The 57,671-nt window shown below is 64.1% G+C and carries 46 protein-coding genes, 1 pseudogene and 1 riboswitch (1 of these 48 cut by a window edge); of the genes and pseudogenes, 29 read left to right on the plus strand and 18 right to left on the minus strand.

Annotated features, from left to right (window positions below):
• Window positions 1-148: 148 nt before the first annotated feature.
• Window positions 149-742 (plus strand): L,D-transpeptidase, encoded by a 594-nt coding sequence (locus UP10_RS30145; protein WP_044590810.1) that lies wholly within the window; start codon window positions 149-151, stop codon window positions 740-742.
• Between the two features lie 60 nt (window positions 743-802).
• A complete protein-coding gene (locus UP10_RS30150; RefSeq protein WP_044590811.1) occupies window positions 803-1,840 on the plus strand; it encodes an amino acid ABC transporter substrate-binding protein in 1,038 nt (345 codons plus the stop codon).
• A gap of 167 nt (window positions 1,841-2,007) precedes the next feature.
• Here UP10_RS30150 and UP10_RS30155 read toward each other — a convergent pair whose 3' ends face one another.
• Complete coding sequence (locus tag UP10_RS30155) at window positions 2,008-3,147, minus strand: acyl-CoA dehydrogenase family protein (RefSeq protein ID WP_044590812.1); 1,140 nt, start codon at window positions 3,145-3,147, stop codon at window positions 2,008-2,010.
• A 91-nt stretch (window positions 3,148-3,238) separates the two neighbouring features.
• The gene (locus tag UP10_RS30160; RefSeq protein WP_044590813.1) at window positions 3,239-4,423 is read right to left on the minus strand and encodes an acyl-CoA dehydrogenase family protein; all 1,185 of its coding nucleotides are present in this window, start codon (window positions 4,421-4,423) and stop codon (window positions 3,239-3,241) included.
• A 165-nt stretch (window positions 4,424-4,588) separates the two neighbouring features.
• Here UP10_RS30160 and UP10_RS30165 point away from each other — a divergent pair, with 165 nt between their 5' ends.
• Together UP10_RS30165 and UP10_RS30170 are read left to right on the plus strand one after the other, a co-directional pair.
• Window positions 4,589-5,134, plus strand: a complete 546-nt coding sequence (locus tag UP10_RS30165; RefSeq protein WP_044590814.1) for a carboxymuconolactone decarboxylase family protein — start codon at window positions 4,589-4,591, stop codon at window positions 5,132-5,134.
• A 138-nt stretch (window positions 5,135-5,272) separates the two neighbouring features.
• A complete protein-coding gene (locus UP10_RS30170) occupies window positions 5,273-5,767 on the plus strand; it encodes a VOC family protein (protein WP_044590815.1) in 495 nt (164 codons plus the stop codon).
• Between the two features lie 2 nt (window positions 5,768-5,769).
• Here UP10_RS30170 and UP10_RS30175 read toward each other — a convergent pair whose 3' ends face one another.
• The 3 genes from UP10_RS30175 to UP10_RS30185 all read right to left on the minus strand — a co-directional run bounded on the left by UP10_RS30175 (window position 5,770) and on the right by UP10_RS30185 (window position 9,159).
• Window positions 5,770-6,987 (minus strand): MFS transporter, encoded by a 1,218-nt coding sequence (locus UP10_RS30175; RefSeq protein ID WP_044590816.1) that lies wholly within the window; start codon window positions 6,985-6,987, stop codon window positions 5,770-5,772.
• A 121-nt stretch (window positions 6,988-7,108) separates the two neighbouring features.
• A complete protein-coding gene (locus tag UP10_RS30180) occupies window positions 7,109-8,353 on the minus strand; it encodes an MFS transporter (protein WP_044590892.1) in 1,245 nt (414 codons plus the stop codon).
• A gap of 308 nt (window positions 8,354-8,661) precedes the next feature.
• On the minus strand, window positions 8,662-9,159 hold the full coding sequence (locus UP10_RS30185) for a type II toxin-antitoxin system HicB family antitoxin (protein WP_044590817.1): 498 nt from the start codon (window positions 9,157-9,159) through the stop codon (window positions 8,662-8,664).
• 183 nt (window positions 9,160-9,342) lie between these two features.
• On the opposite strand from UP10_RS30185, the gene UP10_RS30190 reads away from it, so the two are divergent.
• Window positions 9,343-11,412, plus strand: coding sequence for a prolyl oligopeptidase family serine peptidase (locus UP10_RS30190; RefSeq protein ID WP_044590818.1), 2,070 nt, complete (start codon window positions 9,343-9,345; stop codon window positions 11,410-11,412).
• 95 nt (window positions 11,413-11,507) lie between these two features.
• Here the strand turns inward: UP10_RS30190 and UP10_RS30195 are convergent, their stop codons facing one another.
• The gene (locus tag UP10_RS30195; protein WP_044590819.1) at window positions 11,508-12,182 is read right to left on the minus strand and encodes a DUF938 domain-containing protein; all 675 of its coding nucleotides are present in this window, start codon (window positions 12,180-12,182) and stop codon (window positions 11,508-11,510) included.
• A 378-nt stretch (window positions 12,183-12,560) separates the two neighbouring features.
• On the opposite strand from UP10_RS30195, the gene soxX reads away from it, so the two are divergent.
• From soxX to UP10_RS30240, 9 genes are all read left to right on the plus strand, one after another.
• Window positions 12,561-12,878 (plus strand): sulfur oxidation c-type cytochrome SoxX, encoded by a 318-nt coding sequence (gene soxX, locus UP10_RS30200; RefSeq protein WP_502692266.1) that lies wholly within the window; start codon window positions 12,561-12,563, stop codon window positions 12,876-12,878.
• Window positions 12,879-12,910: 32 nt separating this feature from the next.
• Window positions 12,911-13,405 carry a thiosulfate oxidation carrier protein SoxY gene (gene soxY / locus UP10_RS30205; protein ID WP_044540909.1) on the plus strand — a complete coding sequence of 165 codons (495 nt, stop codon included), beginning with the start codon at window positions 12,911-12,913 and terminating at the stop codon, window positions 13,403-13,405.
• Between the two features lie 21 nt (window positions 13,406-13,426).
• Window positions 13,427-13,738 carry a thiosulfate oxidation carrier complex protein SoxZ gene (gene soxZ / locus UP10_RS30210; RefSeq protein ID WP_044590821.1) on the plus strand — a complete coding sequence of 104 codons (312 nt, stop codon included), beginning with the start codon at window positions 13,427-13,429 and terminating at the stop codon, window positions 13,736-13,738.
• Window positions 13,739-13,785: 47 nt separating this feature from the next.
• Window positions 13,786-14,595 (plus strand): sulfur oxidation c-type cytochrome SoxA, encoded by an 810-nt coding sequence (gene soxA, locus UP10_RS30215; protein WP_502692267.1) that lies wholly within the window; start codon window positions 13,786-13,788, stop codon window positions 14,593-14,595.
• A gap of 5 nt (window positions 14,596-14,600) precedes the next feature.
• Window positions 14,601-14,900, plus strand: coding sequence for a hypothetical protein (locus tag UP10_RS30220; protein ID WP_044590893.1), 300 nt, complete (start codon window positions 14,601-14,603; stop codon window positions 14,898-14,900).
• A gap of 109 nt (window positions 14,901-15,009) precedes the next feature.
• Window positions 15,010-16,758 (plus strand): thiosulfohydrolase SoxB, encoded by a 1,749-nt coding sequence (gene soxB / locus UP10_RS30225; protein ID WP_044590823.1) that lies wholly within the window; start codon window positions 15,010-15,012, stop codon window positions 16,756-16,758.
• Window positions 16,755-17,213, plus strand: a complete 459-nt coding sequence (locus UP10_RS30230) for a DsrE family protein (RefSeq protein WP_044590824.1) — start codon at window positions 16,755-16,757, stop codon at window positions 17,211-17,213. Before soxB ends, UP10_RS30230 begins: the two co-directional genes overlap by 4 nt.
• Before the next feature lie 11 nt (window positions 17,214-17,224).
• The gene (locus UP10_RS30235) at window positions 17,225-17,668 is read left to right on the plus strand and encodes a DsrE family protein (RefSeq protein ID WP_044590825.1); all 444 of its coding nucleotides are present in this window, start codon (window positions 17,225-17,227) and stop codon (window positions 17,666-17,668) included.
• A 114-nt stretch (window positions 17,669-17,782) separates the two neighbouring features.
• A complete protein-coding gene (locus tag UP10_RS30240) occupies window positions 17,783-18,823 on the plus strand; it encodes an MBL fold metallo-hydrolase (RefSeq protein WP_044590826.1) in 1,041 nt (346 codons plus the stop codon).
• 96 nt (window positions 18,824-18,919) lie between these two features.
• On the opposite strand, the gene UP10_RS30245 is transcribed toward UP10_RS30240, so the two are convergent.
• Genes UP10_RS30245 through UP10_RS30255 form a run of 3 tightly spaced genes read right to left on the minus strand, consistent with a single transcriptional unit; the run spans window position 18,920 to window position 21,566 of the window.
• Complete coding sequence (locus tag UP10_RS30245; protein ID WP_044590827.1) at window positions 18,920-19,753, minus strand: ABC transporter substrate-binding protein; 834 nt, start codon at window positions 19,751-19,753, stop codon at window positions 18,920-18,922.
• Window positions 19,753-20,526, minus strand: a complete 774-nt coding sequence (locus tag UP10_RS30250; protein ID WP_044590828.1) for an ABC transporter ATP-binding protein — start codon at window positions 20,524-20,526, stop codon at window positions 19,753-19,755. The genes UP10_RS30245 and UP10_RS30250 overlap by 1 nt, the downstream gene beginning before the upstream one ends.
• Window positions 20,523-21,566 carry a FecCD family ABC transporter permease gene (locus UP10_RS30255; protein WP_044590829.1) on the minus strand — a complete coding sequence of 348 codons (1,044 nt, stop codon included), beginning with the start codon at window positions 21,564-21,566 and terminating at the stop codon, window positions 20,523-20,525. Before UP10_RS30255 ends, UP10_RS30250 begins: the two co-directional genes overlap by 4 nt.
• A gap of 111 nt (window positions 21,567-21,677) precedes the next feature.
• Window positions 21,678-21,875, plus strand: a riboswitch (cobalamin riboswitch).
• Window positions 21,876-21,986: 111 nt separating this feature from the next.
• Between UP10_RS30255 and UP10_RS30260 the strand changes: the two genes are divergently transcribed.
• Window positions 21,987-24,263 (plus strand): TonB-dependent receptor, encoded by a 2,277-nt coding sequence (locus UP10_RS30260; protein WP_044590894.1) that lies wholly within the window; start codon window positions 21,987-21,989, stop codon window positions 24,261-24,263.
• Between the two features lie 116 nt (window positions 24,264-24,379).
• A complete protein-coding gene (locus UP10_RS45460; RefSeq protein WP_197086919.1) occupies window positions 24,380-24,535 on the plus strand; it encodes a hypothetical protein in 156 nt (51 codons plus the stop codon).
• A gap of 119 nt (window positions 24,536-24,654) precedes the next feature.
• Here the strand turns inward: UP10_RS45460 and UP10_RS30265 are convergent, their stop codons facing one another.
• Window positions 24,655-25,944: an ATP-grasp domain-containing protein gene (locus UP10_RS30265; protein WP_044590830.1), complete on the minus strand. Its 1,290-nt coding sequence runs from the start codon at window positions 25,942-25,944 to the stop codon at window positions 24,655-24,657.
• 170 nt (window positions 25,945-26,114) lie between these two features.
• On the opposite strand from UP10_RS30265, the gene UP10_RS30270 reads away from it, so the two are divergent.
• Together UP10_RS30270 and UP10_RS30275 are read left to right on the plus strand one after the other, a co-directional pair.
• Window positions 26,115-27,332 carry an MFS transporter gene (locus UP10_RS30270; RefSeq protein WP_044590831.1) on the plus strand — a complete coding sequence of 406 codons (1,218 nt, stop codon included), beginning with the start codon at window positions 26,115-26,117 and terminating at the stop codon, window positions 27,330-27,332.
• 133 nt (window positions 27,333-27,465) lie between these two features.
• A complete protein-coding gene (locus UP10_RS30275) occupies window positions 27,466-29,184 on the plus strand; it encodes an N-acyl-D-amino-acid deacylase family protein (RefSeq protein WP_044590832.1) in 1,719 nt (572 codons plus the stop codon).
• Between the two features lie 9 nt (window positions 29,185-29,193).
• Here the strand turns inward: UP10_RS30275 and UP10_RS30280 are convergent, their stop codons facing one another.
• The 3 genes from UP10_RS30280 to UP10_RS30290 are packed head-to-tail and all read right to left on the minus strand — an operon-like array spanning window position 29,194 to window position 33,171.
• Window positions 29,194-30,588 carry an NCS2 family permease gene (locus tag UP10_RS30280; RefSeq protein ID WP_044590833.1) on the minus strand — a complete coding sequence of 465 codons (1,395 nt, stop codon included), beginning with the start codon at window positions 30,586-30,588 and terminating at the stop codon, window positions 29,194-29,196.
• A 22-nt stretch (window positions 30,589-30,610) separates the two neighbouring features.
• A complete protein-coding gene (locus UP10_RS30285) occupies window positions 30,611-32,485 on the minus strand; it encodes an adenine deaminase (RefSeq protein ID WP_044590895.1) in 1,875 nt (624 codons plus the stop codon).
• A gap of 5 nt (window positions 32,486-32,490) precedes the next feature.
• Window positions 32,491-33,171 (minus strand): TetR/AcrR family transcriptional regulator, encoded by a 681-nt coding sequence (locus UP10_RS30290; RefSeq protein ID WP_044590834.1) that lies wholly within the window; start codon window positions 33,169-33,171, stop codon window positions 32,491-32,493.
• Window positions 33,172-33,270: 99 nt separating this feature from the next.
• On the opposite strand from UP10_RS30290, the pseudogene UP10_RS30295 reads away from it, so the two are divergent.
• The 4 genes and pseudogenes from UP10_RS30295 to UP10_RS30310 all read left to right on the plus strand — a co-directional run.
• Window positions 33,271-33,552 (plus strand): annotated as a pseudogene (locus tag UP10_RS30295) (amidohydrolase family protein); the annotation flags it as partial.
• Between the two features lie 243 nt (window positions 33,553-33,795).
• Window positions 33,796-34,362 (plus strand): Csu type fimbrial protein, encoded by a 567-nt coding sequence (locus UP10_RS30300; RefSeq protein WP_050043848.1) that lies wholly within the window; start codon window positions 33,796-33,798, stop codon window positions 34,360-34,362.
• A gap of 77 nt (window positions 34,363-34,439) precedes the next feature.
• Entirely contained in the window at window positions 34,440-35,174 is a 735-nt protein-coding gene (locus UP10_RS30305) for a fimbrial biogenesis chaperone (protein WP_050043849.1), read from the plus strand.
• A 16-nt stretch (window positions 35,175-35,190) separates the two neighbouring features.
• Window positions 35,191-37,608, plus strand: a complete 2,418-nt coding sequence (locus tag UP10_RS30310) for a fimbria/pilus outer membrane usher protein (protein ID WP_050043850.1) — start codon at window positions 35,191-35,193, stop codon at window positions 37,606-37,608.
• A 33-nt stretch (window positions 37,609-37,641) separates the two neighbouring features.
• Here UP10_RS30310 and UP10_RS30315 read toward each other — a convergent pair whose 3' ends face one another.
• Window positions 37,642-38,682 carry a Csu type fimbrial protein gene (locus UP10_RS30315; RefSeq protein WP_044590836.1) on the minus strand — a complete coding sequence of 347 codons (1,041 nt, stop codon included), beginning with the start codon at window positions 38,680-38,682 and terminating at the stop codon, window positions 37,642-37,644.
• Window positions 38,683-38,862: 180 nt separating this feature from the next.
• On the minus strand, window positions 38,863-40,149 hold the full coding sequence (locus tag UP10_RS30320; protein WP_044590837.1) for an MFS transporter: 1,287 nt from the start codon (window positions 40,147-40,149) through the stop codon (window positions 38,863-38,865).
• A gap of 243 nt (window positions 40,150-40,392) precedes the next feature.
• Between UP10_RS30320 and UP10_RS30325 the strand changes: the two genes are divergently transcribed.
• The 5 genes from UP10_RS30325 to UP10_RS30345 are packed head-to-tail and all read left to right on the plus strand — an operon-like array spanning window position 40,393 to window position 45,795.
• Window positions 40,393-41,154, plus strand: coding sequence for a class I SAM-dependent methyltransferase (locus UP10_RS30325; protein ID WP_044590838.1), 762 nt, complete (start codon window positions 40,393-40,395; stop codon window positions 41,152-41,154).
• 36 nt (window positions 41,155-41,190) lie between these two features.
• Window positions 41,191-41,844, plus strand: a complete 654-nt coding sequence (locus UP10_RS30330) for an ABC transporter ATP-binding protein (RefSeq protein ID WP_082077311.1) — start codon at window positions 41,191-41,193, stop codon at window positions 41,842-41,844.
• Window positions 41,841-44,300 carry an FtsX-like permease family protein gene (locus UP10_RS30335; RefSeq protein WP_044590840.1) on the plus strand — a complete coding sequence of 820 codons (2,460 nt, stop codon included), beginning with the start codon at window positions 41,841-41,843 and terminating at the stop codon, window positions 44,298-44,300. The genes UP10_RS30330 and UP10_RS30335 overlap by 4 nt, the downstream gene beginning before the upstream one ends.
• On the plus strand, window positions 44,290-45,378 hold the full coding sequence (locus UP10_RS30340) for a lipocalin-like domain-containing protein (RefSeq protein WP_044590841.1): 1,089 nt from the start codon (window positions 44,290-44,292) through the stop codon (window positions 45,376-45,378). The genes UP10_RS30335 and UP10_RS30340 overlap by 11 nt, the downstream gene beginning before the upstream one ends.
• Before the next feature lie 24 nt (window positions 45,379-45,402).
• Window positions 45,403-45,795: an MAPEG family protein gene (locus UP10_RS30345; protein ID WP_044590842.1), complete on the plus strand. Its 393-nt coding sequence runs from the start codon at window positions 45,403-45,405 to the stop codon at window positions 45,793-45,795.
• A 130-nt stretch (window positions 45,796-45,925) separates the two neighbouring features.
• On the opposite strand, the gene UP10_RS30350 is transcribed toward UP10_RS30345, so the two are convergent.
• The 3 genes from UP10_RS30350 to UP10_RS30360 all read right to left on the minus strand — a co-directional run bounded on the left by UP10_RS30350 (window position 45,926) and on the right by UP10_RS30360 (window position 51,707).
• Window positions 45,926-47,116 carry an ABC transporter substrate-binding protein gene (locus tag UP10_RS30350; protein WP_156180371.1) on the minus strand — a complete coding sequence of 397 codons (1,191 nt, stop codon included), beginning with the start codon at window positions 47,114-47,116 and terminating at the stop codon, window positions 45,926-45,928.
• Window positions 47,117-47,361: 245 nt separating this feature from the next.
• Complete coding sequence (locus UP10_RS30355; protein WP_044590844.1) at window positions 47,362-50,535, minus strand: efflux RND transporter permease subunit; 3,174 nt, start codon at window positions 50,533-50,535, stop codon at window positions 47,362-47,364.
• Window positions 50,532-51,707, minus strand: coding sequence for an efflux RND transporter periplasmic adaptor subunit (locus UP10_RS30360; protein WP_044590899.1), 1,176 nt, complete (start codon window positions 51,705-51,707; stop codon window positions 50,532-50,534). Before UP10_RS30360 ends, UP10_RS30355 begins: the two co-directional genes overlap by 4 nt.
• A gap of 527 nt (window positions 51,708-52,234) precedes the next feature.
• Here UP10_RS30360 and UP10_RS44650 point away from each other — a divergent pair.
• Together UP10_RS44650 and UP10_RS30365 are read left to right on the plus strand one after the other, a co-directional pair.
• Window positions 52,235-52,429 carry a hypothetical protein gene (locus UP10_RS44650; RefSeq protein ID WP_156180348.1) on the plus strand — a complete coding sequence of 65 codons (195 nt, stop codon included), beginning with the start codon at window positions 52,235-52,237 and terminating at the stop codon, window positions 52,427-52,429.
• A gap of 71 nt (window positions 52,430-52,500) precedes the next feature.
• Window positions 52,501-57,671: the 5' portion of a cadherin repeat domain-containing protein gene (locus UP10_RS30365; RefSeq protein WP_044590845.1), read on the plus strand. Its footprint extends 2,116 nt past the window's final position; only the first 5,171 of its 7,287 coding nucleotides appear in the window; it begins with the start codon at window positions 52,501-52,503; its stop codon lies off the right edge, out of view.

Consider the following 57,671-nt stretch of genomic DNA (forward strand, 5'->3'; position numbering starts at 1 on the left):
GCCTCTTCACGAGCGACGAAAAACAGAGGTATTACAGCTAGATATCGACACACCGCCCTAAACTTGCCATCAAGCTGTCGCTGAGATTTGATACTATCGCGATCTGGGTGGAGCAACCACTTGGCCGCGACCACAAGGAGAGCTTTGCATGACGAAACTTCGTCACCTGGTCTGGATGTCGATCGCCACGGTCGCCCTGGCGCTGTCGACATCGCAGGGCTTTGCGCAGAGCCGTCCCGATGTCGACGAGCCCGGCCTGATCGCCGACGAGAGCTACCAGCTCGATCCGGAATGGCAGAAACAGGTGGTTTACTACCGGAGCAACGAGCAGCCCGGCACCATCATCATCTCAACCGCCGAACGCCACCTCTACCTCGTGCAGGGCAATGGCCGCGCGCTCCGCTACGGCATCGGCGTTGGCCGCGACGGTTTTCAGTGGCAGGGGCTGGTGAACATCACCCGCAAGGCGGAGTGGCCGGACTGGACGCCGCCGCCGGAAATGATCGCCCGCCAGCCTTACCTGCCGCGCTTCATGGCCGGCGGCCCCGGCAATCCGCTCGGCGCGCGCGCGATGTATCTGGGCAGCACGGTCTACCGCATCCACGGCACCAACCAGCCTGATACGATCGGCACCGCCATCTCCTCCGGTTGCTTCCGCCTGGTCAACAATGACGTCGCCGACCTCTACAGCCGCGTTCCCGTCGGCACCAAGGTGATCATCCGGCAGAAGCCCGAACTGTAGACCTCCAGCAGCTTTCGATACCCGCCCCGTTTTTTCCCGATCATTCGCGAGAGAGAATCCATGCGTACATTTCGAGGCGGCCTGACGATCGGGCTCGCGGTCGCTGTGCTGGTTGCGGCCGCCGCCATCACCTATGAACGTTACGACACGCGCACACTGAAGCGCACCATCCGCCGCGGCGAGGTGCTGTGCGGTGTCAACAAGGGCCTGCCGGGCTTCTCGAATCCCGACGACAAGGGCAACTGGACCGGCTTCGACGTCGACTTCTGCCGCGCGGTGGCATCGGCGATTTTCGACGATCCGTCGAAGGCGAAGTTCGTCCCGCTCGATGCCAGCGAGCGCTTCAAGGAATTGCAGAACCGCAAGGTCGACATCCTGTCGCGCAACTCCACCTGGAGCATGTCGCGCGAGACCAATTACGACCTGTATTTCCCGGCGGTCGCCTATTATGACGGCCAGGGCTTCATGCTGCCGCGCGCGCGCAACGTCGATTCTGCGCTCAACCTCGACGGCAGCAAGGTCTGCGTGCAGGGCAACACCACGACGCAGCTCAACCTTGCCGACTATTTCCGTGCCAACAACATGAAGTACACGGAGATGAAGTTCGACAAGCTCGAGGACGTCGTGAAGGCCTATGATTCCGGCCAGTGCGACACGCTGACGTCGGATGCCTCGCAGCTCTATGCGCTGCGGCTCAACCTCTCCAAGCCGAACGATCACGTCATCCTGGCCGACATCATTTCGAAGGAACCGCTGGCGCCTGTGGTGCGGCTGCGTGACGACGACTGGATGATGATTGTGAAGTGGACGCTCTACGCCATGATCAACGCCGAGGAGCTCGGCGTCACCTCGAAGAACATCGACGAGGCGCTGAAGTCGAAGAAGCCGGAAGTGATGCGGCTGGTCGGCACCGAGGGCAGCTATGGCGAAGACCTTGGCCTGACCAAGGACTGGGCGGTGCGAATCATCAAGCATGTCGGCAATTACGGCGAGGTCTATGAGCGCAACGTCGGCAGCGGCTCGCAGCTGAAGATTCCGCGCGGCATGAACCAGCTCTGGAACGCCGGCGGCGTCCAGTACGCGCCGCCGATCAGGTAAGCATCGCGGCCTAAATCGCCGCTATCGCCTCGTGCTCAACTGTCGTCACCCGCGAAGGCGGGTGATCCAGTACGCCGCGACTTATCTGCTCAAGCACAACCGTCTCTGGAATACTGGGCCCGGTCAAGCCGGGCGATGACAGCGGTTATGCGGCGACGCCGGCGCGCTCAATACCCCTTCCCCTGCGCCAGCTGGTCGGCGTGGAAATTGCTGTCGCCGAACAGCTCCTGGCAGACCCGGGCACGCTTCATGAAGAAGCCGATGTCGAACTGGTCGGTCATGCCCATGCCGCCGTGCATCTGCACGCCTTCCTGCACGGCCTGCGTCGCGGTGGTGCCGGCGCGGGCTTTGGCAACGGCCACTGCGGTAGCAGCCTTGTCGATGTTGGCATCGAGCGCCTGCAGCGCCTTCAGCACTGCGGCGCGGGTGATCTCGATCTCGATATAGAGCCCTGCTGCGCGGTGCTGCAGCGCCTGGAACTCGCCGATCGGCTTGCCGAACTGCTTGCGCTCCTTCAGATAGGTGACGGTGCGGCCGAACACCTCTTCGCTGAGGCCGACCATTTCGGAGGCCACCGCGCCGCGACCGATATTGAGCACGCCGTCGAGCAACGCAAAACCCTGGTCGACTTCGCCAAGCACGCTGTCGGCGTTGACCTCGACATTGTCGAACACAATGCGCGCCGCATTGTGCGAATCGACCATCGCGGTGCGCTCGACAGCAAGGCCCTTTGACTTCGGATCGACCAGGAACAGCGTCAGCCCGTTCTTGTCGCCGGCGCTGCCCGCGCTGCGCGCGGCGACGATCAGGAGATCGGCGGTGTGCCCATCGACCACGAACGCCTTGTCGCCGGAGAGCTTGAACCCGTTGCCGGAGCGTGTGGCCTGCAGCGCAGTCTGCAGCGGGCGATGCTTTGCGCCCTCGTCGATCGCAAGCGCCGCCAGCAGCGAACCATCGGAAATCTTCGGCAGATACTGCGCCTTCTGTGCCTCACTGCCGCCCCGCGACAGCGCCGATGCCGCGAGCACCGAGGTCGCCAGGAACGGCGACGGCATCAGGGTGCGGCCGATCTCCTCCATGACAATACCCGCCTCGACGCAGCCAAGCCCGCTGCCGCCGAACTGTTCGGGCACCAGCAGGCCGGAGAAGCCCATCTCGGCAAAGGTCTTCCAGAGTTCGCGGGAGAAGCCGATGGCATCCTTGTTGTCGCGCAGATGGCGCAGATGCGACACCGGCGCCTTGTCGCTGATGAGACCGCGCGCACTGTCGCGCAGCATGGATTGTTCTTCGGTGAGGACGAGGGTCATTAAGAATCCGATCTAACGTTCTAAGCGGGAATTTCCGAGTTCGTCATTCCGGGGCGCGTCGCAGACGCGAACCCGGAATGACGGCAAGTCGCTATGCGCCCGGCAAATCGAGAATCCGCTTGGCGACGATGCCGAGCATCACCTCCGAAGTGCCGCCCTCGATCGAGTTGGCCTTGGTGCGCAGCCAGGCGCGCGGCCGGGCGCCGCCCCTGGAGCGCTCGCTGTCCCATTCCAGCGCATCGATGCCGCCGGCCGACATCAGGATCTCGTAGCGGCGCTTGTTGAGCTCGGTGCCGTAATATTTCATCGCCGACGAGAATGCCGGATGCGATTGCCCGGCCTTGGCGAGATCGACCGCGCGCTCGGCAGCCGCAGCAAGCGCGGCCTCATCGACCTCGAAGCTCGCGATCTGGCTGCGCAGCTGCGCATCGTCAAGCTTGCCTTGCGCGTCGGCGCCAACCGAGTCGGCGGCGATCTGACCGAGCGGACGACCGACGCCGCGCTCGCCCATGCCCGAGATCATCGCGCGCTCATGCTGCAGCAGATATTTCGCGACGTCCCAGCCGCGATTGACGGTACCCAGGACATGCGACTTCGGTACGCGCACATTGTCGAAGAAGGTTTCGCAAAACGGCGAATAGCCCGAGATCAAAAGGATCGGCTTTGTCGACACGCCCTTCGACGCCATGTCGAACAGGATGAAGCTGATGCCATCATGCTTCTTCGCTGCGGAATCGGTCCGCACCAGGCAGAAGATCCAGTCCGCATAGTTCGCATACGACGTCCAGATCTTCTGGCCGTTGATGATGTAGTCGTCGCCGTCGCTCTCGGCGCGGGTCTGCAGCGAGGCAAGGTCGGAGCCGGCGTTCGGCTCGGAATAGCCCTGGCACCAGCGGATCAGGCCCGCGGTGATCTTTGGCAGATGCTCCTTCTTCTGCTCCTCGGTGCCGTATTTCAACAGCGCCGGCCCGAGCATGGAGATGCCGAACGAGGTCAGCGGCGTCCGCGCGCCGATAACAGCCATTTCCTGGCGCACGATCTTGGCCTCCTCGCCGTCGAGGCCCCCACCGCCATATTCCTTTGGCCAGTGCGGCACGGTCCAGCCCTTGTCGCGCATGCGCTCGAACCAGACGCGCTGCGCGTCAGAGGAGAATTTCGTGTTGCGGCCGCCCCAGAATGTATCGCCATCCGAGGTCATCGGCTTGCGCATTTCCGGCGGGCAATTTTGCTCCAGCCAGGCGCGGGTCTCACTGCGGAATGTCTCGAGGTCTGCCATGGTGCGTTTCCGGTCGAATTCGATGAATTGGAATCGACCTTAGCCAGCGCATCGTGGAATTCAATATGTCTTGCGGCCGCGCCATGCTCTGGCGTCGGTGGTCTCCTCGCGCGATCGGGTGTATCGGCGAGACCGGTAGCACTTGAAAACCCAGAGGAAACGGACATGCGGCTGAAACTGCTTTCGCCTGGCGAAATGACCGCCGCCCAAAAAGAAACCTACGACGAGTCGATCTCGGGCAAGCGCGGCGCCCCGCCGGCGCCGATGATGGCCTGGCTCAACAGCCCGGAGGTGGCCCGGCATGCCACCCGCCTCGGCGAGGTGCTGCGTTTCGACACGATTTTTCCGCCGAAACTCTCCGAGATCGCGATCCTCGTCACCGCCCGGCACTGGACCGCGCATTACGAATGGTATGCCCACAAGCGGCTGGCGCTGAAGGGCGGCATGGACCCGAAGATCATCGAGGACATCCGCGTGCGCCGGATCCCGACCTTCGACGATCCCAAGGCCAGGATGATCTACGAGGTCGCCAAGTCGCTGCATGAGGGCCACGGCGTGGCGAAGCCGCTGTATGACGAGGCGGTCGAGCTGCTGAGCCTGCGTGGCGTCGTCGAGATTATCGGGTTGTGCGGCTACTACACCATGGTGTCGATGACGCTGAACACCTTTGAATTCGAGCTGCCGGGCGGCGAATTGTCGGAATTGTCTTAAGGCTGCTTCCCGAGCGAGCAGCGCCTCAGGAAACACTGGGTTTCAGGATCGGCCGCTGCTGGTTCGGTGAATGCGGACTATATCTGCTGCAACGCCTTCCCACCGGCTCGCCGGTACCAGACGCAACGGAGCCACGACATGTCGCAAAATCCCCCCATCATCGCGGGCACACGGATCGGTCATGTCCATCTCAAGGTCGCCGATCTCGAGCGCGCGCTCGGCTTCTATTGCGGGGTGCTCGGCTTCGAGCTGCAGCAACGCATGGGCCCTGCTGCCGCCTTCATCTCGGCCGGCGGCTATCACCACCACATCGGGCTCAACACCTGGGAGAGCAAAGGCGGCCATCCGCCGCCATCAGGCACCACCGGCCTGTTCCACACCGCCATTCTCTATCCGACCCGCCCGGCCCTCGCCGACGCGCTGCACCGCGTGCGCTCCGCCGGCATCCCACTCGACGGCGCCAGCGACCACGGCGTCAGCCAGGCGCTGTACCTGCGCGACCCTGACGAGAACGGCGTCGAACTCTATTGGGACCGGCCCGAGGCGGAATGGCCGCGCACGGCGGACGGCAAGCTTGCGATGTTCACCAGCAGGCTGGATCTGGATGATCTGCTGAAGCAGCGGCAGGCCTGAGCTTACTTTCTGCCGCGGATCATGATCACCACAGCCGCGATCAATTCGAGGCCAATGCAGCCATAGAACGGCAGCGTGTAGCCGCCGGACAGATCGTGGAGCAGCCCGATCACGCCGGGACCGAAGGCATAGGTGATCTGGTTGATCGCCGTGATCAGGCTGACCAGCACGCCGAACGAACGCGGATCGAATTCGCGCTGCACGATCAGCGCAGGCAATGTGATCAGATTGCCGACGGAGAAGCCGAACAGCCCACAGGCCGCGATCATCACGACATCATTGTGCACGTTGATGACGACCACTAGTGCAATCGCCTGGCTGACAAAGGACAGCGCCGATGCCAGCCGCTGATTGAGCCGGTCGATCACGAACGAGAACGAGACCCGGCCGACCACGGCCATTGCCGTCAACAGCGCCATCGCCACCGTTGCACGCTCGCGCCCGATCACCTGGTCGAGGAACGAGATCAGGTGAACGATGAAGCCGACCTGGGCGAACAGCACCAGCGCGAACGCGACAGAAACCGACAGGAAGCTGATATCGCGCAGCGCCCGCGCGCGAACCTGCGTTGCCGACGGTGCGTCCGCCGAGGCTGCCGTGACGGCATGGAGGTGGACCGGCGGCCGCCCAACGAAGATCAAGATCACCGGCACCATCAGCACGATCAGCAGCACAGCCGCGGCCGTCATCGCGCCTGAGAAGCCGAAAGCGCCGATACCCGCGACCAGCAAGGGCACGCCGACGATGCCGCCAAAGCTCGCGCCGTTCAGCGCCAGGCTGATCGCCATGCCGCGCTTCTTGTCGAACCACAGGCCGAGCGTGTTGGTGATGATGCCGAGGCTGGTGCCAGCCCAGCCGAACGCCAGCACCGCATTGGCAAGATAAAGCTGCCAGGGCTCGCGCACCTCGCCGATCGCGACCGCAGCCGCCGCCAGCGCGAAAGTGCCGGCGACCAGGCAGTTGCGCGGACCGAACGCCCGGATCGCCTCGCTGACGAAGGCCACCAGCGCGGCGCCGAACAGATAGAAGAACGTCGTGCCGGACGAGATCAGCGACGCCGGCCAGCCGTGCTGTCGCTGCAATTCGGCGACATAAACGCTCTGCCCGTAGAAGCCGAGCCCCCAGCCGAAGGTCGCGAGCAGGAAGCAGACCGCGACGATGCGCCAGCCGTCATAACGAAGCGCGGATTCATCAGGCGTGGCGTATGAGGATGCGTCCATTTTTTCTTGCTCTTGCTTCTCACATCGTCATGACAGGAATTGTCTGGCCTGACGATGTAAATAGCGACGCAAGCCGATCATTTCGATGCAGATCGAACTGTCAGCAATTGGCAGCAGCTGATCAGATGCTCGGATCGGGAATTTCATCCACCGCGCGCAATTTCGCTCGCCGCTTGGCGAATGACGCCAGTGAAAGCACGGCAAGACCGAGCAGCACCGGCGGAAACACCACCATGTTGACGGCGTTCCAGCCGTAATGCGCGAGCAATTGGCCGGAGGAAAACGAGCCGATCGCCATCATGCCGAAGACGAGAAAATCGTTGAAGGCCTGCACCTTGTTGCGCTCCTGTGGCCGGTGCGTTTCCAGCACCAGCGCAGAGGCGCCGACGAAAGCGAAATTCCAGCCCACCCCGAGCACGATCAACGTTGCCCAGAAGTGCAGCGCAGTGATGCCGCACAGCCCGATCGTCGCGGCAACGGCCTCCAGCGCAAGCCCGAGGGCTACGATCGCGGGCGCGCCGAACCGCGCGATCAGCGAGCCGGTGAAGAAGCTCGGGCCATACATCGCCACGATATGCCACTGAATGCCGAAATTGGAATCGCTCACAGTCAGCCCGCACATTTTCATGGCGAGCGGCGCCGAGGTCATCACCAGGTTCATCATGGGATAGGCGATCACGCCGCACAGCGCAGCCGCGATGAAACGCGGGTGCTTCGCGATCTCGAACAGCGGACGGCCGCCATGCAGGTCCGCGGCCGCGGGCTTCGGCGCAACGACGCCTGACAACACCGCCATCGCAACCATTGCGACCAGCGCCTGCACCACGAAGGAGAAGGCGAACAGATAGGGCGACCAGATGTCCATGGTCCACTGCACGAGCTGCGGCCCGAGCACGCCGGCGAACACGCCGCCTGCCATCACCCATGACACCGCCTTGGGGCGAAACGCGGTGCTGGCGCCATCGGCCGCCGCAAAGCGATAGGATTGCGACACCGCGCCATAAAGACCGCCGAGGAAGGTTGCGCCGCAGAACAGCCAGAACGACGAGTGAAGGATCGCCCAGGCGCCGAGCGCGCCGGTCAGCGTGCCGCAGAAGGTGCCGATGATGAAGGCGACGCGCCGGCCGTAAGCGCGCGAGATCGCGCCGGTCGGCAGCGTGCCGGCGGCCAAGCCCAGCACATACATCGAGAGCGGCACCGTCGCGAGCGAGATGTCAGGCGCCAGCGTCGAGCCGACGATCGAGCCGGTGGCGAAGATCACGGCCGAATTGGCGCCGGTCAGCGCCTGCGCCGCGGCGAGCCGCAGCACATTGCCACGCGCCCGCGCGTCGTTGGCCGTCTCGTCCAAAGCTGTCACGTCGATCATCAGCATTTCCGCCCGGAAGGCCCCGGCGGGAGCCTGTTATGTGCTTTTGTGAACGGCACTATGGAGAGCGCGTGCGAAGCGATCAACCGACGGGAACGGACATACGCCATGCGGAAGGCGCAGGCTGTCGACTGCGTCTTTCACGCTGCGCTCACCACCATCGTCATTCCGGGGCTCGCGAAGCGAGAGCTATGATGCGCAATTGCGCATCTGAGAATCCATTCATCCATGTAGCATGCGGGCCAATGGATTCCGGGCCCGCGCCAAGGGGCGCGTCCCGGAATGACGAGCGGTGGGAAGCGACGATCCTAGCGCGGCGGCTTCTTGCCTGGGCGTTTCTCGGCGCGCAACGCGCCGGTCTTGTGGACCTTGGAACGCGGCGCGACCGGGGCGCCGCGCGGAAATCCGCCGGGCCATTCGAGCGCAAGCGTGCTGGCGAAGCCGAAAAAGCTGGAGCGGCTCATGCCGAGCTCGGCGGCGCGCTTGTCGATCCGCGCGATTAGGCTTTTCGGCAGATAGACATTCACCCGCTCGGACGGATCGGGCGGATCCACGCCAACGATAAAGTAGGCCGCAACGTCGGAGCCCTTGGGCGGCACGATGCGCTCGATCGGCGTCGGCTCCGGCAGCGGCTTGCCTTGCTCGGCCCAGCCATCCACCGCCTGCGCCAGTGCATGCTCGGCGCGTTCAATTGCCTCTTCCTGCGATTTGCCGCCCGCCACGCAGCCCGGAAAGTCGGGAAACCATGCGCCGAACGCGCCCCGCGGGCCGCGCTCGAGCACTGCCGGATAAAGCCGCCTCTTCATTCTGGCCTCCCTGGATGAAGTATGCTATTTGACACACAACGGTGTGTCAAATCACACATTGATGGTAGAGGGCAAACCGGACCCGCAAGCCGAACTCCGCATCATCCGCGCGGCCGCAATGGACAGTGCGTGCGCACCCGCGTACATCGAGCCTTCCATCTCATCGTCCACGGAGCCAACACTGTGTCCCTCGACGAAAGGCCGACCCTCGCCGCCCCCGATGACGATCCTTATCTCTGGCTGGAAGACATCGAAGGCGAACGCGCACTCGATTTCGTCGAGCGGCAGAATCAGCGCACGCTGGATAAATTCGGCGGACCGCGTTTCGAGCGGGATCGCGACGCGCTGACGGCGATTTACGACCGGCCGGACAATATTCCCTACGTCACACGCCGCGGCGGGTTGCTCTACAATGTCTGGAAGGACGCGACGAATCCGCGCGGCCTCTGGCGACGGACGACGCTCGAAGAGTTTCGCAAGCCACATCCGGACTGGGAAATCCTGCTGGATATCGACAAGCTTGCCGCCGAGGAAGCCAAGGACTGGCTGCTGGGCTGGACGCACGCGCCACCTGAAGCTGCTTCGCGCGCGATCGTGGGACTGTCGCGCGGCGGCAGCGACGCCACCACGCTGCGCGAGTTCGACCTGGACACAAAGCGCTTCGTCGCCGACGGATTTGTGCTTCCGGAAGCAAAAGGCGGCGCCGAATGGACCGATGCCGATACGCTGCTGCTGTCGAGCGCGGGGGGCGGAGGCTTGGTCACGTCCTCGGGCTACGCCCGCACCGTGAGGCGTTGGCACCGCGGTGAGGCTGTCGAGCAGGCTCCGGTGATTTTCGAAGTGCCCGCCGATCATATGGCGGCATATTGCAGCGGCGATCGAACGGGGGCCATCCCCCGCGTCTGGTTCATCGATCAGATCGACTTCTTCAATTTCCAGGGCTGGCTGGGTGACGAGACCGGCGCAAAGACGAAGCTCGATCTGCCGACCGATGTCTTGTTCGAAGCGCAGCAGGACTGGTTGGCGGTCAAGCTCCGCTCGGCATGGACGGTGGCGGGGACGACCTACGCAGTGGACTCCGTGCTCGGCATATCGCTGTCGGCCTTTCTCGCAGGCGATCGCCGTTTCACGGTCGTGTTCGAACCGGGCGCGCGGCGCGCGCTGCAAGGATTTTTCTGGACCGCCGGCGAACTGGTGCTGTCGATTCTGGATGAGTTGCGACCGGTTTTCGAGGTCTGCACGCCCACGGCAAATGACTGGACACGACGAAGGCTGCAAGGGCTTCCCGGGATCGGGGTCGTCGATGTCTGGCGCCTTGACCGGCACGAGTCCGAAAGCAACGGCGACCTGCTCGCCAACGTGCAGGACCCGCTGACCCCACCTTCGCTGATGCTGATCGAGGGCGTTGCAAGTCCTGCGCTGCTCAAGCAGGCGCCGCGAACGTTCAACGCCGACGGGCTCGTGGTCACTCAGCACGAGGCGATCTCGGTCGATGGCGAACGGATCCCCTATGTGCAGACCGGACCAGCGACCGAAACCGGCGATGCGCCGGTGCACATGACCGCCTATGGCGGCTTCGGGCTCTCGGTGAAGCCCAACTATAGCTCAGCGCTCGGCAAGCTGTGGCTGGAACGCGGTGGCACCACGGTCCAGGCCAACATCCGCGGCGGCGGCGAGTTTGGAACGCGCTGGCACGACGCCGGACGCTATGCCGGCAAACGGCTGGCGCATGACGACTTCGCTGCGGTCGCTGCCGATCTGGTCAGGCGCGGCGTCACGCGCGCGAGCCGGATTGCCGCGGAAGGCGGATCGAATGGCGGCATCCTGATCACCAATATGCTGACGCGCTACCCTGAAAGTTTCGGCGCTCTGCTCTGCACGATTCCGCTGATCGACATGCGCCGCTACACAAGACTTCTGGCTGGCGCGAGCTGGATTGCCGAATACGGCGATCCCGACAAGCCGGAGGAATGGGCCTGGCTGCAAACTTACTCCGCCTATCACACCGCGAAGGTCGGGCAGCCCTATCCGCCGATCCTGATTGCCACCACAAAGCGCGACGACCGCGTTCATCCCGGCCACGCGCGCAAGATGACGGCCAAGCTGCAAGCGATGGGCTACGAGACCTATCTCTACGAACCGGCAGCCGGAGGCCATGGCTACGGCAAGGACAACAAGGAGCGCGCCGCCTTCATCGCGCTCGGCTACACCTTCCTGAAGGACAAGATCGGATGGGCCGATACCGAGGCCTGAGCGCAGGATTCTTGTTTTGACGCGCTTTCTTCACGCGAACCGGTGTCCATCCCGGATCAAGTCCGGGACGGGCTTTCGCTCGAAAACGCTCTAGACTAGCTCCGAACGAACATCAGGATCATGTTGTTGGCGGGCAGATCGAAGGTGCCGGCCAGCTTCAGGCCGACGCGCTCCGCAAGCGTCTCGATATCGGCAATGTCGCGCACGCCCCATTCCGGATCGCGGTCGCGCAACGAGGTGTCGAACACCGCGTTGCCGAGCGCGGTGTGCTTGCCGTCGCGCTTGAACGGACCATAGAGGAACAGCCGCCCGTCAGCGCGCAAATGACGCGCGGCGCCGGCGAACAGACCCTCCGCGACAGGCCACGGCGCGATGTGGATCACGTTGGCGCAGAAGATCGCAAGCAGTTTGTCCGGACCGCGGCCATCGGATGGCGCGGGCGACCACGCCGGATCGGACAGATCGATCCGCTGCGGCGGCCGGATGTTGGCAAGGCCTGTATGCGCGCGCCAGGCTTCGATGCTTCTGAGATGCGCGGCGTGGAGGTCGCTCGGCCACCAAATGATGTCGGGCGTATGGCCTGCGAAATGCACGACATGCTGGCCGGTGCCACTGCCGGCCTCCAGCACGTCGCCGGATTGACCGGCGAGGAAGCCGTTCAGCACGGCCCAGATCGGCTGATGGTTGCGGTGGAACGCGGCGGCATCGAGCCGCCCGTCCGCCTCGATCGGGCTGCCATCCTTGCCGAACTCCACCACAAATTCCGCCACCGCAATCTCCTCTGGTCGGCCGGTTGTAGACCGCGCAGCGACATTGGGCAAAAGCGGAACCGGCATGGCGACACTATCTAACCCGTCATCCTGAGGACGCCGCAACGCGGCCGTCTCGAAGGATGCACGGCCAGCGACCGGGCCGTCGACCCTTCGAGGGCCGCTGAAGAAGCGGCCTCCTCCAGCGACAGCGGCAAAGCCGCTGCGCGGGGGTGACAGGTATGATTTTGCGTACACGGACAACCCGCGTCCCCACTGCCATTCTGCACATTGCCAGCCGGTGGCCTTTGTGCTTTCCACCTTCTATATTGCGAAGGGATCATCGAGACATAAGCCCGGGAAACGCCTTTGATCGCCAACTTCTCCAAGCCGGCCCTCATCCTGGCGCTGCTGGCAGGCGCAGCAGTGGCCGGCCCAGCGCAGGCCCAATCGGCCGCCGAGGGCCAAAAGCTCGCCTTCGACCGCGGCAAGGGCAATTGCCTGACCTGCCATGTGATCAAGGGCGGCGACCTGCCCGGGACGATCGGCCCGGAGCTGACCGGCCTCAAGGCCAAATACAGCCGCGACGATCTGATCGCGATCGTCACCGACGAAACCAAACGCAACCCGCTGACCGTGATGCCGCCGTTCGGACGAAACCGGATTTTGTCCGAGCAGGAGATCAGCGCGGTGGTGGATTTCCTGCAAACACTGTGACGCCGCGACGGTCGCTTGAGGAGATTTTTGGAATGAGCACCACGACCAGGGAGTTTTCCGAAACGCGCCGCCTGGTGCTGAAGGGCATCGGCGTCACCGCGCTGATCGGCCTCGGCGTCATGCCCTTCGACGTCCCGCGGGCGCTGGCGGCCGCGAACGACAAATATCCAGAGGACGCATTCAAGCAGAAGAGCGAGGCCGACGCGATCAAGGCGCTCTATGGCAGGACCGCCGAACCATCCGACAAGGTAAAGATGGATGCGCCTGAAATCGCCGAGAACGGCGCTGTCGTGCCGATCTCGGTCACGACGACGCTCTCCGACGTAACCTCGATCTCATTCCTGGTCGCAGAAAATCCGAACGCGCTGGCGGCCAGCTACAAGATCCCGGCGGGCACGCTGCCGAGCGTCGCCAATCGCCTGAAGATGGCCAAGACCACCAACGTCACCGCGATCGTCGAGGCGGGCGGCAAGCTCTACAGCACCACCAAGGAAGTCAAGGTCACCGTCGGCGGCTGCGGCGGCTGAACTCAAACAGGGAAGTGTCCGATGGCTTCAAGCATTCGTGTGCGCGCGACCGCAAACGGCGACACCACCGAGGTGCAGGCGCTGATCCAGCATCCGATGGACTCCGGCTTCGTCAAGGATGCGCAGGGCAACCTGGTCCCGCCGCATTTCATCCAGGAGCTGACCTTCGAATATGATGGCAAGCCGGTGTTCGTCGCCGACTGGGGGCCGGCGGTCTCCAAGGACCCTTATGTGAAGTTCGCATTCAAGGGTGGCAAGAAGGGCGACGATCTCAAGATCAGCTGGGTCGACAGCAAGGGCGCCACCGACACCACCACGGCGAAGATTCAATGATGCTGGGTTCGACCATCCGTGCGTCCGCGGCCGTGCTTGCGCTCGGCATGCTGGCGTTTGCGCCGGCTGGGCGTGCGGCCGACAGCATCGATCCCGTCACCGACAAGGCGGTGTTCCAGAAATTCTTCACCGACAAATATCCCAAGCTGAAGCCTGAGGATTTCGTCAACGGTCCGTATTCGATGAATGAGGACCTGCACAAGCAGTGGGTCGAGAAAGAGGACTTCCCGCCCTACGAGTTCTCGCTCGAGGCCGGCAAGGAGATGTTTTCGAAGCCGTTCAAGAACGGCAAAACCTACGCGGACTGCTTCCCGAACCAGGGCATCGCCATCCGCCAGACCTATCCTTACTTTGACGAGAAAGAAGGCAAGGTCGTCACGCTCGAGCTCGCGCTGAATCGCTGCCGCGAGGCCAATGGCGAGGCGCCGTTCTCTTATGTGAAGGACGACATGGCGGCACTCACCGCCTATATGGCCTTTACCTCGCGCGGCAAGCCGATGGACATCAAGATTCCGAACGATCCGCGCGCGCTGGACGCCTACCAGAAGGGCAAGGAATATTTCTACACCCGCCGCGGTCAGCTCAACTTCTCCTGCGCGACCTGCCACGTGCAAAGCCCGGGCGAGCGGATCCGCGCCGAGGTGCTGGCGCCGGCGCTCGGGATTCTGAACGCGATGCCGATCTATCGCTCGGAATGGTCGGGCATGGGCACCACCAGCCGCCGCTTCACCACCTGCAACAGCCAGATCCGCGGCGTGCCGCTCGATCCGCAGGACGACGAGTATCGCAATCTCGAATATTACCTGTCCTATGTCAGCAATGGACTGCCGATCTCCGGCCCGGGAGCGCGGCCATGACGATCATGAGAGTGTTTGCAGCTTCGGTGCTGCTGATTACGAACGGCGCGAGCGCATTCGCTGCCTCCGAGGCCGACTACAAGGCGGCCTATGCCGCGGCTGATGCCGCCAACAAGGAAGCCGGCGCCCTGCGCAACCAGTGGACCACGACGGCCTCGACACTGTCAGCGGCGAAAAAGGCCGGCGACGCCGGCGACTTTGATGGCGCGATCGCGCAGGCCAAGGAAGCCGAAGCATTGGCAAAGGCATCGATCTTCCAGGCCACCAGCGAAAAGGAACGCTGGAAAGACATGGAAATTCGCTGAGGGATGCGCGGGAGTCAGGGAGGCACCGGCGAAAGGGTTCCCTCCCCCCTTGTGGGGGAGAGAGCCCTACCACCGCCCGCGTGGCCTTAAACCAAATGCTGGGAGAGTGATGAGAATCCGCCGCCGGGATTTCCTGAGAGCAACAGCAGCCGCAACGCTGACGGCCGGCCTGCCGCGGCTTGCCCACAGTGCCGAGACGAGCGGCGTCTACGATCTCGAGCGCTTCGGCAATGCGCGCATCCTGCACATGACGGATACCCATGCGCAGCTCCGGCCGGTGTTGTTCCGCGAGCCGAGCGTCAATCTCGGAGTCGGTGCGATGACCGGCCAGCCGCCGCATCTGGTCGGCAAGGCGTTCCTCGACCGCTTTGGCATCCGGCCCGACAGCGCCGATGCCTATGCTTTCACCTGCGCCGGATTCGAGAAGGCCGCCGGCCGCTTCGGCAAGCTCGGCGGCTTTGCGCATCTGAAGACGCTGATCGACAGACTGCGTGCCGATGTCGGCGAGCGCCGCGCGCTGCTGCTCGATGGCGGCGACCTCTGGCAGGGCACTGGCCTGTCCAATGTCATGAAGGGCGCCGACATGGTCGAGGCCGCGAATCTGCTCGGCATCGAAGCAATGACCGGCCATTGGGAATTCACCTATGGCGAACCGGCGCTGCGCGACAATCTCGCCCGCTTCAAGGGCGAGTTCCTGGCGCAGAACGTGTTCCTGACCGAGGAAGCAGCCTTCAACGACGCCAAGGCGTTCGATCCGGCCGCACGCCGCGTCTTCCAGCCGTCCACGATCAAGGAGATCGGCGGCCATCGCATCGCGATCATCGGCCAGGCCTTTCCCTACGTGCCGATCGCGCATCCCAAGCGCTTCACGCCGGACTGGACATTCGGCATCCGCGAAGAGGAGTTGCAGAAGCTCGTCGACGGCCACCGCAACAATGATCACGTCGAGGCGGTGATCCTGCTGTCGCACAACGGCATGGATGTCGACCTCAAGCTTGCGAGCCGCGTCACCGGCATCGACGTGATCCTCGGCGGTCACACCCATGATGCGATTCCGCTGCCGATCACGGTGACCAATGCCGGCGGTATCACGCTGGTTACCAACGCCGGCTCGAACGGCAAATTCCTCGGCGTGCTCGATCTCGACCTCGCCAAGGGCAAGGTCGCCAACGTCCGCTACAAGCTGCTGCCGGTGTTCTCGGAGCTGCTGAAGCCCGATCCGGCGATGCAGGCGCTGATCGACAAAATGCGCGAGCCGCATGCCGACGACTGGAGCGACAAGCTCGCCTCCGCCGACCGCCTGCTCTACCGCCGCGGCAATTTCTCCGGCACCGTCGATCAGTTGATCTGCGACGCGCTGCTCAACGAGCTCAATGCCGAGATCGCGCTGTCGCCCGGTTTCCGCTGGGGCCTCACCACGCTGGCCGGCCAGCCACTGACCATGGAAGATGTGCTGTCGGAAACCGCGATCACCTATCCCGAGACTTACGTTTCCGCCATGACCGGCGCCCAGATCAAGGACGTGCTGGAAGACGTCTGCGACAATCTGTTCAACGCCGATCCCTATTACCAGCAGGGCGGTGACATGGTCCGCGCCGGCGGCCTCGCCTACAGCTGCACGCCAGCGGAAGCCGTCGGAAAACGTATCTCCGAACTCAAGCTCGCGAACGGCAAGACACTCGAATCCGGCAAGAGCTACAAGGTGGCGGGTTGGGCCTCTGTCAACGAACAAAGCGGCGCGCCCGTGTGGGATGTCGTCGCAAAACATCTGCGCGCCGGCCGGCCGCCGAACCGTGACGAACCGGCCGTGACGCTCAGGGGCGTCGAGGACAATCCTGGCATTGCGAGGCACGGATGATGCGGCGCTTAACCACCACCGCGCTTTGCTTCGCGTTGATAGCGTTCGCGGCGCCGGTCGCCCGCGCCCAGCAGGCACCATTGCTCCAGGACAAGCCGTTCGCCGAGCACAAGATCGTGCTGCAGCTCTCCGACAGCGATTCCAGAAAGCAGGGCCTCGTCATCAGCGTCGCCAACAATCTGATGAAGCACTACGATCCAGATAAAGTCGCGATCGAGATCGTCGCCTTCGGCCCGGGCATCGAGCTGCTCAAGCCTGATAATCCGAGCCGCAAGCTGGTCGAAAGCCTGGTCGCGCAGGGCGCACGGGTCGACATCTGCCTCAACACCGTCGACACCATCGAGCGCGAGACCGGCAAGCGGCCGGATTACATTCCCGCCGCCACACCGGTGCAGGTCGGCGTCGCGCAGATCCTGCTGCTGACCGAGAACGGCTACACGCTGGTTCGTCCCTGAGGAGTTTCGTCATGCTTCGCCGTCTTGCTGCCGCTGCAGCACTCTCACTCGTGCTCGCAACCGGCGCACTTGCCGCCGACAAGCCGCATCACGTCGCGATCCAGGTCGACCAGAACGACCCGCAGGTGATGAATCTCGCGCTCAACAATGCCACCAACGTCATCGAATATTACCGCGCGAAAAACGAGGACGTGGACATCGACATCGTCGCCTACGGCCCCGGGCTGCACATGCTGCGCAGCGACACGTCACCGGTGCAGGACCGCATCAGGCGGCTCAAGGACATGGTCTTCCCCGGCAAGATCCAGTTTTCCGCCTGCAACAACACCAAGCAGGGCATGGAAAAGGCCGAGGGCCACGCGATTTCGGTGGTGCCGGACGCCACTATCGTTCCGTCAGGGGTGGTCCATCTGATGGAACTGCAGGAGCAGGGCTGGAGCTACGTCCGGCCCTGACCGGAGGACATTGTCTTCGAGTTACCCTTATTTTGGAGATGAATATCATTTGAGAGTGACCGGATTATAGAATAATATCCTCCGCGAGACTCAATTGAGCACGCGGCAGCCGCCATGATCTTTCGTCAGCTCTTCGATAGCGTTTCCGGCACCTACAGCTATCTGCTCGCCAGCCGGGCCGGCGGCGAGGCGCTGATCCTCGATCCCGTGCTGGAGAAAGCCGACCGCTACTGCAAGCTGCTGCAGGAGCTCGACCTGCGGCTGGTCAAGGCGGTCGACACCCATCTGCACGCCGATCACGTCACGGGACTTGCCGAGCTGCGCGACCGCACCCAATGCATCACCATCATGGGCGAACAGAGCAAGGCCGACGTGGTGTCGATGCGCGTCGCCGACGGCGACAGGGTGACGATCGAGGGCCTGTGCCTGGAGGCGATGTACACGCCCGGCCACACCGACGATTCCTACAGCTATTTGATGGGCGATCGCGTGTTCACCGGCGACACGCTGTTGATCCGCGGCACCGGCCGCACCGATTTCCAGAACGGCAGCGCGCGGGCGCAATATGATTCGATATTCAATCGCCTCCTGAAGCTGCCCGAGGAGACGATGGTATTCCCCGCGCATGACTACAAGGGCGACACCGTCTCCACCATCGGCGAGGAGAAGCGCTACAATCCGCGGCTGCAGGTCAAATCGATCGACGACTATGTCGAGCTGATGAACAACCTCAATCTGCCGAACCCGAAGCTGATGGACGTCGTGTTGCCGGCCAATATGCATGTCGGCCTGCACCAGGACGAGCTCGCCAGGGAAGGCCTCGCGCTGTCAGCATGCGACGCCATCGCCAGCCTCGGCCGGCCCGACATCCTGCTGGTGGATCTGCGCGAGAGCGGCGAACGAACAAAACACGGCATGCTCCCCGGCGCGCTGCACGCACCCTATCCTGCGATCTGCGACAACCTGCGGCCCGGCGGCATGCTGCGCGAGGTCGCCGCCGCAACCGGCCGCCGCGTCGTGTTCTTCTGCGCCTTCGGCGAACGCTCGGCGATGGCCGTGGCCGCCGCGAAGAAGGCGGGCCTTGCGAATACTGCGCATATCGAAGGCGGCATCGACGCCTGGAAGAAGGCCGGTGGGCCCGTGGTGCGGGGGTAGGTCCCCGTCATTCCGGGGCGATGCGTAGCATCGAACCCGGAATCTCGAGATTCCGGGTCTGGTGCGAACGCACCAACCCGGAATGACCGGCAATAATCACCGCCCCACCCGTTTCAACTCCGCCGTCAGCCGGTCCAGCGCATCCGCCAGCATCACACCACCGCATACGGTCAGCCGCTCCGGCAGCACGATGCGCTTGTCGGGTGGATAGAAGCGCTCCAGTGCGGGATGCAGCAGGAAGGCGCGGCCATCATCCTCGGCGCGATCGCCCGCCTCCGACACCAGGATGAAATCCGGCCGCAGCTTCACGATCGCCTCCAATGAGGCAAATCCACCCGAATCCAGACCGAGTTCGCCGGCGGCATTGACCAGGCCGGTTTGTGTCAGCAGCGAGCTGACCAGGCTGTCCGCGCCGGACACCCAGCCGCGCCGCGCCAGCGGCAGCACGCTATAATGATGATCGGTCACCGCAGCCCGCGCGCGGGCCATCGCGGCATCGAGGCGCGCGATCTCGGCGCTCGCGCGATCCGGGTGCTGGATTACGTCGCCCATCTCGCGGATCTGGTCCTTCACCTCGTCCAGCGTGCGCGGCACCGTGAACTCGACGAGATGCAGCCCCTTGGCCTTGAGCAGATCGCGCGTCGTGCGCTTGTCGAACAGGCTGACCACGACAATATCGGGCCTGACGACCAGCACGTCCTCGGCCCCGCCGGACAGAATCGGATAGCGCCGCGCCTCGCCGGCTGCCCAGGATTGCCAAGCATCGCGCGAGAATTTGCTGAGGCCGAGGATCTGGTCCGGATCGGCCAGCGACAGCAGCAACTGGTCGCTGCAAACATTCATCGAGACGATGCGCGGTCCGGCCGCCTGCGATGTGCTGCACGACAGCGCCCAGGCGGCAACGGCGAGCGCTGCGAGCCACCCGCGCATCAAACATCCGCCCATGGCACGATGACGGCCTCGCTTTGATATTCGGCGCGATAGGCGCTGATCCGGAACACGTTAGCCATCACGGCTTCCGACAGCGCCTCCATCGGCACGCCCTGCGCGGCCAGCCGTCCCTCCGAGAGCACCAGCACCTGATCGGCAAAGCGCGCGGCAAGCCCGAGATCGTGGGTGACCACGATCACCAGCACGCCCTTGTCGGCGACGTTGCGCAAATTCTGCATCACGTCGATCTGGTGGCGTGGATCGAGCGACGCGGTCGGCTCGTCGGCGAGAATCACCGGCGCTTCCACCGCCAGCACGCGGGCCAGCGCGACGCGGCTGCGTTCGCCGCCGGAGAGTTCGGTGACGCGGCGATCGCCGAACGCCGTCACGTCAACCGCCTGCATCGCCCGCAACACCGCGTCCATATCCCTGGGCGACAGTCGCGCCGGATCGGTCGCGCCATGCGGATAGCGCCCGAGCGCAACGATGTCGCGCGCCGGCAGCGGCCAATGCACCATGTGACCCTGCGGCAGATAGGCGAAGCGTTTGGCACGCTCGCGCAGCGACAGCGAGGACAGCGCGTCACCGCCAATCCTGATCTCGCCATCGGACGGGATCAGCCCGGCCAGCGCACGCAGCAACGTTGTCTTGCCGGCGCCGTTCGGGCCGACCAGCGCAACCAGATGGCCTGGTGACAGCGACAGCGAGATGTCGTGCAGGACCTTCCTTTTGCCGAGCGAGGCATTGAGGCCGGTTGCGGAGAGCAGCGTCATGCCACGCCTCCGCCGAGCGCGCGGCGCTCGCGCATGATCAGATAGAGGAAGAACGGCACGCCAATGATCGACGTCAGCACGCCGACCTTGATGTCCGAAGTCGAGGGGATGATACGAACCGCGATGTCGGCCGCGAGCAACAGCGCAGAACCGGCGAGCGCGCTCGGCACCAGCAGGCGCGCCGGATCGTGGCCGATCACCGGGCGCATCAGATGCGGCGCGATCAGGCCGATGAAGCCGATCGTGCCTGTGACAGCGACCGCGCCGCCGACACCGAGCGCCACGCCTGAGATCACCAGGAGCCGCAGCCGCCCGACATCGACGCCGAGGCTCCGCGCGGCTTCTTCGCCGAGCGTCAGCGCGCGGAAGGCACTTGCCTGGCTCAGCAGGATGACCGCACCGGCAATAATGAAGGGCAATGCCAGCGCGACATGCTGGAAGCTGCGGTCCTCCAGCGAGCCGAGCAGCCAGAACGCGATCTCCAGCACCACGAACGGATTGCTGGAGAGGTTCATCACCAGTGCGGTCGCAGCACCCGCGAAGCTCGAGATCGCCAACCCCGACAGGATCAGGATCAACAGCCCGGCATTGCGGCCGGCGATCGCCAGCAACGCGAACACCGAAACGAAGGCCGCGATGATCGCGGCCACGGGCAGCGCGTAGGAGCGCACGTCGGCCAGCCCCAGCGCGATCACCAGCACCGCGCCGAACGCGGCCGATTGCGGCGCGCCGAACAGCGACGGCGAGGCCAGCGGATTGCGCAACAGCCCCTGCAGGGCCGCGCCCGACAATCCCAAAATGCCGCCGATCGCAAACGCGAGAATGGTGCGCGGCAGGCGGATCTCGCGCACGATCACCTGCGCCACCTCGGTAGCCCCGCCGAACAGCGCCTCAATCACCGCGAGCGGCGACAGCCGCACCGGCCCGATGCCGAGCGAGATCAGCACCAGCAGAACCACGAGCGCGGCGAGCGCCGCGGTCGCGCCAAAACGCCGCCGCGCCGCGACCTCGGCCGCCAAGGCAAAATCCTGCACGCTCATCGCGCCATGCTCATACAGCGATTACAGTGGCAGACAAGCGACACTCGACAAAAACCGTACCCCCTCCACCGTTGCCCTACTTCCGCCGGGATTGACTCGGTTTCCAGCCGCCCCCTAGATGAACAGGACGGTTCCTGAATTGGGATCAAAAGGGAATGCGGTGCGGGGAAACTCCCCTAGGCCGCGGCTGCCCCCGCAACTGTATGCGGTGAATCCTCTGTCATATGCCACTGGGAAACTCGGTCCTGGGAAGGCGACAAAGGGTAACGACCCGCGAGCCAGGAGACCTGCCGTCAGCCGTGGTCACACGCGATGATGTCGGTCGGGGAGTACAGACATTAGCTTCACCTGACGTGCCAAGGCACGGCGGTGAAACTGGTTCGCGGTGACGTGCCACTGACGTCGACCGAGGTCCAGACTATGTTTTCACTCCCTTCAGCCCGGCGGCGCCGCGCGCTGCTTCTTGCGTCGACGATGATCGTGCCGGCCCTCGGCGCGACCTCCGCGCTGGCGCAGCAGGCCCCGCAGGTCGCGCCTTCCGATCAGCTCCCCCCCATCGAGGTCACCAAGCCGGGCGACCAGAACCTCACCCGTGCCAAACCGACCGCTGACGAGACACCGGCTCAGCGTCGCCCGGCCCCGGGCGACACGCAAACCAGCAACACGGGCACCGGGACGGGAACGAGCACGCCGTCGACGGGCGCGGGCACCGGAACCGGTGGCACAGCCGGCGGCGGACGTCAGTTCTCCGCCATTGTCGGCGCGTCCTCGACCGTGATCACGGCCGACGACATCGCGCACTCACCGGTGCACACACTGTCCGAGATCATCGCGCAGGTGCCTGGCGTGCAGTTGCAGTCGTTCTACGGCGGCGTGAACGGCGCCAAGACGTCGGTCGACATCCGCGGATTCGGCGCTTTCGCCGCCCCGAACGTACTCATTCTCATCAACGGGCGCCGGCAAACTGACATCGACCTGGCGGGTTTCGATCTTTCGACGATCCCGCTCAATTCGATCGAGCGCATCGAAATCACCCGCGGCAACAGCGGCGCCGTGCTCTACGGCGACAACGCGGTCGGCGGCGTGGTCAACATCGTCACCAAGACCGGTGTCGGCGGACCACCAGTGTCGATCAAGGCTGAAGGCGGCGTCGGCTCGTTCAACCAGCGCATGGCCGAAGTCTCGGCCGCGGTCAATTCCGGGCCATGGTCGACCTCGTTCTATGGCAACGGCGTCAAGTCCGACGGCTACCGCGCCAACAATGCGCTCGACCAGCGCAACGCCGTTGGCAACATCAATTACACGACCCCCGACCTCTCCGCGTTCCTCACCGTCACGGGAGGCGATCAGAAGCTCGGCCTCCCCGGGGGCAGGTTGGTTGATCCATCGATCGGCCTCAACGAACTGGCGACCGACCGCAGGGGTACCAGCACGCCGTACGACTATGGCAACCAGCAGACCGCCGGCGTCACCACCGGCTTCACCAAGACCTTGATAAACGGCGTCGACCTGATCGTCGACGGCGGCTGGCGGCAGCGCGACACCCAGAGCGGCTTCTTCGGCTCGACGCCGACGATCAGCTTTTCGTCGACCTACAACGATGCCGCGCTGCAGACCTGGTCGATCACGCCGCGCCTCAGCATAAAAAATACGGCCTTCGGGCTGCCGTCCTCGATCCTGACCGGTATCGACTATTACGACACGACGTTCCGTGAGTCGCGCGGCGCCTTCCAGGGCGTGGACCCCTACCACATCTACAACATCGACCAGCAGCAACTGGCAGGTTACTGGCAGCAGACCATCGGGCTGCTGCCGACCACCGATTTCTCGTATGGTGCGCGGGTGGAGAACACCAACGTCTCGGCGCGGGATCGCTACGACCCGAACGCCCCCTTCGCATTCGACGCGCAAGCAACCCCGCTCAACAGCAGCGAGACGCAATATGCGGCGCATGTCGGTGTCGAGCATCGATTCGACGACACGTTCTCGGTATTCGGTCGCGCCGCGCGCGCGTTCCGCACACCCGGCGCCGACGAACGCGTTGCATCGGGTCCCTCGTTCGATGCGTTCTTCAATCCGCTGCCGCAGAACTTCCAGCTCAAAACCCAGACGTCGGAAGACGTCGAGGGCGGCTTCCGGGTCAAGACCAACCGCTTCCAGGTGCAGACCACCGTCTATGTGATGGATCTCGAGAACGAGATTCAATTCAATCCAGTGCTGTTCTACAATGTCAACCTTGATCCGACCCGCCGCTACGGCTCAGAGACCAGCGCCTCGCTCAAGGTCAGCGACACCGTGACCTTCCGCGGCGGCATGGCCTACACCCGCGCCGTCTTCCGCGAAGGCATGTACGCCGGCAACGACGTCCCGCTGGTGTCCCGCTACACCGGCAATGTCGGCGTGACCTGGAATATCTGGCAGAACTATCTGGTGTTCGACGGCACGCTGCGCGCCTGGAGCTCGCGTATCATGGACAACGACCAGGCCAACACCCAGAGCCGCATCCCTGGCAATGCGACGGCCGATATCAAGCTCAGCGGGCAATATGACCACTTTTTCTGGTCGCTCAGCGTGAACAACCTGTTCAACGCGCTGTACTATGACTACGCGATCGCGAGCAGCTTCACGGCGGGCCGCTTCTCGGCCTACCCGCTCCCCGGCCGGACCTACATGGTGCGGGCCGGCGCGACGTTCTGAGCTGTCTCAACACGATGCGGCGGACCGCAATCCCGCCGCATCTTCGTCATTACACATACCCGGCAAGTGGAGTAGGATCGCACGACGCGATCACACGCGACGCGCAGGGGAAACGCATGGGCAAAGCCGGGAAAAAGACCGAAGGCGGCGACAAGCCCGTCGACAAATCAAAGAAGCCGCCGCCGCCGTCACCGGCTGACGACGATTACGAGGACGGCGACATCGCCACGCCGAAGCGCGACCGCTCCGGCGATGATGACGAGCCGTTGTAGGTAGCCGATGGCGAAACCCAACCACGATGTCGTCCCGGCGCAGGCCGGGACCCATAGCGACCGCCGTTCGTTTGGCGGCACGCTGGGGCCACACTTCACTTCGCGACAAGCATCGGTGGTTATGGGTCCCGGCCTTCGCCGGGACGACCCGTTGAGGCATCGCGCAGAAAATCCTCACGCTCGATCACTCGAATACTCGCGCGATCGAGCAGATGCGCACCGAAACCACCGCGCGCAAGGCGGGTGGCGATCCGCGGCGACCCCAGCAGCAACACCGCTGTCATTGCCAGCGGCACGGCGCTGAGCCAATCGAGCCGCACAGGCGTGAGTTCCTCGGTGCTGTCCCGGTAGGCACCACGGCCCATCACGATTCGCCCGCATTCCCTGATGATGTCGCGCCGCGTGCCATCGCGTGACGCACTGCCGAGCAGCGCCTGTATCGCAAGATGCGTCCGCACGCCCGCGCGGCTCTCTCCAAGCGACGCCGGAATCTCACCGCGGGAGACGCGCAGCAAGAGATCGACGAGATCGGTGCCGGCACGATATGCATTCATCGGCTCGACCAACCGTGGATTGCAGTCGATCAGAAGCGGCGTGTCGCTGTCGAGCGGCATGATGACATCGACCGACAATGCGCCGTGCCAGCCGAGATGCGCGCCGATCGTCTCGATATAGCCGCGGATGGCGGGCCGGCTGACGCTCTGCTTGATCGCCTCGCCGCCGCCGATGCCGGCCGCGACCTGCTGGTAGGCGTGGAAGCCAAGCATCTTGCCGCGGCAAAACATCGACTGCGCCTTCTCGGTGGTGCCCGCGATGAAATCCTGCACCAGCACCTCGTCGGCAAAATCCGCGCCCGATTCGAGATCGCCGAGCGCGCGATTGAGATCGCCGGCGTCACGCACGAACCAGATGCCGCGGCTGGCGGTGCCGACCGACGTCTTGACCACGGATGGGAACCGCACCGCCGCGCGCAACTCTTCGGCGGACCGCACGATCCGGGTCGGCGGTCGTGGCAGGCCGAGTTGATCGAGCAGCCGGCTGAAGCCGGCCTTGCCGTGCACGGTGCGGTAGGCGGCGAAATCCGGCAGCGCCAGCGCCACGCGTGATGTCAGTTGCGCGCCGACACGGGCGAACAAAAAGCCCTGTTCGTGGGTCGGCAGCAGCACGTCGAAATGCTGCGACGCCAACAGCCGCTCGACGAAGCGCAGGAAGCCCGCCGGATCGGTGCGCAGCCCGGGGCAATGGTGGAACTTGCGGACAAAGCGAGAAGTGCGCGCCAGGCACCAGCGGGAGGGATCGCAGAGCTCGACATGATGGCCGGCCAACCCGAGGATCGTGATCGCCTCGCGGGCGGAGGTGCTGGACCCCTCTGGCACGAGCACCCGGAGCGGTTTGCTGGCGTCGATCATGGCTGATCATCGCCGCGCCGCCGCATTTTGTCGCCGCCTTTTGATGCCGCATGGGCCGATTCGGCGCCCGCATCGGGGGCAGCCATGCACCGGCGTTTATGGACAATTAGCCGTCAGCCTCTATTTTCGCCCCGCCCCGCCGGGCTGTTAAAAACAGGGTTTTCTCTGAGATGGTCGATATTCTGGCTGCACCGCAGCAAACGAAAGCCGACAGCGCGCTGCGCACGCTAACGGGGATTTCGATCGCGCATTGGGTCAGCCATTTCTACATCTTCGTGTTTCCGATGCTGTTTCCGTTCCTGAAGGAACAGCTCGGCGTCGGCTATATCGAGCTCGGCTTCGCGCTGACCGCGTTCGGCCTGGTCTCCGGCCTGACCCAGGCGCCGATCGGCTATCTCACCGACCATTTTGGCGCGCGGAAAGTGCTGCTGATCGGCCTTGCCGTCGGTGGCTGTGCGCTGATCGGGCTCGGCCTGCATCTGAGCTATCCCGCGCTGATCGTCAGCGCCGTGGTGCTAGGGCTCGCCAACAGCGTCTATCATCCGGCCGATTACGCGATTCTTTCCGCGCATATGGACAACGCGCGGATGGGCCGAGCGTTTTCGGTGCACACCTTTGCCGGCTTCCTCGGCGGCGCCGTCGCGCCCGCGATCATGCTGGCGCTTGTCGCGACGGTCGGTGGCCTCGGCGCGCTGATCGTGGCGGGTGCGATCGGGCCGCTGGTGGCGTTATTGCTGATCGCGATGGGCGTGCCCGATACCAGCGCCGCCGAGCGCAAGGCGGCCGGCGCGGAAGCGCCGAAGCAGAACATCGTGACGCCCGCCATCATGATGCTGACGATCTTCTTCATGCTGCTCGGCCTGTCGAATGCCGGCATCAGCAATTTCGGCATCGTGGCGCTGATGAGCGGTTATGGCGTCGATCTCGCGACCGCCAATGTCGCGCTGACCGCCTTTCTTGCCGCCAGCGCCATCGGCGTGCTGGCTGGAGGCTTTCTCGCCGACCGCACCCACCGCCACGGCCAGGTCGCGGCCGCAGCCTTCGGCATCAATGCGGTGATCATGTTGGTGATTGCGATCGCTTCCTTGCCCTCGCCACTGCTGACGGCGTTGCTGACGGTGGCGGGATTCCTCGGCGGCGTGATCACACCGTCGCGCGACATGCTGGTGCGCAACGCGGCGCCTCCTGGCGCGGCGGGGCGCGCCTTCGGAATCGTCTCCACTGGCTTCAATTTCAGCGGCATCTTTGCCCCGCTGCTGTTCGGCTGGATCATGGACCAGCACATGCCGCACTGGGTGTTTGGCGCCTCAGTCGTGTTCATGGTGCTGACGGTGCTGCTGGCGCTGGTCACCGAGCGCAAGCCCGCCCAAATTCCCGCGACCGCCTAGCCCGGCGCTTCGCGCGTTTCTTCACGCGAAACAAGAAACAGGCGCATTCCAGAGCCTCATCCCCGGCGGTTGACAGCATCAGGGCGTCACCCATGATGCGTGCCAACCAAGAACAGCCACGGGATGACGCGCCATGACCTCGACCCCTGACCTCGTGATCCGCGGCGGCACCGTTGCCGACGGCAAGGGCGGCGATCTCTATGAAGCCGATGTCGCCATCACTGGCGGGCGCATCAGCGACGTCGGCAAGGTGACGGCCAAGGGCAAGGAAGAGATCGACGCAAAGGGCAAACTGGTGACGCCCGGTTTCGTCGACGTCCACACCCATTACGACGGCCAGGTGACCTGGAGCCACGACATCACGCCGTCGTCGCAGAACGGCGTCACCACGGCGATCATGGGCAATTGCGGCGTCGGCTTCGCGCCGTGCCGGCCGAGCGATCACGTCAGGCTGATCCAGCTGATGGAAGGCGTCGAGGACATTCCGGAGCCGGTGCTGAGCGCCGGCATTCCCTGGGCCTGGGAGAGTTTTCCGGACTACATGGAGTGGCTGTCGAAGCGCAATTTCGACATGGATGTCGGCGCGCAACTGCCGCATGCGGCGCTGCGCGTCTATGTGATGGGCGAACGCGGCGCGCGCCGCGATCCGTCCACCTCAGATGACAACAGGGCGATGGCGACACTCGCGAGCGATGCGGTGCGATCAGGCGCGTTGGGGTTTTCGACCTCCCGCACCCTGAACCACCGCACCTCGACCGGCGATTACACGCCGACCCTGAAAGCCGGCGAAGACGAACTGACCGCAATCGCGGGCGCGATGCACAACGCCGGCCGCAGCGTGTTCCAGTTCGTGCTCGATCTTTCCACCCTCGATGAAGATCTGCCGATGATGCTGCGGGTGGCTGAGACCACCAAAATCCCGGTATCGTTCTCGATCACGCAGAACGACAAGGCGCCGCAGCGCTGGCGGCAGACGCTCGACACCATCGCCGAAGCATCGAAACGCGGCCTGTCGATCACGGCGCAAATCGCCGCGCGCCCTGTGGGACTGATGCTCGGGCTGGAATTGTCACGCAACCCGTTCCAGACCCATCCGAGCTACAAGGCAATCGCGCATCTGCCGCTAATGGAACGCGTCGCGCGGCTGCGTCAGCCGGAGCTGCGCGCCGCGATCCTCGGCGAGCATGCGACCGCGACCGACGATCCGCTGTTCTTCCGGCCGAACTACGACAAGATCTATTTGCTCGGCAATCCACCGGACTATGAGCAGCCGCCGGAAAATACGCTGGGCGCGCAAGCCCGCCGCCAGGGCGTGCAGCCGGAAGGCCTCGCCTATGATGCGATGCTGACTGACGAGGGCCGCGGCATGCTCTACGTGCCGTTCCTCAACTATGCCGACGGCAATCTCGACGCCACGCGCGAGATGCTGCGCGATCCAAATTCGGTGCCCGGCCTGTCCGACGGCGGCGCGCATTGCGGCATCATCTGCGACGCCAGCTTCCCAACCTATCTCTTGACGCACTGGACCCGCGACCGCTCTCGCGGCGAAAAGCTCTCGATCCCGTTCGTGGTCGCCGCACAATCGCGCAAGACCGCGCTGTCGGTCGGGCTCTATGACCGCGGCGTGATCGCGCCGGGCTTCAAGGCCGATGTCAACGTGATCGACTACGACCGGCTGCATCTGCATCCGCCGAAGGTGCATTACGACCTCCCGGTCGGCGGCCGCCGGCTGCTGCAGCAGGTCGACGGCTACGATGCGACAATCGTGTCAGGCGTGGTCACCCAGCGCGACGGCAAGTCCACCGGCGCAAGGCCGGGCCGATTGGTGCGCGGCGCGCAGGGCTTGGAGTGAGCGCGCAGCCTACATGATCTGCGCCGTTACGACGGCGTAGAGGATGAACACGACGCCCAGGCCCCAGACCATTGCGGGAATCTGCACCGAGCGCCCCATGGCGGCTTCGAGCAGGATGTAGCTCAGCGTCCCCAGCGCCATACCGTTGATCAGATTGTTGGTCAGAACGGTCACCAACAGCGTCAGCACGATCGGCACCGCATTGCCGAGCTCGTTCATGTCAATGCGGGCGAGACCCTGCATCATCAGAACGCCGACCAGCACCAGCGCCGGCGCGGTCGCCTGAGGGGGAATGATGACGAAGATCGGCCAGAAGAACAAAGCGAGGCAAAAGAAGCCCGCGACCGTGAGCGAGGTCAGGCCGGTGCGCCCACCCGCCTGCACGCCGGTGATGGATTCGATATAGGCCGTGACGACGGATGTGCCGAGCATCGGACCAACGATCGTCGCGGTCGCATCGGTCGCGAACGCCGCGGTGGCGTTGGGTATAGAACCATCGGGCCGGCGCAGATTGGCCGCGCCGGTCACGCCGATCAGCGTGCCGAGCGTCGAGAAGAACTCGGCGCAGAGGAAATAGAACAGCAGCGGCAAGGTCACCACAAAGTGGGAGAAGAGGTAACCGACATCGAGCGCCATAAAGGTCGAGGTCGGCCATCGTGGCCAGGACATGATGGCTGATGGCACCGACGTCACCATCTTGCCGTTGGCGGCGGGAACGAACAAACCGATCAGGGTGAGGGCTGCGATCGACAGGATGAGCGCGCCGGGAACGCGCAGCGCCACCAGAACCGGCGTGAACAGCAAACCGGCCAGCGTCAACAGGACTGCCGGGTTACGCAACGATCCCATTGCAATATAGGTCGATTGGCTCTGCACCACGAAACCTGCGCCACGAAGCGCGATGAAGACGATCAGCGTGCCGACCGCGGCCTGAATGCCGATCTTCAGCGCCTCCGGAACGTCCCTGGCGACACGTTCGCGCAGCCTGGAAAGGCTCAGGATCAGGAACAGCACGCCGGTGAAGGCGACCATGGCCAGCGCGCCCTGCCAGGGCATACCCATCTGCTTCACGATCACATAGGTGAAGATCACGTTCGAGCCCATCGCCGGCGCCACCGCGAGCGGCAGATTGGCCGACAGCCCCATCAGCACGCAGCCAAAGATCGCCGCGAGCGCCGTGGCGCTGACCAGATCGGCGCGATCCATTCCTGCATTGGACATGATCGCCGGGTTCACCGCGATGATATAGGCCATCGCCGCGAAGGTGGTCGCACCCGCCATCACCTCGCGCCCGACACTGGTGCCGCGTTCGCTCAGGCGGAAGAAGCCGTCGAGCGCGCCTGCGGCGACGGGTTTTGGCGCGGCCTGATCGGAGGCCAGCGGCTGCGATGTGATCTCGTTCATCCCACTGCTCCGATTGATGCCGTCACCACACCACCGGATGCGCCTGGCCGGTCTGCACGTTGATAAAGCCGAGCGGCGCCGCTTCGCATGGCGCAACCAACACCCAGCTCCACGGCGCGCAGGTCAGGGTCGCGAACATCAGTCGCTCGGGAAATCCCGGATACCAGCGCGGCCGGAAGGTCGGCTCGTACATCCAGTCGACCTTGCGTCCCTCGGCGTAGAGAGCCTGCATGTCGGCATCCAGCGCCTCGGCGGAACGGCAACTCATCAGGCCGCCAACCTCGAAGCGCACCGTGGCGGCGAGCTCTCCCTCGCGCACCAGCGCCCAGCCGCCCTGCAATTCGACGAGCGCATTGACCGCCTTGGCCATCGCGGCATCGGAGGAGCCGACGACCCAGATGTTGTGTTTGTCGTGCGCGACCGAACAGGCGACGGCAGAATCCGGCGTACGCGGTCCGCAACCGCGCCAGAACATCTTCGAGACGCGGCCGTCGCCGGAAAAGCGATCGACGATGGCGAATTTGGTGATGGCCTCGCTCTCATCCCGCTGCACGGCGCCGTCGCGCACCGGCAGATCGAGCGTGTAGAAATCGGGATGCCAGTGGAACGGCCGGATCACCGCCGCCTTCATGGTCTCGCGCCCGGGCTCCGCGGCAATCGCAAAATCCTGCGGCTCGATCTTGCGATTGACGTTGACCGTCTTCGTCGCCCAGTCGGGCCATCGAATCTCCGGCACAGGGCCGATGTAACGCGTGCCGTCCGACACAGGGGCACCGTCAGCCCAGACCTCGGCAATGCCGAGCTTGCCGACGTCAGACAGCAGCACGACGTCGCCGAACCGTCCGGGCGACAGGCTGCCGACATAGGGGGTGAGACGCATGTGCCGCGCTGGATTGATGGTGAGGCACTGGATCGCGATCTCGGGCGCAAGGCCGGCCTCGATCGCGACCCGCGCATTGTGGTCGGTCGCGCCCTGCTCCAGCGTGTGGCTGGCGCTGCGGTCGTCGGTAGTGAACGCGATCTGCGACCAGTCCTGCAGCCCCTTCGCGAGCAACCAGGCGACGATCTCAGCCATGGCGTAGACGCGCAATTCGATGAACAGACCGCGCGTCAGCTTGTCCCAGGTTTCCTCCGGCGTCTGCACCTCGTGGTCGGAGGCGAGCCCCGCCGCGGCGAAGGCGTTGATCGACGGCAGGTCGCGCAGGCCCGACGCATGCCCTTCGACAACGCCGCGCGCCGCAAAGGTCGCCTCGATCATGGCCCAGATCCGTTTGTAAGACGGGTTGTCCGGATTCCACACCGCCGGCCAGTCCATCACTTCGTCGAGCCCGGTCACCATCAGGCTTTCGGCCATGAAGCCGGCCTGCTCCTTGCCGCCATACCAGCCGCCGCCCCACTCATAGGCGGTGGGCGGTACGGCGGAGCCGGGCTGCGGAAAGATCTTCAACGGCGAGCCGCGCCGGCGGGCCTCGAACCAGAATTCGAGATTGCGCGCGCCGTTGACGTTGGAGAATTCGTGGCTGGCCTCGCAGGTCCAGGTATTGCCGCGCGGCAGCACCAGCGCCGCCTCCCATTCCGGCGTCAGATGCGAGCTTTCGATGTGCTTGTGCACCTCGCCGAAGCCCGGAACGGCCGAAAGATTCGGCCGGTGCACCCGCTCGCGGACCTCGCCGGGATAGCTGCCGGCCGGCCCGACCCAGGCGATGCGGCGGCCCTTGAAGACGATCTCCTGATCCTCGCTCCAGCTGCGGCTATGAACATCGAGCAGCCGCCCGACCCGCAAGGCGCGATCGGCCGGACGGCGGCCAAGCGCCGTCAGCACCAGATCCTGCCGGATGCGGATCTCATCGGCTGCGTTGATCAGCAGGTCGTCCGGGATCGAGCTTGCAGATGCCATGGTCGTCATCCTGCGCTTACGCTGGTTTTCTTTCGTGCCGCCGCGCGCTTGCGGGACGATTGGCCGCTGCCTTGAGCGACCTCTCGCGCGGCGAGCGCGTCACGGCGGCGAACGTCTTTCAGCAGCGTGGTCAGCGCCCATTCGATCGCATCTGATATCTCGGCGCTGGACATGCCGAAATCCTCGCGCAGCGCGTTCCAGGCCAGCGCATTGTTCAGATAAGCCGCCAGCGCCTCTGCCTGGCGGACCTCCTTCGGCGTCAGGTGCCGGGTCAGCGGCGCCATCGCCTCGTGATGGCGTGCAATCAGGCGGCGCCGGAAGTCGACGCGCATGGCGCGGCCGACACGGGTGAGCGCGATGGCACGCGCAAGATGGGGATGACGATCGAACCGCTTGCAAAGCTTGCGAAAGATGTCGGGCAGTTCGTCCGGCGAGCTGAACGGGACGTAGCCAAAGACGTTGTCCTCGATCCACTCGCCCGCGGCGGCGAGCAGGTCCGCGCGGGTCTTGAAGTGCCGGTAGATGGTGCGTTCCGCGACCTTGGCGCGCCTAGCGACATCAGACATCGGAACATCGTCGGCGGCGCCCTCCTCGAGCGAGGCGACAAAGGCCGCCACGATGCGCTGGCGCGTCAACGCCGCGTATTCATCCCGCAGACCGGAGCTATGTCGCTTGACTGCACTCATGTCATAATCATGACATCAGTGAATTCGGGGCGTCAACGCCAGATTTGAGGCAACGATGCTGTGGGAATAAGCGCGGCGGGGCAGTCGCGATCACGCGCGGCGGTGCAATTGCGGAAGACCGCGCTCTCGGTCGGGCTCACCGACCGCGGCGTAATCGCCGCCGGGATTCAAGCCGACGTCAACGTAATCGATTACGACCGGCTGCATCTGCATCCGTCGAAGGTGCATTACGACCTCCCGGTCGGCGGCCGCAGCCTGCTGCAGCAGGTCGACGGCTACGACGCGACGATCGTGTCCGGCGCGGTGACGCAGCGCGAGGGCAAGGCCACCGGCGCAAGGCCGGGCAAGCTCGTGCGCGGCGCGCAGGGGATGCTGAACTAGAGATCGCGCAGGACAACCGCCGCAAACTGACGCCTGTCACCCGGTTTTCCATCCCCTGGATCGTTCAATCCCGGCTGGCTCTCCGAGCCAATTTCTGTGGCATCATCGTTTCTGATGGCATCATAAAATCTTATAAGGACCGCCTGCTGGAGACAGCAAAGCGTATACCTAATCTTCACCGCTGACGTTAACCATAACGGTCGTCACAGTTTAGATTCCGTTATTGTTTTTGGGCAGCTCGACATGAAGCAGCCATTCAAATTCCCCCTGCGCGCGAGACGGTATCGTCGCTCGTCGCCGTCGATCGTCTTGATGGGCATTGTCGCCTGCCTTTTTGCGACAGGGCCTGTTGTGGCCCAGGCCGGCACCTCAACGGCGACCCTGAGCGTTTCGATCGTCATCACCGCGGCCTGCACGATCAATCCAGCGACGCTCATCTTTGCGTCGACATCCGGAACCACCTTGATCACGACAGCCGTCAATGGAAGTTCAACGGTATCGGTCACCTGCACCGGCGGAAGTCCCTACTCGATCGCGATGGACAATGGTTCGAACGCATCCGGCAGCCAGCGTCGCATGATCAGCGGAGCCAACTTTCTCAGCTACAATCTGTACGTTGACGCGGCACATACGTTGCCCTGGTCTACCGCGACCAACTCGACCACCTGTACGACAGCCGGCGATTGCTTTCTCGGAACCGGCAACGGCGCCGCCCAAACCGTCAATATCTACGGCGTCGTCCCAACCACGGCGACCGCTCCTCCACCAGGCACCTACACCGACACGGTCACGATGACGATCACATTCTGACCAGAGGCAATCCGGGTCAGAAGGCTATCATTCGACGACCGGGCAAATTGGCCGCGTGCATAGAGAGAGAGCATCGGATGACAGTCAAAAGCAGGCTCTGGTGGGTAGCCGCGGGGGTATGCCTCATTCTTCGGCCTTCGCTGGCCGCCCAACTCCATGTCGAGCCGGTGCTGCTTGAACTTGGCGCGCCAGTCGCGGCCGGCGTTCTGACCCTTCGCAATGACGACGACGTCGAGGCTGTCGTGCAAACGCGGGTCGTTCGATGGTCGCAGTCGAACGGCAACGATGTATTCGAACCGGCAACCGACGTTGTCGCCTCGCCACCATCGGTCACCCTGGCGCCGCGAACCGATTACGTGGTGCGAATAGTCCGGGTATCGAAGCAGCCGGTAGCGGCTGAGGAAAACTATCGTGTCATCGTGGATCAGTTGCCAAGCGCCGTCAGGCAGCAAAACCGGTCGGTCAATGTCCTGATACGGCAATCGATCCCGGTTTTCTTTCGGGCCCGCGAATTTCGACCCGCCAGCGTCTCCTGGACGCTGCGGCGTGAGGCTAACAAGCTGGTTCTGACCGCAAGCAACGCCGGAAGCGAGCACCTGCGTATTGCGTCGTTGCGAGTCCGCAACTCGGCGGGAGCGACGATTTCATACGGAAACGGTCTGGCGGGTTATGTCCTCGGGCAGTCCGCCAAAAGCTGGATATTGCCGAGCCATCCGGCGGGCTTTGACGTCAGGGGATCCATGTCGATTGTGGCGGAGAGCAACAAGGGTCCAGTGAGTGCGATCGCCCAGTCGTCAGATGGTCTGCAATAGGATCATTGCCGCTCTTATGGTGGCCGTGGTCGGAGCCGTGGTTAGCTCGAGTCCATCGCGTGCCGACGAGGAGCGGAAAAACCTGCAGCTTGACGTCGTCATCAACGGCGCTTCCATCAAGATGATCGCGAGCTTCGTCGTTCTTGATCAAAATCGAATCGGAGCTACGCCGCAGGAACTGAAGGAAATCGGCCTTCGTCTCAGCGGGTCTCACAATCCGGATGAAATCGTCCCGCTCGACGATATTCCGACCGTATCCTACGATTATCTGGAACGCACCCAGACCATTCGAATCACGGTGGATAACCGATATCGCATCGGTCAAACCTTCGACCTGAGCGGAGCACCTGCCGCATCATTGGTTCGAACGCAGGCCGCCTGGGGAAGTGTCCTGAACTACGATTTGCTGAGCTCTTCCAGCGACGTGCGCAGCTTTTACGCTTCCAACGGCAATTCCTTGACTCTCGACGGCCGGGTGTTTTCGCCCTACGGCACATTTCAACAATCGGCGATCGTTCGCTCCGGTCCCGGTCGACCGACCGATTTCGTCAGGCTCGACACCTCGTTTCGATATTCCGATCAACAGAGGATGATCACCTATGTCGCAGGTGACACCATCAACGGCGGCCTCGCATGGTCGCGTCCGGTTCGGATCGGCGGGTTTCAGGCACAAAGCAACTTCCTGCTGCGACCCGACCTCGTCACCATGCCGCTTCCTTCCCTGGGCGGCAGCGCGGCGGTGCCCTCGACAGTCGATGTGTACGTCAACAACATGAAGACCTTTACCCAGGAAGTGGCCGCGGGTCCTTTCAGTGTAAATAACGTTCCGCTCATTTCCGGCTCCGGTAGCGCCGAGTTGGTGATACGCGATGCTGCTGGTCATGAAACAAGATCGACGTCACCGTTTTATGCGTCCTCGAATCTGCTGGCCCCGGAACTGACGGCATGGTCGGTGGAAGCCGGATTACCTCGCCTCTCTTATGGCTCGGATACGGATGTCTATGTGAATTCGCCGATTGGTTCGGCAACTCTGCGCCGTGGGATCTTCGACTGGATGACACTGGAAGGCCACGTCGAGGCTGCTTCCGGTCTTGCGAATGGCGGAGCCGGGGCGGTTATCAGAACGGGAGCCTTCGGAGTAGCCGGTGCGGCCCTGTCGGCGAGCACCGGCAACGGAAATTCAGGACTCCAGACCTATTTCTTTTACGAGACCCGCTTGTTTGGATTGAGCATCTCGGCGAGCTCCCAGCACACGTTCGGGTCGTACGAAGATCTCGCTTCGACAACCGCCCGGCTCTCGATTTACACGTTGAATCCGCTGCAAAACTATTCCGGGTTTTTCAATTATCTATCGCCCAGCTACTTCGCGGCGCTGCCGGCCAGCAGTACCGCAGCGGCGAACGCTGCGATTTACACCAGCGCTCGGCCGCCGCTTGCGCTCGACCGAATTACGTTCAGCCCACCGCTTCCTCTTGACGAAAAAACCAATGTGAGCGCGAGCTTCATTCATTTGCTGGACTGTTCCGGAACGCTTTCGAATATTGCGACGGCGACCGTCACACGCTCATTACCGTTCAACGCATCCGCTTTCGCGACCATATTCCGTGATTTTGGAACCACAAAAAACACGGGAGTATTTGCCGGATTGACTATTCCGATCGGCCCGCAGGCTTCGGTCTCGACCGGGGTCTCCAGGGGACCAGGCGGTATCACCGGCAGTGTCGATGCGGTTCAATCGCTCGGGCCCGAACCTGGCAGCTACGGCTGGCGCGTGCGTGAAGCCGACGGGGCAATGACCGATCGTCTGGCAGCCGTGTCTTACCGATCGAACTACGGAATGATCCAGGCGGGTGTCAGTCAGACCAATTCAGGCACCAGCGCCGCGTTGGAATTGCGCGGGTCGATTACCTCGATGGGCGGTGACGTATTTCTTTCAAACTGGGTCGACGATGGATTTGCGGTCGTCAACGTCGGAGTTCCCGGGGTGACGGTTCTCCACGAAAACCGTCCCGCCGGCGTGACCGATTCCCAGGGCATGCTGCTGGTCCCCACACTTCGCGCCTATCAGACAAACAAGATCGAGGTCGATCCGGTCAATCTTCCCGTCGATGCCGAGATCGAGAGCACGCACGAGGTTGTCACCCCGGCCGACCGCGCCGGAACACTGGTTAAATTTCAGGTCCGCAGTGACCGCTCGTCTGCCCTTGTCACCTTCGTACGGCCTGACGGGCGGTTTGTGCCGGCCGGAGCCAGAGGCCGAATCGACGGCGGCAATGAATTCATCGTGGGGTATGATGGCCAGGCATTCATCAGGGACCTCGGAGACACCAATCGCGCGTCGATTGAAACACCCGACGGCTCATGTGGTGCGGAATTCCCGTTCACCGCGCGACCAGGCGAGCAGGTTCAGATTGCATCGGTTGTGTGCCGCTGACGGCCCGTTCCGCGTGATTCTTCCGGATCACGTCTAGAACGTGATCGTTGCTATGACCGTGTCTGAATAGGTTCCGACCGCGGGCACGACCTGAGGGGGCACGCGCCCATAGACGGTTACATTCTGATTGGAGCCGGTGCCGGTCCCAAGCACGCAGGTCCCCGCTCCATTTGTGCAACTGGACGCCGATGTTGTTGTGCTCCAGGCCGCAGAACGCGCGGCATCCGTATAGAGATTATAGCTGATGTGGTTCGATGCACCGTTGAGCATTCGGCGCTGACTGCCGCTCGCGTTGGCTCCGCTGTCCAGGCCGATCGAATAGGGGGTTGTGTTGGTGCATTGAACCGTGAGCGTTGCGACCGCATCCACGTTCGATGTCAGCAGCGATGCGCTTCCAAAGTTGAGGGGAGTGGCCGACAGATTGCAGTTCGCCAGGATGGTGGCCACCCAGGGCGACGAACCGGCATTGACGAAATTTCCCGGGTTGGCCGAACAGTTTGGACTAGCAAGAAGGTATGCAGCCCCGGCAAGCGCGGGCGAGGTCGTGTTCCAGGTATAGGTTCCCGGAACGGCTGTTTGTTGCCCGGCTTTGATTCGACCATAGACGGTGAAATTATGAGAAGCGTTGGAGAGAAGGGGAATGGTCAAATTGAGACTGACTCCCGCCGCGCCGTATTGGGAGGTTCCATAACCCCAGGAGCCCCAGACCTGGGTCCGTGCGGCGTCAGAATAGAGTTCATGCTGAATTGTATTGGCCCCGCTCCCCATGTACCGGATCGAGGAATTGCTGTTGGGCGACCCTTGGTCAAACTGGACGCATACGTTGTAGGTGCAGCCCAATGGCGAAAGGCACCCCGTACAATTGACGGTGAACGACGACGTCGTATCGGTGGTACCACCGGATAGAATGTTGACCGAACCGTAATTGCCGGCGGCGGCAGAGACCGAACAACTCTGCGCGTTCGCGCGACACGCGAACATCGTCATCGCGGCAAGCAATACCCAGACGGTGGTGGTGCCGCGCTGGAAGGTGCGCGCGAGATCGGAATTCAGATTTGCCGGCGAACGCACCACGTTGATCGTTCCCCAAGGAGATCGACTGGTCGAGGTCAGCGCAAGCTATCCCGGGTCTCGCCGCCGGCAAGGTCGACCCCCACCGACTCCCGGTCGAGGCCGGCGCAATTGAGATAGAGCGCCAGCTTGCAGGAATTGCAGGAGGCGCCGATGCAATGGAGCCGGTACTGCGCCATCGCCTTACGCGAATTTCGGCTGCACGGCAGGTTCGCCTGTCAGCCGCGCCCGCTCGGTGTTGGGCCATAGCAGCAGCAGGCCGATCACACCCGAGCAGGCCATGATGGCGGCGTTGATGGAGAAGCCTGTCATGTAGCCAGCCATCGGTGTGCCGGCATGCTGGATCACGTTTCCCATCACCTTCGGCGCCAGGATGCCGGAAGTCGTGTACAACGCACCGTAGATCGCAATAATTGCGCCGCGCTGCGACACCGGCGTGAACTCGCCGAGCATCGGCGCGCAGACCACGTAGATCGAACCGCATAGTCCGGAGCCAACCACCAGCAGCGCGATCATCAGCCAACCGGGCGCGACAAGCGGCAGCGTAGCGAGAATGCAGCCACCGACAATCAGCGGGACCGAGCCAAGCACACCGCGCGCGCCGCGGGTGGTGAAGCCGCGCGACAGCATCGACTGCGATATCCAGCCGGTGAGGATCACGACCACCGCACCGAAGACCCAGGGCAGGATGGAGACGTAGGTGGCCTGCTGTTGGTTGAAGCCCAGCCCTTCGATGATAAAGGATGTGAACCAGGTGAGCCCGAGCGAAAGCGCCCAATAGGCACCAAAGGTCGCAGCGACGCAGCCGATGAAAGTGCGCGACGTCAGGAGCCTCCAATAGGGAATCCGCGGCTCGTCGGCGACCGCCACAGTGACCGGCACCAGCGGCCCTTCCTTACCGAGCACGAACCAGACGGCAGCCCAAAGAAGGCCGACGATGCCGAGTGCACCGAAGGCCAGATGCCAGCTGTAACTGCCGATGATCCAGCCCAGAGCGGGCATCGCAAGGATCACACCGAAGGCCGAGCCCTGTGACAGGATCGCGGTCGGCAACGCGCGCTTCTCATCGGGGAACCATTTGTAAACGGCGTGGATGGCAACCGCCGCCGCCGGTCCTTCACCGGCGCCGAGGATGATTCGGCAGATCGTCAGCGTCGTGAGGCTGACAGTCCCAACCATCGGAAATTGCGCCAGCGACCAGATCACCGCCATGATCAGCAGCACCCACCACGTCGACGCGCGGTTGACGATGAAGCCGACCACGATCGCCGAGATCGAGAACAGATAGAAAAAGGACGACCCGAGGTCACCGAACTGCTCCTGGGTGATGCCGAGCTCGGTCTTGATCGGCACGCCGGCAAGCCCGACCACGATCTTGTCCGCAAAGTTCACCACCATGAACAGGAACAGCAGGAAGGTGATCTTCCAGGCACCCTCGGGGGTCTTCCCAGGCGTCGGTTGTGCGGTCATGTCTGGCTCCCCGTCGTATCGTTATGGGCTCTGTGAGATCGGCCCTGTCGGGGATGCTAGCCACGCCTCGCCGCGCAACGCAACACCGCATTTCCGCGGGGCGAGCGGCTTTCGCCACGGAATTCCGGGCCACGGTTTTGCGCCCGCGGCGACCGATCACGATCGCGTCGCGCCGTCATTGAAACGGTGATCTGGCATGACCCGGCTGCTATGCTCAGGACAGTCAAAGTCCGGGGTATTTTCATGAACAGATCTATTCGTCGCGCGGCCTTGAGCACCGCGCTCGCAGCCATCGCGCTGCTCGTCGTGCAAGGCGTCCACGCGCAAGACGCCGCGAACCCGGATTATGCGGCGATCGTCGCCGCGCCCGACCGCAGCGATGCCGACCGCCAGGCCGATCAGCGACGCCAGCCCGCCAAGATGCTGGCCTTTGCCGGCGTCAAGCCGGGCATGACGATCCTCGACGTGGAAGCCAACGCCGGCTACAGCACCGAATTGCTGGCACGCACCGTCGGCCCCTCGGGCAAGGTCTACGCGCAGGACTCGGCCGCCGTGATCGAGCGCTTTGTCAAGGACAAGTTCGATACCCGCGCGCAGAAGCCGGCCATGAAGAACGTGGTGCATGTGGTGCGCAACTTCGACGACCCGATCCCGCCAGAGGCGACGAACCTCGACATGATCACCTTCTTCTTCGCCTATCACGACATCACTTACATGGAGGTCGATCGCGCCGCGATGAACAAGAAGATGTTCGCCGCGCTGAAGCCCGGCGGCTTCCTCGTCATCGCGGACCACTCCGCCAAATCAGGCGAAGGCACCAGCGTCGCCAAGACGCTGCACCGGATCGAGGAAAGCACGCTGAAGCAGGAGGTCGAGGCCGCCGGCTTCAAGCTGGCCGCCGAGGGCGATTTCCTGCATCATGCCGAAGACCCCAGGGACATTCCCGTCTTCAAGGCGCCGGTACCAATCGACGAATTCGTCCTGAAGTACCAGAAGCCACAGTGAGGCCCGGCCATCGCTTCGCCTGACCAGACCACCGCCGTGCTCCGCGTCACAGGCCTGACCAAGAGCTACCGCACGGCGAGCGAAGATGTCGCCGTGCTGCGCGGCGTCGATCTTGCCATCGGAGCGAGCGAGAGCGTGGCGCTGACAGGCGAATCCGGCAGCGGCAAGAGCACGCTGCTGCATCTGATCGCAGGCCTCGACGCCGCCGACAGCGGCGAGATCAGGCTCGCCGACACGCTGGTCTCCAGGCTGAGCGACGCCGGTCGCGCCGAATTGCGCCGTGACCGGCTCGGCCTTGTGTTTCAGCAATTCAACCTGATCCCGAGCCTGACGGTCGCGGATAATCTCATCTTCCAGTCGCGCATCGCCGGCCGGCACGATCCGGCATGGCATGACGAACTGGTCGACCGGCTTGGCCTCGCCCCGCTGCTGAAGCGCTATCCCGAGCAATTGTCCGGCGGCCAGCAGCAGCGCGTCGCGATCGGTCGCGCACTGGCGCCGAAGCCGCTGTTGCTGCTGGCGGACGAGCCGACCGGCAATCTCGACGAGGACACCGCCGACGAGGTGCTGCGGCTCGCGCGCGATCTGGTTGTTCGCACCGGCTGCGGCTTCCTGATGGTCACCCACAGCGCGCGGCTGGCCGCGACGCTCGACCGCCGGGTCAATTTGCATGCCGGGGTGATCGCGTGAGGCGCGTGTTGTGGGTGCTCGCCGTGCTGCTCAGCCACTGGCGGCGGCATCCGATGCAGCTCGCCACCTTGCTGATCGGGTTGATCTCGGCCACCGCGCTGTGGAGCGGTGTGCAGGCATTGAACCAGCAGGCGCGCACCGCCTACGACCGCGCCGCCGCGACCTTCGGCGGTTCGCGCACCGCGATGCTGGTGAGCAAGGACAGCGCGACGTTCCCGCAAAAGCTGTTCGTCGATTTGCGGCGCGCCGGCTGGCCGGTGTCGCCGATGCTCGAGGGCCGCGTCCAGATCGACGGGCGCAGCTACCGCCTGCTCGGCGTCGAGCCGGTGACCTTGCCCGCCGAGGTCGGCAGTGCGCCGGCGCTCGCGCGCGGTAGCCTGCAATCCTTCGTCGCACCGCCCGGCGAGATGCTAGTGGCGCCGGAGACACTGCGCGATCTCGCGCTCGGCGAAGGCGCAAGCGCACAGGCCAACGGCATCACGCTGCCGCCGCTGCGCGTACAGCCGGAGCTCGCACCCGGCGTGCTGGTCGTCGATATCGGAATCGCGCAAACCATCCTGAAGCTGCCCGACCAGGTCTCGCGGCTGTTGATCGGAAAATCGAAAGCACCACGGGCGTCGCTGGACGCTGCCGCCGGCGACAAGCTCCGCCTGGTCGAGCCGAGCGCGGAGAGCGATCTCGAACGCCTGACCGACAGTTTTCATCTCAACCTCACCGCGTTCGGCCTGCTGTCGTTCTTTGTCGGCCTGTTCATCGTCAACTCGGCAATCGGGCTTGCCTTCGAGCAGCGGCTGCCGATGCTGCGCACGTTGCGCGCCTGCGGTGTCTCGGCGCGGATGCTCAACACCGTGCTGGTGATTGAACTGGTGTCGCTGGCGCTGGTCGCCGGCTTGATCGGGCTGGTCTGCGGATATGTCATTGCGGCAGCCTTGCTGCCCGACGTCGCCGCGTCGCTGCGGGGGCTCTATGGCGCGCAAATCCCCGGCCAGCTTTCGCTCAAGCCGGCATGGTGGCTCGCCGGAATCGTCATCAGCATTGTGGGCGCGCTCGCGGCGGCCGCTGTGAGCCTGACCAAGGCGATTCGAATGCCGGTGTTGACGACGGCGCAGCCGCAGGCCTGGCAGCAGGCGCAGCGGCGCTGGCTCAAGTTCCAGAGCGCCGCGGCCCTCGTCGTGTTCGCGATCGCCGCGGGGCTGATCTGGTTCGGCGATTCCCTGATCGCAGGCTTTGCCGTGCTCGCCGCGATCATGCTTGGCGCCGCGCTGATCCTGCCGATGATTCTGAATATTGCGCTGGCGCTCGGCGAACGCAGCGCGCGACAACCGGTCGGCATCTGGTTCTGGGCCGACAGCCGGCAGCAACTCTCCGGATTGTCCCTGGCGCTGATGGCGCTGTTGCTCGCGCTCGCCGTCAATGTCGGCGTCGGCACCATGGTGGACAGCTTTAGCCGCACCTTCCTGGTCTGGCTCGATGGCCGGCTCGCCGCCGACGTCTATGTCAGTGCCGCAAGCGACACGCAGGCCACGCAAATCAAGGCGTGGCTGCGCGACCGTCCCGAGGTCGAGGCAATCCTGCCCGGCGGCCGCGCCGAAACGCAATTCGCTGATACACCGATCGAGGTGCTCGGCCTGCCCGATCACGCGACCTATCGCGACAGTTGGCCGTTGCTCGAGCAGGCCCCAAACGCATGGGTCAGGCTGCGCCCCGGTGATACTTGTCTCGTCAGCGAGCAACTGTCGCGGCGGATGAAGCTTAGCCTCGGTGACCGGATCGAAGTGCCGGCCCCCGGCGGCAACTGGCCGCTCGAGATCGTCGGCATCTATGCCGATTACGGCAATCCCAAGGGCCAGATCGCGGTCAACTTTGACGCGCTGACGCGGCGCTTCCCGCAAGTGCCGCTGACGCGAATGGGCCTGCGCGTGGCGCGGAACAATATCCCGGCGCTGATCGCAGCGCTGCAGGACAAATTCGGCCTCGACGACCGCAACGTCGCCGACCAGGCGACGATGAAGGCGGAGTCGAAACGGATATTCAACCGCACCTTCTCGGTCACCGCAGCGCTCAACGCCTTCACGCTCGGCGTCGCCGGCATCGCGCTGCTGACCAGCCTGCTCACGCTCGCCAATTCACGGCTGCCGCAGCTTGCTCCGCTGTGGGCGATCGGCCTGACGCGGCGACGGCTCGCCGCACTCGAGCTGTTGAAGACCATGTCGGTCGCACTGATAACAGCGCTGTTTGCGCTACCGCTCGGCCTGCTGGTCGCCTGGTGCCTGCTTGCGATTGTCAACGTCAGAGCGTTCGGCTGGCGGCTGCCGTTCCACGTGTTCCCGCTGCAGCTGATCGAGCTGCTGGCGGTGGCGCTTGTCGCCGCGCTCTGTGCGGCCGCGCTCCCGGTCGCTAGACTGGCCCGCATGCAGCCGGCCGCCCTGATCAGGATTTTTGCCAATGAGCGCTAGCCGCCTCATCACTCGGCGCGCCTTTGCCGGCGGCGCGTTGGCGCTTGCTCTTGGCGGGAAAAGCTTCGCGCAGGGCTTTGCCGGCCTTGGCGAGAGCGCCGAAGGATTTGCGACGGTCACACCGGGCAGGCAACTCGTGTTTCCGCCCGATCACGGTCCACATCCGGACTTCCGGATCGAGTGGTGGTACGTGACCGCGAATCTTGCCGACACCAATGGCGCAGCCTATGGCGCGCAATGGACGCTGTTCCGGCAGGCGATGAAGCCGGGCCTGCCGGTCGAAGGCTGGGCCAATCAGCAGGTCTGGATGGGCCACGCCGCCGTCACCAGCGCCACGACGCATCGCTTTGGCGAGACGCTGGCGCGTGGCGGCGTCGGTCAGGCCGGCGTCGAAGCCGCGCCGTTGCACGCCTGGATCGACGCCTGGGAGATGCGCGCCGCCGCCGACCCATCCAACGCAGCAACCGTCGCGCCCCTTGAGCTCAAGGCCTCAGCCGCCGATTTCAGCTACGCGTTGCGCTTGAAGGCGGATCGCTCGCTGGTGTTGCAAGGCAACCACGGCTACAGCCGCAAATCCGATCGCGGACAGGCGTCCTATTATTACAGCCAGCCGTTCTTCGCGGCGTCCGGCCGCATCACCGTCGACGACAAGCCGGTCGATGTCACCGGCCGCGCCTGGATGGATCGCGAATGGAGCAGCCAACCGCTGGCGCCCGACCAGACCGGCTGGGACTGGTTCTCGCTGCATCTGCCCAACGACGAAAAGCTGATGCTGTACCGGCTGCGCCAGACAGACGGCCGGGAAAGCCTGTTCGGCAACTGGATCACGTCCGACGGCCGCTCGACCGAGATCGCCGCCGCCGGCAACAGCATCACCCCAACGGCCACCACCGAGATCGATGGCCGCAAGCTGCCGACCTCATGGCACGTGAACCTGCCTGCGCGTGGCCTAGCGATCGAGACCACGCCGCTCAATCCGAAGAGCTGGATGGGCACCAGCTTTCCCTATTGGGAAGGCCCGATCCGCTTTACAGGTAGCCACGCCGGAATTGGCTATATTGAAATGACCGGATACTAAGAACAACAACGAGGGGCGCCTGACATGTACCACACCACGGCCATCATCACCTGCCTTGCGATCGCGTTCTATCTGTTCACCTCGACCGAGGTGTCGCGCGCCCGCGTGCGTTACGGCGTCAAGCTGCCGGCGACCACGGGCAATCCGGATTTCGAGCGCATCTACCGCATTCAGATGAACACGCTGGAATGGATGCCGGCCTTCCTGCCATCACTCTGGCTGTTCGCGATCTACGTTGGCGACGCTGCCGCGGCGGCACTCGGCGCGATCTGGATCATCGGCCGCATCGTCTACTTCATCGGCTATCGCGAGGCGGTGGCAAAGCGTGGCAGGGGATTCGCCATCCAGGGGCTTGCGGTCGTGGCGCTGTGGATCGGGGCGATCGGCGGCGCGGTATGGCGGTTGGTGCACGGCTGACGCCGCCCAAAATTTACGACCCGCGAAGATAATCTCTCGCACGTCATTCCGGGGCGGTCCGTAGGACCGAACCCGGAATCTCGAGATTCCGGGTTCGATGCTTCGCATCGCCCCGGAATGACGCTTCACTTTACTTCGTCAGCGGGCAGCCGCTGTCCTTGGCGCTGGGAAAAGCTTGATCGCCGGGTATCACGGCGAGTTGCTTGTAGTAATCAAACGGCTTCTTCGACTCCGAGGGCTTCTTGACCTCGAAAAGATACATGTCGTGCACCATGCGGCCGTTCTCCAGCACCTTGCCCTGCGCGAAGGCGTCGTCGACCGGAAGCTCCTTCAGCTTCCTGGTTACAGCTTCGGTGTCCTTGGTACCGGCGGCCTTCACTGCCTTCAGATAGCTCAGCGTCGCCGAATAGGTGCCGGCATGGATCATGCTCGGCATCCGCCCGGTGCGCTTGAAGAAGCGCTCGGAGAAGGCGCGGCTCTTGTCGTCATGGTCCCAATAGAACCCCTCGGTCAGCACCAGGCCCTGCGCCGCCTCGAGCCCGAGCCCGTGAACCTCGGCGAGCGTCATCAGCAGGCCGGCGAGCTTCTGGCCCTGCTTGACGATGCCGAATTCGGCGGCCTGCTTGATCGAGTTGGTGGTGTCCTGGCCGGCATTGGCGAGACCGACGATCTTCGCCTTCGAGCTCTGCGCCTGCAGCAGGAAGGATGAGAAGTCCGACGAGTTCAGCGGCACACGGACCGATCCGAGCACCTTGCCGCCGGCGGCGGTGACGATCTCGCTGGTGTCCTTTTCCAGCGCGTAGCCGAACGCATAGTCGGCGGTGAGGAAGAACCACGTGTCGCCGCCCGCCTTCACCAGCGCGCCGCCGGTGCCGACTGCAAGCGCATGGGTGTCGAAGGCCCAGTGGAAGCCATAGGGCGAGCAGGCGCTGCCCGTGATGGCGGACGTCGCCGCGGCGACCACGATGTCGATCTTCTTCTTTTCCTTCGACAGATCCTGGACCGCCAGCGCCACCGACGACGCCGTCAGCTCGGTGATCATGTCGACGCCATCGGCGTCATACCAGCGGCGCGCGATCGCAGAGGCGAGATCCGGCTTGTTCTGGTGATCGGCGGTGACCAACTCGACCTTCTGGCCAAGCACCTCGCCGCCGAAATCCTCGATCGCCATCCTGGCGGCTTCGACCGAATATTTGCCGCCGTAATCGGCGTAAACGCCGGACTGATCGTTGAGGACACCGATCTTGACGCCTTGCGCCGACGCCGGCACCGCAAGCAACAGGCTGCACGCAGCAACGGCGGCCAGAAATCCCGACAACAATCCCGATTTCATTTATGTTCTCCCAGCAGTTTCTATCAGGAAAAATCGGCGTGACGTTATTTTATAACCCTGCGTCTGCCCATCTATTTCCGATCAGTCAAAGGTATGGGCTTGCCTCGTCATTCCGGGGCGCGCCTCTTGGCGCGAGCCCGGAATCCATTTCTCCGCAGAGCGCGTGGCCTGATGGATTCCGGGCTCGCGCTTCGCGCGCCCCGGAATGACGGTGGAGAGGTCCGCGGGCAACCTCACCCCGCCGCGGACGCCGTCGTCTCAACCGGCTTCGCCTCGTTCTTCCCCTCGGCCAGGTTGCGCACCACCATGTAGAAGATCGGGGTGAAGACCAGGCCGAACAGCGTCACGCCGAGCATGCCGAAGAACACGGCGACGCCGACGGCCTGGCGCATTTCCGAGCCTGAGCCGGTCGACACCACCAACGGCAGCACGCCGAGGATGAAGGCGAACGACGTCATCAGGATCGGCCGCAGGCGCAAGCGACAGGCTTCGATCACCGCCTCCAGCCGCGGCTTGCCCTCCAACTCGATATCGCGCGCGAACTCGACGATCAGGATGGCATTCTTGGCGGCCAGCCCCACCAGCACCACGAAGCCGATCTGGGTCAGGATGTTGACGTCCTGCCCCATGATGCGAACGCCGATGGTGGCTGCGAACAGGCACATCGGCACGATCAGGATCACGGCGAAAGGCAGCGTCCAACTGCCATATTGCGCAGCCAGCACGAGAAAGACGAACAGCACGCAGATCGGAAATACGTAGAGGCCGGCACTGGCGCCGTTGACCTGCTGATAGGACAGGTCGGTCCAGTCATAGGCGAAGCCGCTTGGCAGCGTTTCGTCGGCCAACCGCTTCATGATGTCGATCGCGGTCGCCGAACTGGTGCCGGGCAGCGTGTCGCCCTGCAGCTCGGAGGCTGGATAGAGGTTGTAGCGCGCGACGCGGTCGGGGCCCGAGATGTCCTTGAAGTCCACGACGCTGCCGAGCATCACCATGTCGCCATTGGCGTTGCGGGTGCGCAGCCGCGCCAGGTCGGTGGTCTCCTTGCGGAACGGCAGATCGGCCTGCGCGGTGACGTGATAGGTGCGCCCGAACAGGTTGAAGTCGTTGACATAGGTCGAGCCGAAATAGGTCTCGATCGTGTCGGTGACATTGGCGATGGGAACGCCGAGCTTCTGCGCCTTGACGCGGTCGATATCGACGAACACCTGCGGGGTGTTGGCGGTGTAGGGCGAGAACACCGACGTCAGTCCCGGCGCCTTGCGCGCGGCGCCGACGAGTTCGTCGGTGGCGGAGGCAAGCAGTTGCGACCCGCGGCCCTGACGGTCCTGGATCCGCATCGCGAAGCCGCCGCCGGTGCCGATGCCGGGCACCGCGGGCGGCGGGATCACGATGATGAAGGCGCCCTGGATTGCCGACAGCCGCTTGCGCAGCTCGTTGGTGATCAAGGTCGCGCTCTGCCCCTTCTTGGCCCGCAGTTCCGGCTCGTCGAACACCGGGAACAGCGCCGCAGCGTTGCTCGCCTGCGTCCGCGTCGCGCCGGAGAAGCCGGCAAACGACGGCACGCGGACCACGCCGGGCACCTCGAGCGCGATCCGCTCGATCTCGCGGACAACCTCGGTGGTGCGGGTCAGCGACGCCGCGCCGGGCAGTTGCACCGACACGATGACGTAGCCGCGGTCCTGCGCGGGAATAAAGCCTTGAGGCGTGGTGGCGAGCAGCCAGCCGGCACTGCCGATCAGGACCACATAAAGCAGCAGCATCACCACCGAGTGGCGGATCACAAATGACGCGGTGGCGCCATAACCGTGCGCCAACCGATCGAACACGCGATTGAACACGCCGGTAAAGGCAGACCAGCCGCGCGCGAGCACGTTCCATCGCGCCGGCGGTCGCTTGTCCTCATGCGGAACCAGGATCATCGAGGCCAGTGCCGGCGACAACGTCAGCGAGCAGAAGCAGGAGATCGCGGTCGCGACCGCGATCGTGACCGCGAATTGCTGGAAGAACTGCCCGGAGATGCCGCCGAGGAAGGCCGTCGGCACGAACACCGCGCACAGTACCAGTGCGATCGAGACCAGCGCGCCGCCGACCTCCTCCATAGTCTTGAGCGCGGCATCGCGCCGGCTCAGGCCATGTTCGAGATGTCGCTCGACATTCTCGACCACCACGATGGCGTCGTCGACCACGATGCCGACGGCAAGTACGAGACCGAACAAAGTGAGGTTGTTGATGCCGAAGCCGAGCGCGGCCATCACCGCGAAGGTGCCGACCAGCGACACCGGGATCGCGATAATCGGGATGATTGCGGGCCGCCAGCCCTGCAGGAACACCAGCACCACCACGACCACCAGGATCATCGCCTCATAGATGGTCTTGATCAGCTCGTGGATCGACTGGGCAATGAACTCCGTCGGGTTGTAGCCGATGTTGTAGTCGAGGCCCTTGGGGAAGCTCGTCTTGAGCTTCGCCATGGTGTCATAGATGCCCTTGGAGGTCGCCAGCGCATTCGAGCCCGGCCGCTGCGTCACCAGCATCGCCACCGCCGACTTCTTCAACAGGAAGCTGTTGGTGCTATAGGCCAGTGCGCCGAGTTCGATCCGGGCGACGTCGCGCAGCCGCACGGTGCGGCCGTCGCTGCCGGCCTTGACCACGATATTCTCGAATTGCGAGACATCCTTGAGCCGGCCGGTAAAGGCGAGGTTCGGCGAAAAGGCGCGGTCCGCGATCGGCGGCTCGGCGATCTGGCCGCCGGCGATCTGCAGGTTCTGGGCCCGGACCGCCGAGATCACATCGCCCGAGGTCATGCCGAGATTGGCGATCTTGTCGGGGTCGAGCCACAGCCGCATCGAATAGTCGCGAGCGCCGAAGATCGTGATGTCGCCGATACCATCGAGCCGCAGCAGCTGGTCGCGCACCTGCAGCAGGGAATAGTTCGAGATGTAGAGCTGGTCGAACGTATCGTCCGGCGACAGCATGAACACCACGAGCAGGATGTCGGGCGAGTTCTTCTGCGTGACGACGCCGTTGCGTTGCACCTCCTCGGGCAGCTGCGGCTGCGCGATCGCAACGCGGTTCTGCACCAGCACTTGGGCCTTGTCGAGATCGGTGCCGAGCTTGAAGGTGACGGTGATGGTCAATTGCCCGTTCGAGGTCGCCTGGCTGTAGAGATACAGCATGTCCTCGACGCCGTTGATCTGCTGCTCGATCGGGGCAGCGACGGTGTCGGACACGGTTTGCGCGGAGGCACCTGGATATTGCGTGGTGACGGTGACGGTCGGCGGCACCACCTGCGGATATTCCGAGACCGGCAACGTGGTGTAGGCGATCGCGCCGACGATCAGCAGCACGATCGACAGCACCATCGCGAGGATGGGCTGGTTGATGGAAAGCCTGCCGAGATTCATGGCTTGGCACCTGCCGGTGCCTTTTCAGATCCCTTAGCGAGTTGCGGGGTCACCTTGGCGCCGACGCGGGCGCGCTGCAGGCCATCGACGATCACGTGATCTTCCGCCTTGAGGCCTTCGCGGATCACCCGCAGGCCGTCGTCGAGCGGCCCGAGCACGACCGGCCTGGCCTCCACGGTATTGTCGTCCTTGACCACGAACACGATCTTGCGCGACTGGTCGGTGGCAACGGCGGTGTCGGGGATCAGCAGCGCCTCGTAGGGCGCGGAGCCGATGATCCGGACCCGGCCGAACTGGCCGGGCAGGATCGAGAGATCGCTGTTGGGGATGATCGCGCGGCTGCGCAGCGTCGCGGTCGAGACATCCAGGCGGTTGTCGAGGAAGTCCATCTTGCCCTCATGCGAGGGCTTGGTTTCGCCGGTCAGCGTCACCTGCACCGGATTGGCGGTGTCCCGCGAGCTCGGACGCCTGCCTTCGAACCAGAGCTTGCTGTTGCGCTGATAGGTCGCTTCGTCGACGTCGAAATAGATGTAGATCGGATCGAGCGACACGATCGAGGTCAGCAGCGTCGCGCCGCTCTCGCTGCCTTGCACGAGGTTGCCGGGCGTTACCAGATGCCGGCTGACGCGGCCGGTGATCGGCGCGATCACATGCGCGAATTCGATATTGAGCTGGGCGGCCTTCAGCACGCCCTCGGCCTGAGTCTCGGCGGCGCGCGCTGCCTGCAACGCCTGGCGGCGCTGGTCGACGACTTGTTCCGAGACCGCGCTGGTCTGCACCAGGCTCAGGCCGCGCTCGAGATCGCGCTTGGCGAGTTCCCCCTTGGCGCGTGCGTCGGCGAGCTGGCCTTCGGCCTGCTGCGCGACGGCCTCGAACGGGCGCGGATCGATGGTGTAAAGCAGATCGCCGGCATGGACGATCGCACCGTCCTTGAACTCGACGCTGTTGACGAAGCCGCCGACGCGCGCGCGGATCTGGACCTCCTCGATCGCATCGAAGCGGCCGGTGAACTCATCCCAATCGGTGACCGTGCGCTTGACCGGCTGCGCGACCGTCACGGGCGGCGGCGGAGGCGCGGCTGCCTGCGATTGTGCCTTGTCATCGCAGCCGCCAAGCGCCAGCGCGAAGACAAGACCGATCGGCGCAACACCGCGCCACACGAGGCTGCGCAGCGCGTGGCGATCGAGGCCGTTCGCCGGAGCCGGATACTCTGTTCTGCCAGTCACACTCAATTCCGTCTCCCCAAGGACTCGACCGTCGCGATTGAAATTGCAGTGATTTGACTCAAGGTAGGTCGCCGTAACATCGCCGCGGCGGACGTCACAGATGTGACCGCCCCCCAGTCTGTTCAAGACGCCCGCCGGATCAAGCAAAATTGTTGCGCAGTCTGAAAGTCTTAGACCCTGCTCGTGCGGCGAGATCGATTGGAATGATCAGGATCGCTGACCCATCGAGCCGATAAATCACCACCTTGCTCCATCGTGGAACAATCACAAGGCGAGCGCGTGACACACGTCTGTCACATCACATCGATCCTCGTGTGCGCCGCAAAGGATATTGAGCGACGGGCGCCAGCATGCGGCCGATTGAAGCACTCTACCTCCCGGTGCGGAGAACCCATCAAGGTTACCGGCAGGCCTTCATCCGGACATACATTGACACATGGACGCATCGCCCATACGGTCATGGTTGCCAAAGAGTGAATTTTGTTGGCCGCCGCGTTTTTCTTGAACATTCAATGGGTTTCAGTCGCGGCGTGAGTGAGGCGACTGCGTTATGGCAAGTGCATTTCAACTGGCTGGCGTATTTGCGCCGACGGCGCGGCCTGCTCGTGTTTCCGGCCAACCCAAACAGCCCCCTGCACAAAGCACTGACGATCAACCTCGACGTGTGAACGGGTTCACACGTCATCATTTCCGACAAGCGTAGTTATTGACCGGTTTCTGACCGGTTGCAGGAGTGACCATGACGACCATACCTGCCTATACAATCGGTGGTTTAACCCGACCGGAACTTCATCTCGATTCGGCAGGAAATATCGTCCTCGACGGCGCCGCCACGGCGTTCGCCGCACAATACGGCCTGCAATATCTCTATCTCGGCTGTCCTCCCGGCACCCCCTGGCCGCCGGTGAGCGCCTCACTGTCGACGCCGCTGGATACCAATTCCGCCGCCAACAGCGTGCTCGAGGGCGCGGCTGCCAACACAGCCGTCAACCTCACGGTGTCGGCGACCAGTTCGGCCGGCAATCCCGTCACCTATTCGCTGACGGGGGATTCCTCCGGCGGCGGCTTCAAGATCGACGCGACCACCGGTGTGGTCACGGTCGCAGATCCGACCAAGATCGATTTCGAGAGCAGCGCGGGCCACGCCTACACGGTCACGGTGCTGGCCAATGACGGCATTCTCACCTCGTGGCAGAATTTCACGATCGCGGTCAACGACGTCGCCCCGGTGGCACCGACCGACAGCAATGCGGCCGCCAACACGATCGCCGAAGGTGCGGCCGCCGGCACGCTGGTCGGCATTACCGCGCATTCAACCGACGTCAACGGCGGCACCGTGACCTATTCGCTCGCCGCCGACAGCTCCGGCGGCGGCTTCAAGATCGACCCGCACACCGGAATCGTCACCGTCGCCGACGGCAGCAAAATCGACTACGAGAGCGCGCCCGGGCACGCCTATACGATCACGGTGCACGCCAGCGATGGCACGCTGTCGAGTTCGCAGAATTTCACCATCGCCGTCAGCGATGTGCCGATCGGCGCGCCGACCGACAGCAATGCCGCGCCCAACAGCGTCGCCGAAGGTGCAGCCGTCAACACGCTGGTCGGTATTACAGCGGTGGCGACCGATCCCAATGGTCCGGCGACCACTTATTCGCTGGTCGGCGATACCTCGGGCGGCGGCTTCAAGATCGATCCGAACACCGGCGTGGTCAGCGTCGCCGATCCGACCAAGATCGACTACGAGACCAGCGGCGCGGGTCACAGCTACGATGTCACGGTGCAGGCGGTGAATGGCGCGACCACCACGTCGCATACCTTCACTGTCGCCGTCACCGATGTCGCGCCATCGGCGCCGACTGACAGCGACGCCTCCGCCAACACCGTGGTCGAAGGCGCCGCCAACGGTTCAACCGTCGGCATCACCGCGCATTCGACCGACGTCAACGGCCCGGCCGTGACCTATTCGCTGACCGGCGACACCTCCGGTGGCGGCTTCACCATCAATGCAGCGACCGGCGTCGTCACCGTCGCCGATGCCACCAAGATCGACTACGAAACCGCGCCCGGCCACGCCTACACCGTTACCGCGCAGGCCAGCGACGGGACGCTGACGAACTCGCAGACCTTCACCATCGCCGTCACCGATGTCGCGCCGTCGGCGCCGGTCGACAGCGACGCCTCCATCAACGCGGTCATCGAGGGCGCCGCCAACGGCTCCGCCGTCGGCATCACCGCGCATTCGACCGACGTCAACGGGCCCCCCGTGACCTATTCGCTGGTCGGCGACACCTCGGGCGGCGGCTTCACCATCAATGCCGCCACCGGCGTCGTCACCGTCGCCGACAGCACCAAGATCGACTACGAAAGCTCGCCCGGCCATGCCTACACCGTCACCGCGCAGGCCAGCGACGGCACGCTGACGAACTCGCAGACCTTCACCATCGCCGTCACCGACGCCGCGCCGTCGACACCCACCGATAGCGACGCCTCCGCCAACACGATTACGGAAGGCGCCGCCAACGGCTCGACCGTTGGCGTCACCGCGCATTCGACCGACGTCAACGGCCCTGCCGTGACCTATTCGCTGACCGGCGACACCTCGGGCGGCGGCTTCACCATCAATGCCACGACCGGCGTCGTCACCGTCGCCGACAGCACCAAGATCGATTTCGAGAGCACGGCGCCTGGCCACACCTACACCGTCACGGCGACGGCCAGCGACGGCACGGACACGAGTTCGCAGATCTTCACCATCGGTGTCACCGACGTCGCGCCGTCGACCCCGGTCGACAGCGATGCCTCCGTCGACCAGGTCGCGGTCAGCGCGCCGGCCGGCACCTATGTCGGCATCACCGCGTCCTCGACCGACGTCAACGGCCCGGCCGTGACCTATTCGCTGGTCGGCGACACCTCCGGCGGCGCCTTCACCATCGATCCTAACACGGGCAAAGTCACGCTCGCCGACCCCAGCAAGATCCACGTCGCCGATCCGTCCTACGACATCACGGTCGACTCCAGCGATGGCACGCTGCATAGCCAGCACAGCTTCACCATCGCCGTCGTTATCGATGCCGCACCGGGCGTCACCGCGGGCCACACCCTGGCCTATACCGAAAACCAGGCCGCGACCGCGATCGATCCGGCACTGACGGTCACCGATTCCGACAATGCCAACCTCGCGCATGCGACGGTGCAGATCACTGGCGGCTACGTCAACGGTGAGGACATCCTCGGCTTCACCGACACGGCCCATATCACCCACTCGTTCGACGCCGCCACCGGCACGCTGACCCTGACCGGCAGCGACACCGTCGCCGATTATCAGGCCGCGCTGGACTCCGTGACCTACTTCAACACCAGCGACAACCCGTCCGGCGCGGCGCGCACCGTCACCATCATTGCCAATGACGGCACGCTCGACAGCTCACACGTCACCGACACCATCAACGTCACGCCGGTCAACGATCCGCCCGTGGTCGTCGCCAGCCACGCGCTTAGCTACATCGAGAACCAGCCCGCCACCGAGATCGACCCGGCGGTCACCGTGTCCGACGTCGACAACACCACGCTCGCATCGGCGACGGTGCAGATATCAGGCAACTACGCCAACGGCCAGGACATCCTCGGCTTCGTCAACACCGCCCACATCACCGGCTCGTTCAACGCCGCGACCGGCACGCTGACGCTGAGCGGCAGCGACACGGTGGCGGACTACCAGGCCGCGCTGGCCTCGGTGACCTATTTCAACAACAGCGACAATCCGTCCGGGCTCGACCGCACCGTCACGATCATTGCCAATGACGGCACCGCCAACTCCACCGCCGTCACCGACACCATCCATGTCACGCCGGTCGACGACGCGCCGGTTACGTCAGCCGGCGCCAGCGGCCCGCTGAACTATCTCGAGAACCAGGTCGCGACCGCGATCGATCCGACCGTCACGGTATCAGACGTCGACAACGCCAACATGGTCAGCGCGACGGTGACGATCTCCAGCAACTTCGTCTCTGGCGAGGATGTGCTCGGCTTCACCGACCAGAACGGCATCCACGGCTCGTACAACGCTCTGACCGGCGCGTTGAGCCTGACGGGCTCGTCCAGCGTTGCGAACTACGCGGCCGCGCTCGACTCGGTCACCTATTTCAACTCGAGCGACAACCCGTCCGGGCTCGATCGCACCGTCAGCTACGGCGTCGATGACGGCACGCTCCCGAGCAACCTCTCGACCGCGACCATCCACGTCACGCCGGTCAACGATCCGCCCGTTGTGACATTCGGCGCGATCACCGGCTTCACCGAGCCGCCGAACGGCACGCCGGCCGCGAATTCGGTCCCGATCACGATTGCGCCCAGCCTCGCGATATCAGACGTCGACAGCACGAATCTGACCAGCGCAACCTTCGTGCTGAACGACCTCAAGCCCTCGGATGCGCTGTCGATCTCGGGCCATGCCGGCGCGAGCGGCGATATCGGCAGCATCCACTTCGACATCAGCAGCACGGCCACAACCGAAACCGTCACCCTCACCGGCACCGATACGATCTCGCATTACAACGCCGTGCTCGATGCCATCCAGTTCAACAACACCAGCGAGAATCCCGACCAGACCGCGCGCTCCTATACCGTGACCGCGGTCGACGACGGCGCCACGGGCGCTCCCAACAACAACACCGGCTCGGCCAGCACGACCGGGACCGTCACCGCGGTCGACGATGCGCCGACCGCGGCCGTCCCGGCGGATTCATCGGTCGGCACCGCGTTTTCGCACACCGATCTCCCAATCTCGGGGCTTTCGGTCGCCGACGTCGATGCCGGCAGCGGCAACGTCACCGCGACGATCTCCTCGGGTCACGCGGCGCTGAACTTCACCACGACGGGGCTCGCCAGCTTCACCAACAACGACACCCACACAGTGACGCTCACCGGCACGGTCGCGCAGGTCAATACCGCGCTGGCGACGCTGAACTACAACAGCGACGACGGCTTCACCGGCTCGGACACCGTGACGCTGAACGTCAACGACAACAGCAACACCGGCACCGGCGGCCCGCAAACCTCAGGCGCCCACACCTTCCATGTCGGCGTCGTCCCGCAGGTGTTCTATATCGACAATTCGGCGACCACGAGCCACAACCTCGGCACCCAGGCCGATCCGTACACCTCGATCGCCGCCTTCAACGCGGCGAGCCCGGCGGGCTCCGGCGACTACGTCGTGCTGGAGCACGGCACCGGCACCTACAGCGAGGCCGACGGCATCAACCTCGCCAACGGCGTCAATTTGATCGGCGGCAGCCACACGCTACAGTTCACCAATCCGGTAACCAGCGCGGTGGTCACAGCCAATGTCGGTTCGGGCACCGATCCCGTGATCCAGGTCACCAGCGCCAACAACGGCGTCGACCTGCTTGGCACCTCGGGCCACAGCATCACCGGCATCAGCATCGATACCTCGGCCTCATCAGGCATCGGCATCAGCGACGACGGCAACAGCGTCGGCACCGTCGCGATCTCCGACATCACGATCAAGACGGCGAGCGGCGCCGGCATGAGCTTCACCCATGGCGGCACCCTCACCGTCACCGGCACCGCCAACACCATTACGTCCACCACCGGCACCGCCCTCGACGTCGAGAACACCCAGATCGGTTCCGGCAATCTCACGTTCAAGAGCATCACCTCGAGCGGCGGCTCGAACGACGGCATCATTCTTTCCGGCACCGGCACCGCGGCCGGCAATGGCGGCCTGCATGTGACAGGCGACGGGTCGACGGCCGGCAGTGGCGGCACGATCGCCAGCAAGAGTGGCGTCGACGGCAGCACCACGCAGGGCAGCGGCATCTACCTGAACAATACCAAGGACGTTGAGCTCTCCTATCTGACGATGCACGACTTCCAGAATTTCGGCAT

Origin of the sequence: Bradyrhizobium sp. LTSPM299, from assembly GCF_000938235.1 — a bacterium.
Taxonomy (GTDB): Bacteria; Pseudomonadota; Alphaproteobacteria; order Rhizobiales; family Xanthobacteraceae; genus Bradyrhizobium.

Bases quoted from the DNA above. Each gene is read 5' to 3' on its own strand.
- UP10_RS30145 (WP_044590810.1), top strand. From the start codon at position 149: ATGACGAAACTTCGTCACCTGGTCTGGATGTCGATCGCCACGGTCGCC.
- UP10_RS30150 (WP_044590811.1), top strand. From the start codon at position 803: ATGCGTACATTTCGAGGCGGCCTGACGATCGGGCTCGCGGTCGCTGTG.
- UP10_RS30155 (WP_044590812.1), bottom strand. From the start codon at position 3,147: ATGACCCTCGTCCTCACCGAAGAACAATCCATGCTGCGCGACAGTGCG.
- UP10_RS30160 (WP_044590813.1), bottom strand. From the start codon at position 4,423: ATGGCAGACCTCGAGACATTCCGCAGTGAGACCCGCGCCTGGCTGGAG.
- UP10_RS30165 (WP_044590814.1), top strand. From the start codon at position 4,589: ATGCGGCTGAAACTGCTTTCGCCTGGCGAAATGACCGCCGCCCAAAAA.
- UP10_RS30170 (WP_044590815.1), top strand. From the start codon at position 5,273: ATGTCGCAAAATCCCCCCATCATCGCGGGCACACGGATCGGTCATGTC.
- UP10_RS30175 (WP_044590816.1), bottom strand. From the start codon at position 6,987: ATGGACGCATCCTCATACGCCACGCCTGATGAATCCGCGCTTCGTTAT.
- UP10_RS30180 (WP_044590892.1), bottom strand. From the start codon at position 8,353: ATGATCGACGTGACAGCTTTGGACGAGACGGCCAACGACGCGCGGGCG.
- UP10_RS30185 (WP_044590817.1), bottom strand. From the start codon at position 9,159: ATGAAGAGGCGGCTTTATCCGGCAGTGCTCGAGCGCGGCCCGCGGGGC.
- soxY (WP_044540909.1), top strand. From the start codon at position 12,911: ATGAGCACCACGACCAGGGAGTTTTCCGAAACGCGCCGCCTGGTGCTG.
- soxZ (WP_044590821.1), top strand. From the start codon at position 13,427: ATGGCTTCAAGCATTCGTGTGCGCGCGACCGCAAACGGCGACACCACC.
- soxA (WP_502692267.1), top strand. From the start codon at position 13,786: ATGCTGGCGTTTGCGCCGGCTGGGCGTGCGGCCGACAGCATCGATCCC.
- UP10_RS30220 (WP_044590893.1), top strand. From the start codon at position 14,601: ATGAGAGTGTTTGCAGCTTCGGTGCTGCTGATTACGAACGGCGCGAGC.
- soxB (WP_044590823.1), top strand. From the start codon at position 15,010: ATGAGAATCCGCCGCCGGGATTTCCTGAGAGCAACAGCAGCCGCAACG.
- UP10_RS30230 (WP_044590824.1), top strand. From the start codon at position 16,755: ATGATGCGGCGCTTAACCACCACCGCGCTTTGCTTCGCGTTGATAGCG.
- UP10_RS30235 (WP_044590825.1), top strand. From the start codon at position 17,225: ATGCTTCGCCGTCTTGCTGCCGCTGCAGCACTCTCACTCGTGCTCGCA.
- UP10_RS30240 (WP_044590826.1), top strand. From the start codon at position 17,783: ATGATCTTTCGTCAGCTCTTCGATAGCGTTTCCGGCACCTACAGCTAT.
- UP10_RS30245 (WP_044590827.1), bottom strand. From the start codon at position 19,753: ATGCGCGGGTGGCTCGCAGCGCTCGCCGTTGCCGCCTGGGCGCTGTCG.
- UP10_RS30250 (WP_044590828.1), bottom strand. From the start codon at position 20,526: ATGACGCTGCTCTCCGCAACCGGCCTCAATGCCTCGCTCGGCAAAAGG.
- UP10_RS30255 (WP_044590829.1), bottom strand. From the start codon at position 21,566: ATGAGCGTGCAGGATTTTGCCTTGGCGGCCGAGGTCGCGGCGCGGCGG.
- UP10_RS30260 (WP_044590894.1), top strand. From the start codon at position 21,987: ATGTTTTCACTCCCTTCAGCCCGGCGGCGCCGCGCGCTGCTTCTTGCG.
- UP10_RS45460 (WP_197086919.1), top strand. From the start codon at position 24,380: ATGGGCAAAGCCGGGAAAAAGACCGAAGGCGGCGACAAGCCCGTCGAC.
- UP10_RS30265 (WP_044590830.1), bottom strand. From the start codon at position 25,944: ATGATCGACGCCAGCAAACCGCTCCGGGTGCTCGTGCCAGAGGGGTCC.
- UP10_RS30270 (WP_044590831.1), top strand. From the start codon at position 26,115: ATGGTCGATATTCTGGCTGCACCGCAGCAAACGAAAGCCGACAGCGCG.
- UP10_RS30275 (WP_044590832.1), top strand. From the start codon at position 27,466: ATGACCTCGACCCCTGACCTCGTGATCCGCGGCGGCACCGTTGCCGAC.
- UP10_RS30280 (WP_044590833.1), bottom strand. From the start codon at position 30,588: ATGAACGAGATCACATCGCAGCCGCTGGCCTCCGATCAGGCCGCGCCA.
- UP10_RS30285 (WP_044590895.1), bottom strand. From the start codon at position 32,485: ATGGCATCTGCAAGCTCGATCCCGGACGACCTGCTGATCAACGCAGCC.
- UP10_RS30290 (WP_044590834.1), bottom strand. From the start codon at position 33,171: ATGAGTGCAGTCAAGCGACATAGCTCCGGTCTGCGGGATGAATACGCG.
- UP10_RS30300 (WP_050043848.1), top strand. From the start codon at position 33,796: ATGAAGCAGCCATTCAAATTCCCCCTGCGCGCGAGACGGTATCGTCGC.
- UP10_RS30305 (WP_050043849.1), top strand. From the start codon at position 34,440: ATGACAGTCAAAAGCAGGCTCTGGTGGGTAGCCGCGGGGGTATGCCTC.
- UP10_RS30310 (WP_050043850.1), top strand. From the start codon at position 35,191: ATGGTGGCCGTGGTCGGAGCCGTGGTTAGCTCGAGTCCATCGCGTGCC.
- UP10_RS30320 (WP_044590837.1), bottom strand. From the start codon at position 40,149: ATGACCGCACAACCGACGCCTGGGAAGACCCCCGAGGGTGCCTGGAAG.
- UP10_RS30325 (WP_044590838.1), top strand. From the start codon at position 40,393: ATGAACAGATCTATTCGTCGCGCGGCCTTGAGCACCGCGCTCGCAGCC.
- UP10_RS30340 (WP_044590841.1), top strand. From the start codon at position 44,290: ATGAGCGCTAGCCGCCTCATCACTCGGCGCGCCTTTGCCGGCGGCGCG.
- UP10_RS30345 (WP_044590842.1), top strand. From the start codon at position 45,403: ATGTACCACACCACGGCCATCATCACCTGCCTTGCGATCGCGTTCTAT.
- UP10_RS30355 (WP_044590844.1), bottom strand. From the start codon at position 50,535: ATGAATCTCGGCAGGCTTTCCATCAACCAGCCCATCCTCGCGATGGTG.